At 38.8% G+C, this 40925-nt stretch carries 33 protein-coding genes; 18 read left to right on the forward strand and 15 right to left on the reverse strand.

Annotated features, from left to right (window positions below):
- Positions 1 to 1058: 1058 nt before the first annotated feature.
- Positions 1059 to 5768 carry an NAD-glutamate dehydrogenase gene (locus ACFILL_RS01060; protein WP_375630694.1) on the reverse strand — a complete coding sequence of 1570 codons (4710 nt, stop codon included), beginning with the start codon at positions 5766 to 5768 and terminating at the stop codon, positions 1059 to 1061.
- Between the two features lie 275 nt (positions 5769 to 6043).
- Here ACFILL_RS01060 and ACFILL_RS01065 point away from each other — a divergent pair, with 275 nt between their 5' ends.
- The 4 genes from ACFILL_RS01065 (at position 6044) to rpsP (ending at position 9244) form a co-directional block, all read left to right on the forward strand.
- Positions 6044 to 6700, forward strand: coding sequence for a carbonic anhydrase (locus tag ACFILL_RS01065; RefSeq protein WP_273790076.1), 657 nt, complete (start codon positions 6044 to 6046; stop codon positions 6698 to 6700).
- A 230-nt stretch (positions 6701 to 6930) separates the two neighbouring features.
- Positions 6931 to 8499: a signal recognition particle protein gene (ffh, locus tag ACFILL_RS01070; RefSeq protein ID WP_375643065.1), complete on the forward strand. Its 1569-nt coding sequence runs from the start codon at positions 6931 to 6933 to the stop codon at positions 8497 to 8499.
- Positions 8500 to 8523: 24 nt separating this feature from the next.
- A complete protein-coding gene (locus tag ACFILL_RS01075) occupies positions 8524 to 8853 on the forward strand; it encodes a chorismate mutase (protein WP_273790075.1) in 330 nt (109 codons plus the stop codon).
- 16 nt (positions 8854 to 8869) lie between these two features.
- On the forward strand, positions 8870 to 9244 hold the full coding sequence (gene rpsP, locus ACFILL_RS01080) for a 30S ribosomal protein S16 (RefSeq protein ID WP_273787601.1): 375 nt from the start codon (positions 8870 to 8872) through the stop codon (positions 9242 to 9244).
- A gap of 136 nt (positions 9245 to 9380) precedes the next feature.
- On the opposite strand, the gene ACFILL_RS01085 is transcribed toward rpsP, so the two are convergent.
- The gene (locus ACFILL_RS01085; protein WP_273790074.1) at positions 9381 to 9596 is read right to left on the reverse strand and encodes a DUF1674 domain-containing protein; all 216 of its coding nucleotides are present in this window, start codon (positions 9594 to 9596) and stop codon (positions 9381 to 9383) included.
- Positions 9597 to 9679: 83 nt separating this feature from the next.
- Here ACFILL_RS01085 and htpX point away from each other — a divergent pair, with 83 nt between their 5' ends.
- The 3 genes from htpX to ACFILL_RS01100 all read left to right on the forward strand — a co-directional run bounded on the left by htpX (position 9680) and on the right by ACFILL_RS01100 (position 13948).
- Entirely contained in the window at positions 9680 to 10726 is a 1047-nt protein-coding gene (gene htpX / locus ACFILL_RS01090; protein ID WP_375643049.1) for a zinc metalloprotease HtpX, read from the forward strand.
- 47 nt (positions 10727 to 10773) lie between these two features.
- Positions 10774 to 12138 carry an RsmB/NOP family class I SAM-dependent RNA methyltransferase gene (locus tag ACFILL_RS01095; protein WP_375643051.1) on the forward strand — a complete coding sequence of 455 codons (1365 nt, stop codon included), beginning with the start codon at positions 10774 to 10776 and terminating at the stop codon, positions 12136 to 12138.
- Positions 12139 to 12202: 64 nt separating this feature from the next.
- Entirely contained in the window at positions 12203 to 13948 is a 1746-nt protein-coding gene (locus tag ACFILL_RS01100) for a heparinase II/III family protein (protein WP_375643052.1), read from the forward strand.
- A 930-nt stretch (positions 13949 to 14878) separates the two neighbouring features.
- Here ACFILL_RS01100 and ACFILL_RS01105 read toward each other — a convergent pair.
- From ACFILL_RS01105 to ACFILL_RS01115, 3 genes are all read right to left on the reverse strand, one after another.
- The gene (locus ACFILL_RS01105; protein ID WP_273790070.1) at positions 14879 to 15031 is read right to left on the reverse strand and encodes a DUF1127 domain-containing protein; all 153 of its coding nucleotides are present in this window, start codon (positions 15029 to 15031) and stop codon (positions 14879 to 14881) included.
- Positions 15032 to 15380: 349 nt separating this feature from the next.
- Positions 15381 to 17000: a bifunctional phosphoribosylaminoimidazolecarboxamide formyltransferase/IMP cyclohydrolase gene (gene purH, locus ACFILL_RS01110; RefSeq protein ID WP_375643053.1), complete on the reverse strand. Its 1620-nt coding sequence runs from the start codon at positions 16998 to 17000 to the stop codon at positions 15381 to 15383.
- A gap of 719 nt (positions 17001 to 17719) precedes the next feature.
- Entirely contained in the window at positions 17720 to 18502 is a 783-nt protein-coding gene (locus ACFILL_RS01115; RefSeq protein ID WP_375643054.1) for an SURF1 family protein, read from the reverse strand.
- A gap of 297 nt (positions 18503 to 18799) precedes the next feature.
- Here ACFILL_RS01115 and rpmB point away from each other — a divergent pair, with 297 nt between their 5' ends.
- From rpmB to ACFILL_RS01130, 3 genes are all read left to right on the forward strand, one after another.
- Entirely contained in the window at positions 18800 to 19117 is a 318-nt protein-coding gene (gene rpmB / locus ACFILL_RS01120; protein ID WP_273787609.1) for a 50S ribosomal protein L28, read from the forward strand.
- Between the two features lie 119 nt (positions 19118 to 19236).
- Entirely contained in the window at positions 19237 to 19920 is a 684-nt protein-coding gene (locus ACFILL_RS01125) for a VUT family protein (protein WP_375637337.1), read from the forward strand.
- Between the two features lie 1143 nt (positions 19921 to 21063).
- Positions 21064 to 21258 (forward strand): HaeIII family restriction endonuclease, encoded by a 195-nt coding sequence (locus tag ACFILL_RS01130; protein ID WP_375637359.1) that lies wholly within the window; start codon positions 21064 to 21066, stop codon positions 21256 to 21258.
- 48 nt (positions 21259 to 21306) lie between these two features.
- On the opposite strand, the gene cobT is transcribed toward ACFILL_RS01130, so the two are convergent.
- From cobT to ACFILL_RS01145, 3 genes are all read right to left on the reverse strand, one after another.
- Positions 21307 to 23202 carry a cobaltochelatase subunit CobT gene (gene cobT, locus ACFILL_RS01135; protein ID WP_375643055.1) on the reverse strand — a complete coding sequence of 632 codons (1896 nt, stop codon included), beginning with the start codon at positions 23200 to 23202 and terminating at the stop codon, positions 21307 to 21309.
- A 14-nt stretch (positions 23203 to 23216) separates the two neighbouring features.
- Positions 23217 to 24197 (reverse strand): cobaltochelatase subunit CobS, encoded by a 981-nt coding sequence (gene cobS, locus ACFILL_RS01140; RefSeq protein ID WP_273790065.1) that lies wholly within the window; start codon positions 24195 to 24197, stop codon positions 23217 to 23219.
- Between the two features lie 201 nt (positions 24198 to 24398).
- Positions 24399 to 25019 (reverse strand): J domain-containing protein, encoded by a 621-nt coding sequence (locus ACFILL_RS01145; RefSeq protein ID WP_273790064.1) that lies wholly within the window; start codon positions 25017 to 25019, stop codon positions 24399 to 24401.
- 124 nt (positions 25020 to 25143) lie between these two features.
- Here ACFILL_RS01145 and ACFILL_RS01150 point away from each other — a divergent pair, with 124 nt between their 5' ends.
- Positions 25144 to 25416 carry a BolA family protein gene (locus ACFILL_RS01150; RefSeq protein WP_375622119.1) on the forward strand — a complete coding sequence of 91 codons (273 nt, stop codon included), beginning with the start codon at positions 25144 to 25146 and terminating at the stop codon, positions 25414 to 25416.
- Positions 25417 to 25434: 18 nt separating this feature from the next.
- Here ACFILL_RS01150 and ACFILL_RS01155 read toward each other — a convergent pair whose 3' ends face one another.
- Both ACFILL_RS01155 and ACFILL_RS01160 read right to left on the reverse strand, forming a co-directional pair.
- Positions 25435 to 26403, reverse strand: a complete 969-nt coding sequence (locus ACFILL_RS01155; RefSeq protein WP_375630711.1) for a tyrosine recombinase XerC — start codon at positions 26401 to 26403, stop codon at positions 25435 to 25437.
- A 3-nt stretch (positions 26404 to 26406) separates the two neighbouring features.
- Positions 26407 to 27228, reverse strand: a complete 822-nt coding sequence (locus ACFILL_RS01160; RefSeq protein ID WP_375630713.1) for a SapC family protein — start codon at positions 27226 to 27228, stop codon at positions 26407 to 26409.
- 131 nt (positions 27229 to 27359) lie between these two features.
- On the opposite strand from ACFILL_RS01160, the gene rimM reads away from it, so the two are divergent.
- From rimM to ACFILL_RS01195, 7 genes are all read left to right on the forward strand, one after another.
- Positions 27360 to 27917 (forward strand): ribosome maturation factor RimM, encoded by a 558-nt coding sequence (gene rimM / locus ACFILL_RS01165; protein ID WP_375643057.1) that lies wholly within the window; start codon positions 27360 to 27362, stop codon positions 27915 to 27917.
- Positions 27918 to 28200: 283 nt separating this feature from the next.
- Positions 28201 to 28899, forward strand: coding sequence for a tRNA (guanosine(37)-N1)-methyltransferase TrmD (gene trmD / locus ACFILL_RS01170; RefSeq protein WP_273790059.1), 699 nt, complete (start codon positions 28201 to 28203; stop codon positions 28897 to 28899).
- A 209-nt stretch (positions 28900 to 29108) separates the two neighbouring features.
- Positions 29109 to 29549 (forward strand): 50S ribosomal protein L19, encoded by a 441-nt coding sequence (rplS, locus tag ACFILL_RS01175; protein ID WP_273790058.1) that lies wholly within the window; start codon positions 29109 to 29111, stop codon positions 29547 to 29549.
- Positions 29550 to 30024: 475 nt separating this feature from the next.
- On the forward strand, positions 30025 to 30426 hold the full coding sequence (gene sdhC / locus ACFILL_RS01180) for a succinate dehydrogenase, cytochrome b556 subunit (RefSeq protein ID WP_254492571.1): 402 nt from the start codon (positions 30025 to 30027) through the stop codon (positions 30424 to 30426).
- Positions 30427 to 30444: 18 nt separating this feature from the next.
- Positions 30445 to 30831: a succinate dehydrogenase, hydrophobic membrane anchor protein gene (gene sdhD / locus ACFILL_RS01185; RefSeq protein ID WP_273790057.1), complete on the forward strand. Its 387-nt coding sequence runs from the start codon at positions 30445 to 30447 to the stop codon at positions 30829 to 30831.
- Between the two features lie 6 nt (positions 30832 to 30837).
- Positions 30838 to 32682 carry a succinate dehydrogenase flavoprotein subunit gene (sdhA, locus tag ACFILL_RS01190; RefSeq protein WP_375643058.1) on the forward strand — a complete coding sequence of 615 codons (1845 nt, stop codon included), beginning with the start codon at positions 30838 to 30840 and terminating at the stop codon, positions 32680 to 32682.
- Between the two features lie 14 nt (positions 32683 to 32696).
- Entirely contained in the window at positions 32697 to 33476 is a 780-nt protein-coding gene (locus tag ACFILL_RS01195; protein WP_273790055.1) for a succinate dehydrogenase iron-sulfur subunit, read from the forward strand.
- A gap of 3308 nt (positions 33477 to 36784) precedes the next feature.
- Here the strand turns inward: ACFILL_RS01195 and virB11 are convergent.
- Genes virB11 through ACFILL_RS01220 form a run of 5 tightly spaced genes read right to left on the reverse strand, consistent with a single transcriptional unit; the run spans position 36785 to position 40642 of the window.
- Complete coding sequence (gene virB11, locus ACFILL_RS01200; RefSeq protein WP_273790054.1) at positions 36785 to 37846, reverse strand: P-type DNA transfer ATPase VirB11; 1062 nt, start codon at positions 37844 to 37846, stop codon at positions 36785 to 36787.
- Positions 37821 to 38978, reverse strand: coding sequence for a type IV secretion system protein VirB10 (gene virB10, locus ACFILL_RS01205; RefSeq protein ID WP_375643059.1), 1158 nt, complete (start codon positions 38976 to 38978; stop codon positions 37821 to 37823). The genes virB11 and virB10 overlap by 26 nt, the downstream gene beginning before the upstream one ends.
- Entirely contained in the window at positions 38978 to 39787 is an 810-nt protein-coding gene (gene virB9, locus ACFILL_RS01210) for a P-type conjugative transfer protein VirB9 (RefSeq protein ID WP_273790052.1), read from the reverse strand. The genes virB10 and virB9 overlap by 1 nt, the downstream gene beginning before the upstream one ends.
- 13 nt (positions 39788 to 39800) lie before the next feature.
- A complete protein-coding gene (locus ACFILL_RS01215) occupies positions 39801 to 40502 on the reverse strand; it encodes a virB8 family protein (RefSeq protein ID WP_273790051.1) in 702 nt (233 codons plus the stop codon).
- On the reverse strand, positions 40499 to 40642 hold the full coding sequence (locus ACFILL_RS01220; RefSeq protein WP_273791747.1) for a TrwH protein: 144 nt from the start codon (positions 40640 to 40642) through the stop codon (positions 40499 to 40501). The genes ACFILL_RS01215 and ACFILL_RS01220 overlap by 4 nt, the downstream gene beginning before the upstream one ends.
- Positions 40643 to 40925 lie beyond the last annotated feature (283 nt).

Genomic DNA, 40925 nt, shown 5'->3' on the forward strand with positions numbered 1-40925 from the left:
GTATGCTGAATTGTCTTTTTATACAGGTGGTGTGGTGCTTGTTAGGAACCTTTTTCTTTATATATGGAATGAGCATATTGCATATATCTGTTTGGGAGTAATCTCTTAAAACAAGTAAATAGCCTAGTTGGAGGAGAATATGAAGTTGTAAAGGGAAAATCAACATCCATCTTTACTGTCATTTTTTATTCGATTTTACGCATTTCAAAAGCAGTTACAGTTATATCATTTTAAATGATAGATTAAGCTTATCCTTTTATTTCTGATGTTTTTTAATGAAGCTATATGTCTTCCACGTAAAACAGAATATATTTGTATTGCATATTTACGCATTTGTTAAAAAAAATATTTCTCAGTGCTTCTTATTTTACGATGTCGCCTATGAATGGTATAACGATAGAGCCATTAAGGGCTACCATCTTTTCGGTTATGGAGTAATAAGCTGGGGCAACACCATCATATTATATTTGCTAACTCCAAATGTTACTGCGGATTTTGGCATTTGAGGCGGTTTATGAGGGGCATTTTTAGTCTTTTCTTTACTGTTTTTATCTATTCGGCTTTCCCATTTGCAATATGCAAGGGGAAATGGGGTTAATTGATTGAATATAAACAGATTTTAAATGAGACAAATTTAGAATATCGGGTTATCAGTTATCATAAAAATGATAAAATTATGATTGTAAATCAATATATTATATTTTTATGATGAAGGATATTTGACAGTAAAATCTGAATTTATTTTTTATTTTGAGTGCTCTGTCTAAAAATGCAGGATAGGGCTTTCGTTCTTCCCTTGCTGATTAGTCATGGGGGGATAGAACGGAGCAAAAGCTTAGCTGTTTTGTACTGCTTTTAAGTCTGAAAGTTTATGTTTTTAGGGTGAGAAATCAATCCTACTGTTTTTTTGAAATTGTTGCAAACAATTCTATTGTGATAAATAGCGAGATTTTTATTGTTGGTGTTATGTCTAAAATGCAAACTTCTGCTCTGTCTTAGTTGGTTTGTCGTGGTGGTGGGATAGAACGGGAGATTGAGTGGGTCGTTTTGTATTTGCTTTAGGTTTGAAAGCCAATATTTTGAAGTTGAGAAATCAATCCTGCTGCAAAAGTAAAACGAGAAATATTGAGATCATTTTCAATAAGGGCGCTAATGCGGTTTGTAATGTTGTGAATATGATCTTCTTCTGTTTTTTTCCAAGTGTCAAAAGGATCTTTTTTCTTTCCATAATTTTTGAGGATTTTCATAACGATTTGCCGAAAGCTTTCAGAAACATTTTCTTTAGCTTGGCTTAAAGCCATACTATCATAATAATCTACTACAGGAATTATACGACTTGCTTCGTTAATGCGGTTTATACGAATGATTTGCGCAAGTGAAAAGTAGATCTCTGCGGTTTTAATAAGATCACTGTTGCTTTTTTTTGCAATTAAAGAAATATCACATATTGTTGAAGCAGCTTCCAAGAGGGCTAATTGTTTCGCTAATGCTTTTGGTGCTCCCTCTTCGCTGTAGTGTAATGCTTTTTCTTCAATCTTTTGCTTAATATCGTTGCCGTGAGAATGCATAAGCTCTTTTTCAATAACGCTACGGGCTTGCTTTATTGTTTTTACAATTTCTTCTAATGGACGTGAGAGATCTATGTTGTGCAAACCCCAATTGGTTGTTTCAAAGAGCATTGGGGTCATTGCTGCGTAGAATTTATTTTGGACAAGACCGGGTATTTTATTATCAAGCTTATCAATTTGCTCAGATAATTGAGGAATTTCGAAACCATCGCGGATAGCAATGAAAACGCGAATAATATTTTCAGTCTTTTGTTCTGTTGCATCGTGTAGTCTATTAACAAAAGTGGGGCCTCCACGATTTACAATATCGTTGGCAATAAGCGTTGCGATAATATTACGACGCAATTGATGGTTAATAACTTCCTTCTTAAAATTTTCTTGAATTTGGGTTGGAAAATAGTTCAGCAAGGTTGTATTGAAATAGTGATCATCAACAATGGGGCTATTAGCAATTTCTTCTTTTAAGGTCAATTTAGCATAGGCAAAAATAACGGCGAGTTCTGGACGGAGAAGACCTTTGCCTTGGGTTGTTCTTTGTCGTAAAATTTGCTCATCAGGGAGTATTTCAACTCTGCGATCTAGAAGCTTTTTTTGTTCCAAGTCGTGCATAAAGCGTATTTGATAGGGCAAATCAGCAGTGCTCTGGTTTTCCGCCAAAGAAAGCGCAAGAGGTTGTAGATAATTGTTGCGCAAGACGAGTTGCTCGACTTGAGGCGTCATTTTTTTCAAGAGCTTATTGCGATCTTCGCGGGTTAACGTTTTGGCACGTAGTGCTGATGCAAGAACAATTTTGAGATTGACCTCAATATCAGAACAATTAACACCAGCAGAATTGTCAATGGCATCCGTATTGCATCGACCACCATTTGAGACATATTCAATTCGTCCACGTTGTGTAACACCAAGATTAGCCCCTTCGCCAATAATTTTTGCACGCACTTGTTCTCCGGTAATGCGTATTGCATCATTTGCACGATCACCTACTTGGGCATCGTTTTCTGTTGCAGCACGGATATAAGTACCAATGCCACCGAACCATAAAAGATCAACAGGGGCTTTGAGAAGAGCAGAGATAATTTCAAAGGGTGTTCCTGTTTGTTTTTCGAAACCAATGGCTTGTGATGCTTCAGGTGAGAGAGTAATGGTTTTTTCTTTTCGTGAGAAGATACCACCGCCCTTTGATAATTTGCTTTGGTCGTAATCCTGCCAGCTTGAGCGAGGCAGTTTGAAGAGACGCGTACGCTCTGCATAGCTTTCGTCTATGTTCGGATCTGGATCAATAAAAATATCGCGGTGATCAAAAGCGGCAATCAATTTTGTTTGTTTGGAAAGCAGCATTCCATTGCCAAAGACATCACCAGACATATCGCCAACACCGACACAGGTGAAGGGCGTTGTTTGAATATCGTGATTAAATGATTCTCTAAAATGTCTTTTGACGGCTTCCCATGCACCTTTAGCTGTAATACCAATGTCTTTGTGGTCGTAACCTGCTGAGCCTCCAGAGGCAAAAGCATCATCGAGCCAAAAGTGATTTGCTTGGCTGATGGCGTTGGCTGTATCAGAAAAAGTTGCTGTTCCTTTGTCTGCCGCGACAACAAAATAGGGGTCAGGGTCATCATGACAGATGACATTATGGGGAGAACTTATTTTGCCGTTAATCAGATTGTCTGTGATGGAGAGCAAAGCTGTGATAAAGTCTGTATAAGCTTGTCGTGCTGCTTCTATGATGACAGCACGGTCATTTGTTTGGGGAAGCCGATGGGGATAGAAGCCACCTTTTGCACCTGCAGGAACGATAACTGCATTTTTAACTTGTTGGGCTTTGACTAAGCTAAGCACTTCGGTGCGATAATCTAATGCACGGTCAGACCAACGAATGCCGCCACGAGCGATAGGTCCAAAACGCAAATGGACCCCTTCAACTTCTGGTCCATAAACAAAAATTTCTCGGTAAGGGCGCGGTTCAGGCAAACCTTCAATCTGGCGTGGATTTAATTTGGTGGCTAAAATACGCCGTGGATTTCCATCAGGAAGAGGCGTAAAGGCATTCGTTCGTAAACTCGCCTCGATAAGGTTACAATAACGGCGTAAGATCAGGTCATCATCTAAACCAGAGACTTTCCGTAATTTTTCTTCAATGCGCTTTTGAATAACTTGTTGGTTTTTTTCCCGTTCTTTTTCTGTATGGCTTTGATGAAATTTTAAATGAAATAAAGCATAAAGATCTTGGGTAATGTCAGGATAAGCATTTAAAGTTTGGGCAACGCGATCTTGCGAATAAGGAATTCCAGCTTGTTGGAGATAGCGCCCATAATGGCGCAAAATAACAATTTCATGCCAATCAAGCTCAGCTGTTTGTGTGAGAGCATTAAAGCCGTCATTATCAGCATTTTGTGCCCAAATGGCTTCAAAGGTTTCGGCGTGTTTTTGCCCGTCTTTTTCAAAATCGATACAGCGCTGGAAAGTACTTTCCAGCTGCATATCATGAAGATACACAGAGCGCCCATTGCCATCTGGTAATTCAAGGGTTTGTTCAGCAATAACGCGAAACCCCATATTTTCAAGGAGTGGTACACGTTTGGAAAGGGCAAGAGCTTCATGGCGGTGAAAAAGCCGAAGAGAAATGTACTGTTTTTCTTTGTTTTGTGCGTGATAAAAGATCACGAAAAGGGGCTTTTCATCATGAAGACTTAGAATATGTCCGGCATCGTTAATAGCGTCTTCAGCTGAAAATAAATCACGATAGCTGTTGGGGAATTCACTGGCTAGACGTGTTTGTTGCTCTGTTATTTTCTGGGTAAGAGCGATGGCTTGAACCCTGTCTTCCCAACTTCGTGCAATCGAACGTACATGTTGTTCAAGTGTGGAGCGCTCATGAAGGGGAACAGTTTCGTTTCCTTTGCGATGGATGATATAATAGACACGTATAAGGGTGCTTTCCAAAAATAGCGGATAAGATTCAAAAAAGTCACCTTTATAAAGCTCAACAAAATGTTCGCCAACTTTTTCACGCAAGCTGCTGCTATATTGGTCACGCGGTACGTAGACAAGGATAGAAACAAAGCGTCCAAAAGAATCAGTGTGGGCAAGAACCCGTAAACGTGGGCGCTCATCTAATTGTAGAATAAGCTTAGTGTTTTCTGTCAATGTATCAACATCAGAGCGAAACATTTCATCTCTTGGATAGGTTTCTAAAGCACTGATGAGTGCTTTACCTGAATAATCGGCGTGATTGTGTCCAAGTCGTTGAATAATAGTTCGGGCTTTTTCTTTTAAGAAAGGAATTTGCAAAATAGAACGTGTATAAGCTGAGGAGGTAAAAAGCCCTACAATGCGTAATTCTCCACAGAGTTGGTTTTCTTTATCAAAGATTTTAAGACCAATATAATCGAGCCAAACAGAACGGTGAATTTTGGAGCGGCTGTTCGCTTTTGTCACGATAAACAGATTATCGCTTTCCATGAAGGATAAAACTTCTTGAGGAGGTTCTTTCATGCTTTTATCGTCAACAATATGAATAGAAGCATCCGTGAGTATACCAAGTTCAATATTACTGGCTGTAAAGGATTTTAGGGGTTTTTGGTCTTTGATGAAGTTGTAAGTGCGCATACCAAGGAAAATGAAATTATCGTCCATTAGCCAGTGAAGAAATTCAATAGCTTTTTCGCCTTCTTGTTTGTAGTGTGGGGGAAGACTTATTTGGTAGGCATGAATCTGCTTTTCAACTTCTTCAAGCATAGGTTTCCAGTCTTGTACAGCAGCATTAACCTGTTCAAGAACTAAGGTGAGTTCATTTTCAAGTTTTTGTATTTGCTGTTTGTTTAATGACTCGATGTGAATTTGCATCAGACTGATGCGTTTTCCAGAAGCACAATCAATAATGGGGTGTGCAATCAAATAGATATGGTTTTTGTGTTGATTAAAAACATTTAAAATAGAATCGAGAAGAAAGGGTTTGTTATCATTGACAAGCGTGATAACGGTTATAGGTCTGTTACTACGGGTTAAATTTTGCTCAAAGCAGATGGTATTTTTTCCCGTCTGATGGAGATTAAAAGCTTTTACCGCGATGGCTGTGGCTTTTTGAAGTTCTTCATTTTCATAATAAGCAATATCTTCTTTATCGGTTTGGGCAAAAAGGATTTGTTCTATTTTATCTTGGGTGTTTTTTGTCTCTGTTTTTTTTTGTTGCAACACATTCACTCTCCCTTTTTGCTCTTAAGGAGTCTTTTCTTCTCTTTTTAAAAGCAGACCATTATATTTTTTATATACTGTAACACCTTCTTTCTAAAGAAAATAGCTCTTTATTTGGAAAGAATGAGTTTGTTTTTGCTATTTTTTAGTAATATTTTGCACTTTAAAGAAATATTTTGCTTCAAGGAAAGGGCACTTTTAGTATTTTTGTATGTTAATAGTTTGTTTTTTAAAATATACAAAATAAAAGTAAAAAAAGAAGCAAAAGTAAAGAGAGAATGGCGCGTTTACCAGAAAGACTTTTAAGTGGTTACCAAAACTTTATAAACAATCATTTTTTATATAAAATAGCAGATTATCAGCAATTGGCGATTGAGGGGCAGAAACCTGAAGTTTTGGTCATTGCTTGTTGTGATTCGCGTGCAGTACCAGAAATGATTTTTGATGCTAAGCCAGGGGAAATTTTCACCCTGCGCAACGTGGCGAATGTGGTTCCTCCTTTTTCTCCTGATGACCAATATCACGCAACATCAGCAGCTCTTGAATATGCTGTGCAATTGCTTGAGGTGAGACATATTGTCGTTTTTGGTCATGCCCATTGTGGAGGCATTCGTACTGCTCTTAATGAGACATATAAATCTTTATTATCAAATGATTTTATCGGTCAATGGATAAGTCTCTTAGCACCAGCAGCAGAAATCGTTTTGAATAATAAGTCGCTGTCTTGGCCAGAAAAACAGACGGCATTAGAGCAGCTTTCTATTCGCCATTCGTTGAGAAATTTAGAGACGTTTCCGTGGATTAAGCTTCGCAAAGATCAAGGTTTTTTGACATTGCATGGTGTTTGGTTTGATATCTCTAGTGGAAAATTATGGAGCATGGAACAGGAAACAGGTTGTTTTATGCGTGTTGAAGTTGAAAGTTTTGAAGTATAGTATTTGTTGTTTTTATTTCTTCGTATAAAAAGATATTTTATGATAAAACTTGACAAAGCTGGGGTTTTATTGTTTGAAGGAGCAAGCTTTCAGTGACAAAATTAACTTGGAGCCACCGACTGAGACCCCAGTTTAAGGGTATAAAGAGATCTCAGAGGTCAACATCCGACGGCGCGATGCGTTCTCGGATGCTATTTTGGTTTGTTTGTTATGCAACAATGAGGTAAATGATGTTTGAATCCTTGCAAGAGCGACTTGGTTCTATCCTGTCTCATTTGACGGGACGTGGCGCTTTATCGGATCAGGATGTTGTAGAGGCGCTGCGTGAAATTCGTCGCGCTTTATTGGAAGCTGATGTTGCTCTTGATGTTGTGCGCTCTTTTACCGATAGAGTTCGGGAAAAAGCTGTTGGGGCCGAAATCGTTAAATCAATTAAACCAGGCCAAATGGTGGTTAAAATTGTTCATGATGAATTGGTTCATATTCTTGGAAATGAAAGCGTTCTGAGTGATTTAAATGCACCAGCTCCAGTTGTTATCATGATGACTGGTTTGCAAGGTTCCGGAAAAACAACTACAACAGCAAAGCTTGCAAAACGTTTTACTGATAAGCACAATAAAAAAGTTCTCATGGCGTCATTAGATACACGCCGTCCCGCTGCACAGGAGCAATTGCGCCAATTGGGAGAGCAGGCAAAACTTGCAAGCTTGCCTATTATTGCGGGTCAGCTGCCCGTTGATATTGCATCACGTGCCGTGCAGGCTGCTAAATTAGGTGGTTATGACGTGCTTCTTCTTGACACAGCAGGACGTAATCATATTGATGAAGCTTTGATGCTCGAATTGGCTGAAATTAAAGCATGTTCCCTTCCTCATGAGATTATGTTGGTGGCTGATAGTTTGACGGGGCAAGATGCCGTTCATCTTGCTCGTTCTTTTGATGAGCGTGTAGGGATTACGGGGATTATTTTAACACGGATGGATAGTGATGGGCGTGGTGGCGCTGCTCTTTCTATGCGTGCTGTTACAGGTAAACCAATTAAAGCAATTGGAACTGGTGAAAAAATAGATGCTTTAGAAGAATTTCATCCCAGTCGTATTGCTGATCGTATTCTCGGAATGGGGGATATTGTTTCTTTGGTTGAAAAAGCTGCTGAAACAATGGATCATGAGAAAGCTGCTGCTTTTGCAAAAAAAATGCAAGCCGGAAAATTTGATCTGAATGATCTTGCAGAACAGTTGCAGAAAATGAAAAAACTGGGTGGAATGGGCGGTATTATGGGCATGTTGCCAGGAATGGGGAAAGTCAAAGAGCAGATTGCGGCTGCGGGGTTTGATGATCGTTTGTTTGATCGTCAATTGGCCATTATTTCATCTATGACACCCAAAGAGCGGGCGAATCCAGAGCTTTTAAAACATAGCCGCAAACAACGAATTGCTAAGGGGTCTGGTACGACGGCGGCTGATATTAATAAACTTTTGAAGATGTATCGCCAAATGGCTGATATGATGAAAGCCATGGGTGGTAAAGGAAAAAGTGGTTTTATGGGAAAGATGTTGGGAGGCCTTGGTTCCAAAATGGGTTTTGGTGGTATGGGAAACTTGGGAGGGGATTCTCCAACTATGCCGGATTTGTCGGGATTGGATCCAAAGCAATTCTCAACGCTTCAAAAGCAAATTGAAAATGGTAATGGAGGGAAGCTCTTGCCCGGACTTCCCAAGCGTGGACCTACTTTTCCTGGTCTTTCCAATGGCATTGTCGATGGGGGAAATTTTCCTCAGCATCCTAAGAAAAAATAAGATGTAAAGAGGGAAAGGAATATAATGCAGGAAACAGTATTAAACGAATTGGCACATTTACGAGCATCCATTGATAATTTTGATGCAACTTTGATTCATATCTTAGCAGAGCGGTTTCGTTGTACGAAAGCTGTTGGGCGCTTAAAAGCGCGTTATGATTTGCCTAAAGTAGATCCTCTGCGTGAGCAATATCAGGTAGCGCGTTTGCGGCAATTGGCTATGGATAGTGATCTTGATCCTGATTTTGCTGAAAGATTTTTAAAATTTATTATTAAAGAAGTTGTGAGTCATCATGAAGTTATTGCTGAAGAGCAAAAAACAAAAAAAGTCAATTTAAACGAAAGCCAGAGCTGACAATAGGAGATAAAATATGGCATTGAAAATTCGTTTGTCCCGTGGAGGTTCAAAAAAACGTCCTTACTATCATATCGTCGTTGCAGATGTTCGTAGTCCGCGCGATGGGCGGTTTCTTGAACGTGTTGGTGCATGGGATCCAATGTTGCCTAAAGATGGACCGAGGGTGAAACTTAATGAAGAACGTATCCAATATTGGCTTGGGCAAGGGGCTCAACCAACAGATCGCGTTTTACGGTTTTTAGATGCAGCTGGCTTGAAAAAGCGTCCAACTCGTAATAATCCACATAAAGGTGAACCGGGTAAAAAAGCACAAGAACGTATAGCAGCAGCAAAGCAAGCAGCAGAAGAAGCAGCGGCAGCGGCTGAAGCAGAATCTGCTTCAGCATAAGAAGCATGATTGTTTAATCAATGTGTTTTTAAAAGCTTTAGAAAAATAAATATTATCCGTTTTTGTCTATCAAAAACGGATTTTCATTAAAAAGCTGCTTGTTTAAATTGCGCCGTTTTTTTTTAAATCAATGGTTTTAAAAATCAATGGCGCGGCCTTTAATTTCCCAGTCTCCATAGCGGGAAGGGTCTTTGCCGCCGCGTCCGCCGTTTTCTAAAGGTTGTTCTTTTTTTGCTGCGCGTTTTCGTCTTTCTTCAGCTTCTTTAAGGGCGCGTTGTGCTGCGGGAGAAAGAGATTGCTGTTTAACGACAGTTGCATTTTTTTTGCTTGTTTTCTCATCTTTTTTATTCATTTTACACCTATTCCATTGAAGAAGCAGAAAGAAAACACCATCATATAGTATTGATTGACTTTTATCATGGAGTTTTTTGAGTAATGAATATAATGCGTACAGCTATGCTTTTGGCTTTTTTAACTGCTCTCTTTATGGGAGTTGGTTATCTTGTTGGAGGGGGCGGTGGCATGGTCATTGCTCTTTTGATGGCAAGTGGTTTAAACTTTTTTTCTTATTGGAATTCAGATAAAATCGTTTTACGCATGTACGGGGCGCGTGAAGTTGATCAGCATTCAGCACCAGTTTATTATAAGATTGTAAGCGATTTAGCACAAAAGGCTTCTCTTCCTCAACCAAAGGTTTATGTTATTGAGAATGCACAGCCAAATGCTTTTGCAACGGGACGTAATCCGCAAAATGCAGCTGTTGCTGCAAGTACTGGGTTGTTAGAGCGGTTAAGCGCTGAGGAAATTGCCGGCGTTATGGCGCATGAGCTCGCACATATTGAGCATCGTGATACGTTAACAATGACTCTGACCGCAACGATTGCAGGGGCAATTTCAATGCTTGGTAATTTTGCTTTCTTTATGGGAGGACAGCGTAACTCTTCAGAAGGTTCTCATGGCGCTGGGGCAATTGGAGGATTTATTGCATTGCTCGTGGCGCCTTTTGCAGCGATGCTGGTGCAAATGGCGATTAGCCGTACACGGGAATATGCTGCGGATCGGAGAGGGGCTGAAATATGTGGTAATCCTTTATGGTTGGCTTCGGCATTGCGTAAGATTGCTGATGGGGGACGTGGGGTATATAATGAAGAAGCAGAGCATAATCCAGCAACCGCGCATCTGTTTATTATTAATCCTTTGAGCGGTGAGGGAGCGGATAGTCTTTTTTCGACACATCCAGCAACTGCAAATCGTATTGCTGCTCTTTATCAGCAAGCAGAAGAGATGAAAGGGGCTCTTGCCAAAAGTGTGGGATGGAATAAAGAAGACGCTATACATGAAAAAAGCAGCGGGATGAACTATGGAGATTTTCATAGTGGTCAGACTCATGCATTAGGTGAGAAAGAAAATAGTTCTTTTCAGCGTGTTACAAAACGTCCTTCTTGGCTTCGTTATGAAAATTCAAAAAGATCTCGTTCATAGAATTATTGAGGGAGCTCTTGAGAAAACTGTGATATAAAGGTGGTGGTTTGAAACACAAAAAAGCGGGGCATGTGTCTGAAAAAAATGTTCCAGGATTAGCTGTTCGACAGGTGTGTGTGCGTCTTTTGGGGGCGGTAGTTGATAAGTACACGCCTCTGTCTGGTTTGACGGATAATGAACACGGACATCCACAATATTTGAAGCTTTCACAACGAGATCGTTTGTTATGTCGGGCTATTTTAACAGCTTCATTGCGTCATCGAGGGCAGATTATGGCGGCTCTCTCACGCTTTTTGGCGCGTCCTTTGCCTTCACAAGCACTTTCACTTCAGCATCTTTTGCATATCAGTGTTGCACAAATTCTTTATCTTGATATTCCCGATCATGCGGCTATTGATTTAGCTGTGCGTGTGGCGAAACTTGATCCTCGAATGCGCCGTTTTTCAGGGGTGGTGAATGCTCTTTTGCGCAATGTTGCACGTGAGGCAGAGCCTTTACGTCAACAAGTTCCTACCATTGAAGGTGTGCCAGCGTGGTTTGGACAGCTTTTAATATCAGCTTATGGAACAGAAAAGGCACATCAGATTATCGCAATTCAAAGTGTGGAACCTCCTTTCGATTTGACAGTGAAATCTGATAGTGGTGGATGGGCTGAAAGGCTTGGCGGTGTGGTATTGCCCAATGGTTCTGTTCGATTGAAGCGTCTGGAGTGTTCTGTTTCTGATTTACCAGGCTATCGTGAAGGGTCTTGGTGGGTCCAAGATTTTGCAGCAGCTTTGCCTGCTTGTTTACTTGGGAGTATTGAGGGTAAACGCGTTGCTGATCTTTGTGCGAGCCCTGGGGGAAAAACAGCACAATTGGCTTTGCAAGGGGCAGAGGTGACAGCAATTGAGCTTTCTGCTAACCGCGTAAAGCGTTTAAAAGAAAATATGGAACGGCTTCATTTTTCAGTTCACATTTGGCAGGGCGATGTGAGAAATTTCTATCCCACACAGCTTTTTGATGCAGTTCTTCTTGATGCTCCTTGTTCTTCTACAGGAACAATCCGTCGTCATCCGGATATTTTATGGACGAAATCGAGGGAAGATATCGTCAAGTTAGTGGCATTGCAATATGATTTGCTTGTCGCAGCAATTTCTTTGGTAAAGGAGGGGGGACAGATTGTTTTTTCCAATTGTTCATTGGCAAGAGAAGAAGGTGAAGATCTTATTGAAAAAATTTTATCGACACGCAATGACATTGTTTTAGACCCTATTTATCCAGAGGAAATGGGAGCACTGGAACATTTGCTTTGTGGGGGGATGTTACGGACAACGCCTGCGGATTTTTGTCATAAAAATTTTGATGCTGAGAAAACCGTATTTTTAGGAATGGATGGTTTTTTTGCTGCGCGCTTACGAAAAATTGCTTAATTAACGCTTCATTTACAAAAATGGTCGAAATTGTATTTGATTCAGCATAAATGGAGATAAAATTTTGGCGGTTGCGGTAAAAGCTCCTCAGGTAAAAGTGGCAGCCTGTATCGATACGATACAGAATGTTATGCGGCGTTTATGGGTTGGACCATTGTTTCGTTGGCGGTTTTCAGGGTTTCGTCCTCATAAAATTTTAGCGCATCCCATGGATTTGCATGTAGCTGATCCGATGATGGCGCATGAATTTTATCATGGTCGTTTTGCTTTTGCTGGTCACATTGTTCATTCTGGTGCTGTTTCTCCGTTTTCATTGGTTCCACCAACGCTAGAATGGGAAGCGGCTCTACATGATTTTCATTGGTTGCGCCATATGGAGGCAGCAGGAAGTGATTTAGCTTCTGCACATGCACGCTCTCTTTTAGAAGACTGGTTTGACCATGCTGGTAAGAAGGTAAAAGGGCTTGCTTGGAGTGATCCTGTTGTGGCGCGGCGCTTGATTTCATGGATTTGTCATTCGAAAATGTTGTTAGAAGGGGCAAGTGAACGGTTTGAAAAACGCTTTTTACGTGCACTTGGTTTGCAATTTCGTTATTTGCGCGTAACAATTTGTAGTATGGAGCACAATGATCAACGTTTACAAGCAGCAGTGGCTTTGACATTCGCATCTCTTGCTTTGCCTGTTTCAGCGGCAGTGAAAAAAAAGGTACAAACCACACTTATAGAGGAGCTTTCCCGTCAAATCCTAGTTGATGGTGGGCATATTTCCCGTAGTCCTGTTATTTTGCTGAATTTGTTATCGGATTTATTGTCGTTACGGCATCTTTTTATGCGTAGCAATGAAACAGCACCCCGTATTTTGATTGATTCTGTTGAGCGTATGTTGCCAGCTTTACGATTCTTTATCCATGAGGATCAAACGTTGGCCCATTTTAATGGGGTTGGTCCCCTTGTATCGGAACGGTTATCATCACTTTTGGAGCTTGATGAAACAGGAGGACATCCTTTTAGTTATGCCCGTTATTCAGGATTTCACCGCTTAAAAGCCAATCAAACAACAGTGCTTGCAGATACAGGAAAGTTTCCACCCCGCTCTGTAGCACAGCAGGCTTGTTCGGGGTGTTTGTCTTTTGAAATGTCTTCACAAGGGCACCGTTTTATTATCAATACCGGTGTTAATCCTGATGGGCGGGAAGATTATCGACATTTAGGGCGTGTTACTGCAGCACATTCAACAGCTACGCTTAATGATTGTTCAGTAGGTGCTTTTTATCATAAAAAGAAAAATGGCGCGCCATTTTTGTTTGATGGACCAACAGATGTTCAAGTGTGCCGTATAGAGGATTCAGAGAAGACGGGTTTTATTGCGAGTCATAATGGTTATATGCGACCCTTTAATCTTATTCATGAGCGTGGTCTTATTTTGGCGACAAATGGAGATATGATTGAGGGTTTTGATCGCTTTTTTATGCCCAATAAAGGGGGAAAGAGACACAAGAGTGTGCAAAATGAAAAAAATCATGTTGCTGTTCGGTTTCATCTTCATCCACAAGTTGAAGTTAACTATGATGGCAAACGTGTATGTTTAACCGTAAAGAATGAGAACGTGAAGAGCGAACAAGTATGGTATTTTATATCGCCTGACGCAGATATTTGTCTTGAAGATTCGATTGATTTTGCAGAATTAACAGGTCCACAACGGACACAACAGATTGTTTTATATTTTCGTCCAGCATTTCAGGAAAAAGTTCGTTGGCGTTTTATCCGTAAAGCGTTTGATAAAAAATTAGAACATTATTCCAACCCATAGTATATTGCGTTTTATCTTGCGTGTCGCAAAACATTATCGTTTATTGTGGTAATATTCTCAAAATTTGAAGATCATATCAATTTTATACATGAAGAGTTTTGTTAGAGTATGGGTTGGATGTTTTTAGGCAAGGTTTGCTCATAGAATCTCATGAGGTGATGCTAAAAGGGATTGGCTCCAGAAAAAAAGTTTTTGGAAAGACCATTGTTGACAGATGAGTACTGGTTAAGGATCTTCATATCTTTAAAGATATGGAAAGAAAATTAAGCCGTTGCTTATCTTCGATAAGTTTTTAAGTGTGCTGTTGGGATCAATATTTATCTCTGAGAGAGTTGCATTAATAGGGCTACACTCCTCACGAAAAACAGAGCGCTATTGTATTGTATATTCACGGACTTATTTTAAAGAAAAATTCCTTAATGCTTCCAAGCCTATTTTGCGACGATGCCCGTGATGGGTATAACGGTAAATCCATTAAGCACCCCCCATCTTTATGCTTATGAAGGAGCAGTTCGGCACTATCACACTATTTATCAGTGCCCAATGTTTGTAACAACTCTTGGCACTAGAGATGGTTCATAAGAGGCATTTTTAGCCTTTTCTTAATAGTTTTTATCCATACAGCTCTCCCCGCTTGTAACGTGCAGGCGAATGGTTTTGGTTGATTCAACATACATAGATTTTAAATGGAAGAATCTCACGGTATTCGGAGTTCTAATTCAATATGAATAACGCTAAATTATCATTATAAATCAAATGTTGTATATCACAGAAACACTGAAAATTTGAGAAACAATACACAGCAATGGCTGAGAAAAACAACTCTTCTGCTCTTTATTATTATTATACTACAAATGAAGGCATAATAACAAATCACAAAATGCACGCTTTTTCAGAGCAAAGCATTCTCTCAAATATCTCAAACAACTTTCATAAAGATTTACGCGAATAACGTCGTGCAATTGAATCAATATCACCTCGACAAATTCCAAGATCGCTGAGTTCATATGTTGAAAGACGACTTAACGCATTAACGGTTCGACGATAACGGCGCCAATTACTATAAAAACGTAGAATATTCATATCCTCTACTCAAACTTTTCATTACACTCTTTAGTTTAAGAATAGAGCATATTACTAAAAAGAGTTGTGTTATAATATCATAACAGGTATGCATCTACATACAAGATAGCATCCCTTTAACATTTTCCTCATGTGAAAGGGCAACCATTAAAAATATCAACAAGAACAATATTCTTTCCCTAAACAATGGCTAAATTATGTGCATTTTCTTCGGTGATAAACTTCTTCACGTGTAGATTCTTTGGATTGAATAACTGCTTCCATTTCAATAGTTATCAATAGTTATACGATGATTATGAAAAATTCCTTGAAACATTTGTCTTATACGAAGAGGGAATCAGCAAAATTATTAATGGCGGAAGTGTCGTGTTCCTGTAAAAACCATTGCTAAACCCTGTGCATCAGCAGCGGCGATAACTTCTTCATCACGCATGGAGCCTCCTGGTTGAATAATTGCTGTTGCCCCTGCTTCAGCTGCTGCTAATAAACCATCTGCAAAAGGAAAAAATGCATCTGATGCAACAACAGATCCTTTTGTAAGGGTTTCTGTTAAGCCTGCTCTTTGCGCACTTTCTGCGGCTTTACTTGCAGCAATTTTTGCTGAATCGATGCGGCTCATTTGTCCGGCTCCAATTCCAACTGTTGCGCTATTTTTCGCGTACACAATAGCATTTGATTTAACGTGTTTTGCTACACGAAAAGCAAATTGAAGATCACGCATTTCATCTTGAGTTGGTGCCCGCTTTGTCACTACTTGCAATTTAAGATCATCCACCACCACGTTATCACGTGATTGCACTAAAATGCCTCCTGCAAGTGTTTTCGCAAGAAGTCCTCCACAGCGTGGATCAGGAACTCCACCTGTAATGAGCAAACGAAGATTTTTTTTCTGGGTAATAATTTCACGTGCTGCCATTGTGGCATCAGGAGCAATAATCACTTCTGTGAAAATTTTAACAATTTCTTCAGCACATTCTTCATCAAGGGTTTGATTTAAAGCAACAATTCCACCAAATGCCGATACATTATCACACATAAGAGCTTTCAAATAAGCGTCTTTCAAATTTTCTCCTTCCGCAACACCACAAGGATTGGCATGTTTAATAAGAGCGACAGCAGCGGTTTTTTGCGGATCAAATTCTGCCACAAGCTCAAAGGCTGCATCTGTATCATTCAGATTGTTATAAGAAAGCGCTTTGCCTTGTAAAAGTTTTGCTGTTGCAATACCAAAACGTTTTTCATTATTGCGATAAAATGCTGCCTGTTGATGTGGATTTTCCCCATAGCGCATAACACTTTCAAGATGACCGGAAAAACTCTGCCATGATGGAATTTCAATTTTTAAATCCCGTGCAAACCACGTTGCTATTGCCGTATCATAAGCAGCGGTGTGTGCATAAGCGCGCATTGCTAGCTGATGACGCATAGATAAGCTTAAACATCCATTATGCTGCTTTAATTCAGCTAGAATCGAATCATAATCTTTTATCGCTGTTACAACACCGGTATAAGCATAATTTTTTGCCGCGGCGCGAATCATCGCCGGTCCACCGATATCAATATTTTCAAGAATCGTTTGCCCATCGGCTCCCGATAGGATCGTCTCTTCAAAAGGGTAAAGATTCACCACCAAAAGATCAATTCCATGAATGCTGTTCTTTTCCATAGCTTCCCTATGGCTAGGATCTTCTCTTACCCCTAACAAAGCACCATGAATCAAAGGATGGAGTGTTTTTACACGCCCATCCATTATTTCAGGAAATCCGGTAACTTCAGCAACATCTTTTACGGGTAAACCAGCTGCTATGAGGGTTTTTGCTGTTCCTCCTGTTGAAATTAATTCAACATTGTAAGTAGCATGAAGGGCTTGTGCAAAAGCAACCACACCCGTTTTATCAGACACAGAAAAGAGAACACGACGAACCCGATGAAGATCAGGTATGGGAAAATTTTTGGCAACAACACCCATAACAGAAGCCTTAAAAATGAAAGAGTTAAAATTCTAGTAAAACACGCTTATACGTTTATAGCATAAGCCTTTAGCAAAATACACTGAAAGGATAAACTGTCTTTTTAGAATATAGGATGCTCACCTTTTTCTATTATCCTGTAAAAACCTCTCATTTGAGGTGTGGTGATAGGTATAAAAGTCGCGTTGAGAAATTAAATGTTTTTTTTGTTGCTTATAACTCAACATCTCATCTTCATAGCAGTTGTGAAACAAAAAATGCCTCCGTATGTTCTCTGCTATATTAGCTTTTATACTATATGAAGGCGAAAGTATTACGTATATCAATTGGAATAATCTCTGAAATGGGAAACAATCTAATGAAACAAGAATATAAAATTATAAAGGCAAAAATGAGTGCCTATCTTTCCTATCATTTTTAAATTTGGCTTTATGTTTTTCAAAAGCGTTTATGACAATGTTTTTTAAGAGTGAATTTTTTATAGAGTGGAGATAATGCATTGCTTCACATTTTTGGGCATTACATTTTTAATGAATAAACCCTCGTTTTATGATGATTTTTTAAAGAGTGTCGCGTAAATCTTTTGTGAATGGTATAAAGATCTATTGTATGCCTATGATCTTTATTTAACAAAGGTGAAAGTTGGTAGATTTTATACTCTTTATCAGTTTTCAAGATTCTAAAAATTTTTGTTACTTGAGATGGAAGAGGTATTTTTTTAGTTTTTTTGCCGTAGCAGAAAAAGAAAACCTCCTAACACACCAGCAGCTAAAATAAACCACGTGATTGCATAAACGAGATGATTATTTCGAAAATGAATAATCGTAAGACCAACGACGGGAAGATTTGCTTGTGGAGATGTTTTTCTGGCATCAATGAAATAAGGGGCAACAGTGGACAAACCAAGTTTTTGTGCCATAGCGGGGAGATCGCGCGTATACCATAAATTTTTGTCAGGATTATTTTTACGCGGGAAAAATCCATTTTTTTCACTCATGCGTAATAAACCTATAATCATTGTTTGTTCTGTGTCCGTGGTAGAATTTTGCTGAGATGAGGCATTTGTATGCGATTTCTCTGAGTTTTGAAAATTATTACGTTCATCCATGGGGATAAAGCCACGGTTGATAAAGATCAGTGTATTATCAGCAGTTTGTAAAGGAGTCAAAACCCAATAGCCTGTAGTATTTTGAGCGGCAGCAGTGACTAAGATATTTTTATCTGTTAAAAATTTTCCTGTGATAACAACAGGTTGATATTCATATTTTTCAAAACTAACATCTGACCATTGATTTTTTTTGGGGGCTTTTATGGGGGGTAAATGAATGCGCTGATTAGCACTGGTGATAAGATTTGTTTTCCAGTTTAACCGTTGTACTTGCCATATACCTAACGCACTGAAGAGAAGAAAAAAACAAATACATAAAGTTCCAAATAAAAAAGAAGAAAAACGGCAAGAATTTCCCTGAAGCTTTGTCATGGGGGGCCCTTTTTTGCTCATGATTTATGCTTCCTTTCGGGACAATAGGCTTTTATTCTAACATGGTATGTATTTAAAAAAAACATTTTGTACGCTTTTTGGCGGAATTTGCACGTCTTATTGAGGAAAAAGATGAAAAATGAGCCAACAAGAGATGAAAAAGGTTTTATAAAAGACTTGACCTTTTGTTGTCGACCCCCTATTAGAAAGAAACTTCCCAATGATGCCCGTTCAAGGTTGCATTGCGCGTGTTTTGCGTTCATTGTGTCCTTTGGGTATGGGGATTTGAAAGTTTCTTAGAGTTTAAGGGTGAAGTTTATGTCTCGTGCATGTGAATTGACAGGGAAAACGGTTTTGTATGGTAATAATGTTAGCCATGCGAATAATAAGACACGGCGTCGTTTTTTACCAAATCTTTGCAATGTGACATTGATTTCAGAGGTGTTACAGCAAAGTTATCGCTTGCGTATTTCAGCAAGTGCATTGCGTTCTGTTGAGCATCGTGGTGGCCTTGATGGTTTTTTAGTTAAAGCAGATGATAAAGAGTTGTCGCAACGTGCGCGTTTGCTAAAACGCCAAATCATTAAGAAAAAAGCTGAGCAAGAAGGTGAGCAAAAGGCTGAACAAGCAGCGTAATTGTTAGCGCTATTCTTTTTGGTTTATTAACGCTTTGATTTCGGTTTTCTGTTCTAGAAGTTAAGTTTTTTGCAGGTTGATCGTTTCATTTTATTGGTTCCATATCCCAGGTTAAAAAAATGTCTTCAAGCGGTCCTTTATTAGAACAGCAAAAGAAAAGGTATGTTGTTTTTTCTATTTTTGCAATGTGCCTTGCTGTTACGGCTTCTAATATTTTGGTTCAATATCCTGTCTATTGGTTTGATTTAAATGAGCTGTTGACTTATGGGGCTTTTACCTATCCATTTGCTTTTCTGATCAATGATTTAACCAATCGTTTTTATGGTCCATCTGCGGCGCGGCGTGTGGTTTATGCTGGTTTTTTTGCGGGGGTCTTTGTTTCTTGGATATTGGCGACGCCACGGCTTGCCCTTGCTTCTAGTTTTGCATTTTTATTTGGGCAACTCCTTGATATTGTTGTTTTTACTCCTTTACGACGTAAAACATGGTGGAAAGCACCTTTAGCAGCAGCGTTGGTTGGTTCAGCTTTGGATACAGTGCTGTTTTTTGCTCTTGCTTTTTCTAGCTCGTTTTCTGTTCTTGATAAGATAACAGGGTATGCTGATAGTTCACTGGTGGAGAGTACTGTTTTGGGAGGGATAGGCATGCCAGTTTGGCTATCGCTTGCTTTTGGTGATTTTTCGGTAAAAATTATTATGAGCCTGTTGATGTTGATTCCTTATGGGACAATTCTTAATATTGTAAAGCTTCCTCTTTATCAAAGTCATTCAAAGGATGATTCTTCTTTTGTTTGTCATAAATAATGATTTTTGTCTTTTTTTCATGAAGCCAAGAAAATTGTACGCTATGCTTGGTGTGGCACGTTATTTATAATGGATACTTTATCATTTGCCAACTTAAGTAAGAGTTCCAACACAAAACGCGTTTTTTATTTCAAAATTCTCTTGTGAGGAAAAGATAAAGTCATTTGTTTGAGAAGGGGCTAATATACTTTTTACAAATGATTAAATGTGACAGAAATTGCAACTGATGTTTATTAATAGATTGATTTAAAATGATAACTTATATTTTTCATTTGAGTGAAAGAGCTCAATATCATAAAATTTTACGCGTTTTAAATACTCTTATATTGAGTTAATAAAAATCATTTGCTTGCCTATGTTATAAGAGGAATTGGCGTGCGGACAACGTCATTTGAGAAAGCAATACTCTTATGAAGAGCTTTAATGTAATAGAAGTGCAATATTAGGCGCTGGAAGTATATTGATTTATCTTAAAAACATTGGAAGCTTGAAAGTAGGATTTTGCTTTTGGCTTGTAGCTTGTAAAGTAAAGGATGATTCTGGATTTTGCATTATGCCATATATGGGCGCTGTCGTGAAATAAGCTTGGAAGCAAGGAAGAATGTTTCTTTAAAGTAGGAGTGCGGATAAGATATATAATGGTGTGTTCTTTTTCGTGAATGAAGTAATATTCTTTTTTTCGTGTTTTTCTTATATTTTATGTGAGTAAAGATTTTTTCTTTTATCCAGGAGATGGGAGCTTATGTTGATAGATCACCCGTGGTGAGTACTGTTTTGGGAAGGTTAGGAACAGGTTGGCTCTCGCTTGCTTTAGCGATTTTTCGGCAAAAATCGCTATGAATCCATTTATGCTGATTCTTTTATAAAATAATTCTTAGTGTTTAAAATATCCTCTTTGGATGATTCTTTTTTTGCGTATAATAAATACAACTTTTATCTTTTTGTGTTACTGAAGGTGAAAGTCTATGCATTATATTTTCTGTGAGAGCAGCACTTTAGAGCTATGTCTAGTGGAGATATTTTTCTATATACGTGTATTTCAATATTTAAATATAATGAAATAACACAAGATCGAGACAAAAACGGGTAATTATTCAGTCTTTTAATTTGAATGGCACTCTGGGATATGGACGTAAATGAAAAATTCCAAGAAAAGTTTTATCAGTTGCACTAAAACCAGAAAGTAAAAACAAACTCATTATAATTTTTGAAGATGGTTGGAGCATTTCTTTTAGGATTCATAATACATCCAGTAAAGTAGAAGCTTCTTTAAAGTTCGATATTCAATTTGTGGGATTATCTTCTCAGGTTGTTAGCCATCAAATTCCGATGGTTTAATGATAGAGATAATGTTTTAAATGTAATCGTTGCTGATTTAAGGCAGGTTTATTTCTTATGAAAATGAGTCCTTTTATCACTAAAAAGTATTTCTAATTGTTTTGTTATGGCGTCGGCGAGTTCTTCAGCATTCATAATTGTTACAGCACGTTGATAATAACGTGTGACGTCATGACCAATTCCAATGGCAATGAGTTCGATGGGGGAGTGTGTTTGGATTTCTTGAATCACTGCGCGTAAGTGTTTTTCTAAATAATTGCTGGCGTTGACCGATAGTGTCGAATCGTCAACAGGAGCGCCATCAGAAATGACCATGAGGATGCGACGTTGTTCACGCCGTGATAAAAGGCGTTGATGAGCCCAAATCAAAGCTTCTCCGTCGATATTTTCTTTTAATAATCCTTCTTGCATCATCAAACCTAAATTGCGTCGTGCGCGACGCCATGGGGTATCAGCACTTTTATAGATGATATGGCATAAATCATTGAGGCGTCCAGGATTATGGAGTTTGTTTTGGGTAAGCCATTGTTCGCGCGATTTGCCCCCTTTCCAAGTTTTGGTGGTAAAACCTAAAATTTCAACTTTGACACCACAACGCTCAAGAGTTTGTGCCAAAATATCAGCACAACTTGCAGCAACGCTAATGGGGCGTCCGCGCATTGAGCCTGAATTATCAATGAGAAGTGAAACAACTGTGTTCCGAAATTGGGTGTTGCTTTCCATTTTAAAAGAAAGGGGTTGCATGGGGTCAATAATTAGACGTGGAAGCCGTGCTGTATCAAGATATCCTTCTTCAAGGTCAAATTTCCAGTTGCGATTTTGTTGCGCCATCAAGCGGCGCTGGAGACGGTTTGCTAAACGTCCAACGATGTTTTGGAGATGATTGATTTGCTTATCAAGATAACGGCGTAAGTGATCTAACTCGTTCTCAGAACAAAAATCTGTTGCTTCCAAAATTTCATCAAATTGACGGGTGAAGATTTTATAATTGCCAAGTCTTTCCATTTGTTCCGAATCAGAAAAAAGGTGTTTGGGTTTGCTCGGCTTTTCTTGCCAAGGTCCATTTTTTTGCTCGCCGTCAGCTTGATCATTGTTGTTTGATTGTGTCGCTTGTGTTTTTCCGTCATCTTGCACATCACTTTCTTGTTCAGTGCTGGTTTGTTCTTCACTTTGAGCGTGTTTTTTGTTTTTACTCTCTTCTTCTCCTTGGTCTTGAGGTTCACACGCATTTTTTAATTTTTTATTGTTTTCACTGTTAGAAGCTTCAGCTTGTTGCACTGTCATTTTGAGTGTAACAAGCATTTGGCGAACAATCTGTGCAAAATCTTGTTGGTTGTAAATATGATGTGGGAGTTCATTGAGTTCTGCTGCTGCTTTTTGTTCGAGTTCTTGACGCCACAGTTCTAAGACAGGACCCGCTTCTCTTGGAGCTGCGCGCTTTGTTATTTTTTCACGCAATAAAAGTGCAATTGCTTCTTGGATGGGGGCTTCACTTTGGTTGCTAATCTTATGATAATGGGCTCTTTTGTATTTATCGGCGAGCATGATATCAAGATTTTTTGCAAGCCCCTCCATGGCTAAAGTACCAATTGCTTCAACACGTGTTTGTTCTAAGGCATCAAAGACAGCACGTGCTTCTGATTCTAGTGGAGAAAATTGCATGTGAATGCGGTTATCATGCCATGCTTTGCGCAGAGCCATGGAATCACCTAATCCGCGGGTAATGGTGATGTCTTTATTCGTTGCGTATTGAGGTAATTCTGGTAAACGCGCGCAACTTTCGCTTAAAGATGGTCGGTTATGACTAAAGGAAACTTCAAGGTTGTTTGTGCCTGCAATTGCACGCATACAGGTGGAAAGTGCTTTTTTAAAAGCTTCAATATTAAGAGTGTTGTTGGAAGAATCTTTTGCCGGATTTTTGTTGTCGCCAATATCGGTAGCCATGAGTGACAGATTCCTTAAGGCGAAACACCATGAATAAGTGATTCGGGAAGCTCTTGTCCAAAGGCGCGTTGATAAAATTCTGCAACAGTGGCACGTTCGAGTTCATCACATTTATTGAGAAAGGTTAATCGGAAGGCAAAGCCGACATCTTGAAAAATCGTTGTATTTTCTGCCCAAGTAATGACGGTACGTGGACTCATGACAGTTGAAAGATCTCCATTGATAAAAGATTGGCGTACCATATCAGCAACATGAACCATTTGTGAAATTATCTTTTTTCCTTCAGTCGTTTGAAAGGATTTGACCTTTGAACAAATGATATTAACCTCTTTATCATGGGGTAAATAATTGAGTATCGTAACAATAGACCAGCGGTCCATTTGAGCTTGATTGATCTGTTGGGTACCATGATAGAGACCAGTTGTATCACCAAGACCAATGGTGTTTGCTGTTGCAAAAAGACGAAAGGCTGGGTGTGGAGAGATGACTCGGCTTTGATCAAGTAAGCTTAGTTTTCCAGAGGTTTCAAGAACGCGTTGGATGACAAACATAACATCGGGACGCCCCGCATCATATTCGTCGAAAACAAGAGCAATATTATTTTGATAAGCCCATGGCAAAATGCCTTCTTTAAATTCAGTGATTTGTAAGCCATCTTTTAAAACGATAGCGTCTTTTCCTACAAGATCGATACGACTTACATGACTATCGAGATTAATTCGAAGACAAGGCCAATTGAGACGTGCAGCAATTTGTTCAATATGCGTTGATTTCCCTGTACCGTGATAGCCAGAAACCATTACACGGCGGTTGAAGGTAAAACCTGCGAGAATCGCTAAAGTTGTTTGCTGATCAAAAAGATAATCAGAATCGATATCAGGAACATGGGAACTTTTTGTGCTAAAAGCAGGGACTTTCAGATCTGTTTCAATATGAAATAGATCGCGAGCACAAAGTGTAATATCGGGCAAATTTTCAACGGTAAGATTTGTCATTGTGTTTCTGGAAGGGAGAGGATGCTATTTATTCATTAGAAACGATACAAGAGTTAGAGTATTTATGCAATGCTCTATAATGAGAGCCTTAGATATTGAAGAAAGATTTTTTACGTATTCTATAATGTTTTGCAAAAAAAATAACATTTTGCGCAAATAATGATGGTCTAAATGAAAATAGACTCATATAAGCGCATGTTTTCAGCACAAACCAGACTTTTTTAGCAAATTGTAAGCATGTAAAACATCACGAAAGCGCTCTTCTGAAGCACGATTACCACCATTGGAATCAGGATGGTGCTTTTTTACCAATTCTTTATATTTCATTTTGATGTCTTCTGCTGAAGCGTTTGCCTGTAGTCCCAGTGTATCAAAAGCTTTTGCTTCTAAGGGCTTTAATTTTCGTGAGAATTTATTGCTTGAATGCTGCCCAGTAAAAAGCGTGAAGGGATCGCGCATACGATTTTGATAGGCAGCTGTTCCAGAGCGAATCTTTGCATAATTAGCGGCTGTTTTTTTCGATGTACCATTGCTCAGATCTGTAGGCCATGTCGGACGATGTCCTGTGAGAGCATCCTTTTGAAATTTTGCGATATCTTTATTGCTAAGACCAGAGAAGTAATTAAAATTTTTATTATAGGCACGTACGTGTTCAATACAAAAATATAAATATTGTCCTTCGTGATTTCGACCTGCTGGTGCTTTATGGGCCCCTGTTTTTTCACAACCTTCCCACTGACACTGTTGTGCTTCTGGCTCAGCGTTTTGTTTTTTATTTGAGCTTATGCGAATTGAATCGAATAATTTAGATGTTATTGTCATATTATTGGTTTATGCAAAATTGATTAATTTTACAAGAATTGACTTTTGAAAAATTTGTTTTCACACTTATTCTATTATGAAAAAGGTGTATTTTTGCACGTTCATTTTGTTTGAGGAATGAAAAATGTTTATAGAAACAATAATCCAGAGAAAGCTTCAGGATGCTTTTCATCCGCAAAAGCTTGAAGTGATTAACGAAAGTCATCTTCATGAGGGGCATTCTCATAATGAACATGCTTTTGATGGTAAAGGAGAAACACATTTTCGAGTGAAAATTTTATCTTCTTCTTTTTCTAATATGACACGCGTAGAAATACATCGAGCGATTTATAAAGTTTTACAAGAAGAGTTAGCTACTTGTGTTCATGCTTTGGCACTTGAGGTTGAAACACTCTAATTTTTTGATGAGACACTTTTAGGAACGGGGATGGGCCTTTTGATAAATTTTTAACAAATGGTCTGTATCGACATGGGTATAGATTTGTGTGGTGGAAAGACTAGCGTGCCCAAGAAGTTCTTGAATCGTGCGCAAATCTCCCCCCCGTGATAAAAGATGGGTGGCAAAAGAATGGCGCAGTGTATGGGGCGTTGCAGTTTCTGGTAAACCAAGGCTTGCTCGTAAGTTGCGTACAGTTTTCTGAATAATGGCGGGCTGTAGGGGACCGCCTCGTGCCCCGCGAAATATGGGTTGGTTATCCACTAAAGGATATGGGCAACATTTGAGATAATTTTGTACAGCTTCGTAAACAATTTTGATGAGAGGAACAAGGCGTGTTTTTCCACCTTTTCCTGTTATAAATAAACTTGTTTTTTCAGGATCAGAAAATTGTTCTGGTGTGAGGCTTAAGGCTTCTGATATTCGCATTCCACAGCCATAGAGAAGCATGAGGACAGCCGCATTACGAGCGCTAATCCAAGGTTCATTTTCTAGCTGGTTTTCTTGTTTGACTATGTGAAGTGCTGATTTGATCGCTAAAGGTTTTGGGAGCGATCTTGGGTGTTTGGGGCTTCGGATAAGTTGAGCCGCCGGAACATTGACGATTCCTTCACGTGATAGGTACTTGAAAAAAGAACGGATGCCTGCTACTCCGCGGCTTAAAGAACGAGCACTTACATTGTTTGTACGCCGATAAGCAAGATAAGCACGCAAGTCACTGATGCGTAAATGAGCAAGATCTGTAAGGGTTGGTGTATGACTTAAGTGTTGACAGAGAAAAGACAAAAATTGCCGCGTATCACGTTCATAGGCTTGCACTGTTTGTGCTGACATACGACGTGTTTGGGTAAGACACTCTAACCAATTTTTCCTTGCGTTTAAAATTGCATGGTCTGCTGGAATGAGAGGAATATTTTCATCTTTTCTCTTGTCGTTTTTGATAGGCATTATCTAGTTGAGAGTTTCTTTCTTTTTAGATTTTTCATCGTTAGAATGACCATTCTTGTTTTGGGGTTGCTCTTCACGATTGATAAGTTGCTTTTCACCTTTGAGAGAGAGTATTTTCACAAGATTGTGCGTTGACATCAAATGCGCAAAAATTAATCCTAAAAAGCCATTTTTATGAAGTTTGGCAAGTTGGCTTGCTGATAATTTATTCAATTTTTCTTCATCAACAACCCAAAAATGTTCTAATTGAGCTGAGAGACCTTTATCGTTTTTCACATTGATAGATTTTTGGCTTAGAAGATCCATTTCTACAAGAGCATCAATAAACTCAGAGGTTTTTTCCATAGCGATTTTAAAACTTTCAAGAAAACGAATACGTTCTTCCATAAAAGGAGAAATAGAGCCGTCGGAATTAAAAAGTTCTGTTCCTGCAACTTCATTAAACATACCTGACTGTTGATCAAAGCAAACAGAAAGTTCTTTTTCATTGCTAATTTGTGCCAAAACAAAAGGATAGCGACGGACAAAAGCAGGAACATAAGTATTATTTTTCCAACTTTTATCAGAAGCGATATAGTCATTTTCGTCATTAGAAAGGCCGACAAGAGCTGCGGATGTGTAGTGCCGTTTTTTTTGTTCATCTTCGGCGCACATAAATAAAATAGGATAGTCTAGTGCTGCTTGAAAATATTCAGTACTTGCTAAAGGAACCCAGTGAGTATCCTTGGCAAAAGACATATCACTTGGAGGAGCAAATTTTAGATTTTTATGGGAAACTTTGTTGATTGGCGTGATATCTTTGTAAAATAGCATAATATTTGCCATAAGACTTTCTCCTTTATTAATTTGTTTTTGTTACCAAGAAAGGTCTTTTAGAAGATTGTCTCATATGGCAACAAGATTGAATAGAAAACTATAAGATTGAAGGGTTCATTTTTGAGAGATAATATTTTCGTATGAAGTATAATAAAGAAAAGCTTAAAAATAAAGTCTATCTTGCCATTATTGGTATGCCTCATGGTATAAAAGGAGATGTTTTTGTTAAAATTCTAAGTGCTGAGCCACAGCGTTTTAAGTTTTACAGCACTCTTTATGATGATATGGGGCGTTCTTATGAAATTATAACTCTTCGCATACAAAAAAATAAGGCGATTGTACGTTTTAAAGGGATAGAAAATCGTAATGTGGCTGAGTCTTTAAAAGGTATTCGCCTTTATGTGACGCGTGATCAATTAATTGATGATTTGATGGAGGATGAGTTTTATCAAGTCGATTTAATAGGCTTGTGTGTCCAAGATTGTGGGGGAAAAATCTTAGGTGAAGTGTGTGGTTTTTTTAATTTCGGGGCTGGTGATTTGCTTGAAATACGTTTGAATACGGGTAAAAGAGTCCTTATTCCCTTTAGTAAGGCGGCGGTACCAGAAGTTTGTATGAATTCTGGTTTTCTTGTTGTTGATCCCATGGCAGCTGGTTTAAGTGATGGGGGAGACAATGATAAAAAGGAAATAGCTTGAATCTAAAAATAAAGATGAAGGAAAAAATAACAGATAAATTTCGTCAATAAAAAGTGGAATGTGTGGAAATATTAAAAATGCACTTTTGAGCAGATATTGTAAGCACTTTATCTCGAAATAGTTCTGAGTTTTTAGAGTCTTTTTTAGTGCAAGTATTTAGAAGGATCGTATTGAATAAAGCGCAGATCAAGGAGATTCAATTTAACGCTATAGCGTTAAAAATCTTGTTTGTGCTATTTTTGCTATTAAGAGTCTGTTTAAGAAAATAAGGATGAGAAATAAAATGAAGTTTCAGGCGCGCGTTTTAACCCTTTATCCTGAAATGTTTCCTGGTTTTTTAGGGTATTCTTTAGCAGGGCAAGCTTTAGAGCGCGGAATTTGGTCACTGGAGACGGTACAGATTAGGGATTTTGCTTTAGACAAACACCATAGCGTTGATGATAAACCTGCTGGTGGGGGGGCGGGTATGGTAATGCGGGCGGATGTATTGGCGGCGGCTCTTGATTGTTGTCCACAGGATTCGCCAAGATTGTTGATGAGTCCACGTGGGCGCCCTTTTGACCAAGCTTACGCGCATAGCTTGGCTCGTGATACGGGTGTAACGTTAGTTTGTGGACGTTTTGAAGGGGTTGATGAGCGAGTCATAGAAGCACGAGAATTAGAAGAAGTTTCTATTGGTGATTATATTCTTTCAGGGGGTGAAACAGCCGCATTGGTTATCTTAGATGCTATTATACGTCTTCTGCCTGGAGTGATGGGGAATGCAGCTTCTGCAAGGTGTGAAAGTTTTGAAAATGGCTTGCTGGAACATCCGCAATATACACGCCCTTCTCTTTTCGAAGGGCGGGGTATTCCGCCTGTATTGCTCTCAGGTCATCACAAAGCGATCGCAGATTGGCGTCAAAGCCAAGCCGAATTGTTAACACGTCAACGTCGCCCTGATCTTTATGCGCGTTATGATAAAAATCATCAGAAAACTTGATTCATATGATAAGGTAGTGTATTGCATGGCTCTCTTTTTAGAGAGTTTTTTATAAAAGGTTTTCTGTAGTTCCAAAATTAAAATGAAGGAATGGTGTATTCGCTCCTGTGTAAGACATAGCCTAAAGAGCTCTTTATTCTTAATAAAGGCTTTTTTGGTAAGAGTTGAGCGCTCTGACTGTTCGATAAAGAACATGAAGGATAAAAGAAATGAATATTATCGCACAACTTGAAGCTGAACAATGTGCAAAAATTGAAGAAAAGCGCCAATTTCCAGCCTTTAAGCCAGGAGATACAGTTCGTGTCATGGTACGTGTGACGGAGGGTACGCGGACGCGTGTTCAGGCTTATGAAGGTGTTTGTATTGCACGTTCAGGCGGTGGGTTGAATGAGACCTTTACAGTACGCAAGATTTCTTATGGTGAAGGGGTGGAACGGGTGTTTCCTGTTTATTCTCCGTTGATTGAAGGTGTTGAGCTGGTGCGCCGTGGTAAAGTGCGCCGTGCAAAACTCTATTATCTTCGTGGTTTGAGAGGTAAAGCTGCGCGTATCGCTGAAAAGAGAGATTATCGGAAAAAAGCTGAAAAGGTTATTGAGAAAGTAGAAGCAGCATCTGTCAGCACAGATGTTGAAAAGAAAGTTGCTGAGTAAAGATTATATCGGCTAAACTTTATGCAAAAGCGGCTTTTATGCCGCTTATTTGTGTCTTTCGTGATTCGTTTTGCCTTTTAAAAGGCTTGGAGGGGACATAAAAATGTTTAATCTATCAATTTTTTCCTCTTTTTATCCTTAATCATGGGTGCAATTTAAGATACCATTGCATATATCATGGATACTCAAAAGGATAAGTTTAATCTGAAAAAATGCCTGTTTATATTTGAGAAAAGATGTTAGACCTTTGACGTGAAGATAAAATTGTATTAGATTAAAGCAAGTTTTGCGGATCATATCCGTGGAGTAATCGGTTTTTTTATGCGTGACCTTTAATCCGTTATTTGAGACAACCGACCTGTAGTATCGGTATCTTGAGATGCCAAACAAGTGAAAACGAGAGAATATATTTAGTCGTTTTGCGCGAACTTTCTCGTTCATTGCGGTTGCAGTAAAAACCAGGTCAGGATATTTTATGACAGAGACAACTAGGATAAAAGAGCGCCCTCGTTCCCCTCATATAAGTATTTATCGTTGGACAATTACTATGGCTATGTCCATTGCACACCGCATTACGGGTATGGCACTTTATGTTGGAACGGTTTTTCTTGCTGTTTGGTTAATTGCTATTGCGTGCGGGGAGGAGGCATTCAGAACGGTTCACGAGATTTATAGTTCTTGGTTTGGATTGTGTATTTTGTTTCTTTATACTTTGGCAGGGGTTCATCACATGGTTGGTGGTGTTCGCCACATTGTTTGGGATCTGAAACCTTGCCTTTTGGCAAAAGAAAAGGCAACAGTCACTGCTTGGGCGACAGTGTTTATTTCTCTTATTGTTACTTTTGCGATTTGGATTATTGGATATACCGTTGTTTAGCTGGGGGTGAAAAGAGATATGAAAAAAGATTTTCGAACGGAACTTGGAAAAGTACGGGGGCGTGGCAGTGCTCATGAAGGAACAGAGCATTTTTGGCTAGAACGTTTGACAGGGTTTATCAATCTACCACTTTTGATATTTTTTATTGTTCTTATTCTTTCGCTTGTGGGAAAGGACTATAGCATTGTGCGTGCAAGACTTGCACATCCTATTGTTGCTATTTTGATGGGATTGATGACTTTTTCGGTCCTTTATTATATGAAACTTGGTATGCAAGTGGTGATTGAAGATTATATTCCACGTGAAGGTTTCCGGATATTCTTTTTGACGTTAAATATTTTATTTTGTTTTCTCATAGGTGGTATCATTATTTTTTCTCTTTTGAAAATTGCATTAGGGGGTTAAACAAATATGGCGGGTACAGGATCATCTCTGGGCGCTAAAGCAGGTAACGCCCCTTATCGCACTGTAGATCATAAATTTGATGTTGTTGTTGTTGGGGCAGGTGGTGCAGGATTACGTGCAACATTGGGTATGGCGGAACAAGGATTAAAGACAGCTTGTATTACGAAGGTTTTTCCAACGCGCTCACACACGGTTGCAGCACAAGGGGGAATTGCTGCATCGCTTTCAAATATGGGACCTGATAATTGGCAGTGGCATTTATATGATACCGTGAAAGGTTCTGATTGGTTGGGTGATACCGACGCAATGGAATATTTGGTGCGTAATGCTCCTGCTGCTGTGTATGAATTAGAACATTATGGCGTTCCTTTTTCGCGGACGCAAGAAGGCAAAATTTATCAGCGTCCTTTTGGTGGACATACGACACAATTTGGTGAAGGTCCACCTGTTCAGCGTACTTGCGCAGCCGCTGATCGTACAGGCCACGCCATTTTGCATACGCTTTATGGACAAAGCTTAAAGCATAATGCGCAATTTTTTATTGAATATTTTGCACTCGATCTCATCATGACGGATGGGGTTTGTACGGGGGTTGTGGCATGGAATCTCGATGATGGTACAATACATCGTTTTTCTGCTAAAATGGTTGTTCTTGCAACCGGTGGTTATGGACGCGCTTATTTTTCCGCGACATCGGCGCATACCTGTACGGGTGATGGTGGTGGAATGATCGCACGTGCTGGATTGCCACTTCAGGATATGGAGTTTGTGCAATTCCATCCGACAGGGATTTACGGTTCTGGCTGCTTAATTACAGAAGGAGCTCGTGGTGAAGGAGGTTATTTAATCAACTCTGAAGGCGAACGCTTTATGGAGCGCTATGCACCTTCCTTTAAGGATTTGGCTTCACGTGATTTGGTTTCGCGTTGTATCACACTTGAAATTCGTGAAGGACGTGGTGTTGGACCTAAGAAGGACCATATTCATTTGGTTCTCAACCATATTGATCCTGCAATCTTGCACGAGCGTTTACCGGGAATTTCGGAATCAGCTCGGATTTTTGCAGGTGTGGATGTAACAAAAGAGCCTATCCCCATCTTGCCAACGGTCCATTATAATATGGGTGGGATTCCTACCAATTACTACGGGGAAGTTCTCAATCCAACGGCTGATTCGCCTGATCGTATTCAACCAGGGCTGATGGCGGTAGGAGAAGCAGGATGTGCTTCTGTTCATGGGGCTAATCGCTTGGGGTCAAACTCGTTGATTGATCTTGTGGTGTTTGGTCGTGCTGCTGCCATTCGCGCGGGGGAAGTTATTGATCGGAATGCAGAAATTCCACCCATCAATGAAGAAGCTGTTGACGAAATTATAGCGCGTTTTGATCGTTTACGTTTTGCACAAGGGGCGATACCAACAGCTCTATTGCGTGAAAAAATGCAGCGCACGATGCAAGAAGATGCGGCAGTATTCCGTACAGAAGATTCTTTGCAACAAGGATGTCAGCGGATGAATAAAATCTGGGGGGAATTGTCGGATCTCAAAGTCACAGATCGTTCTCTGATATGGAATTCTGATTTGGTTGAAACATTAGAGCTTGAAAATCTCATGGCGAATGCAATCATGACTGTTCATTCTGCCGAAGCACGTTTAGAAAGCCGTGGCGCTCATGCTCGTGAAGATTATCCAGAGCGTGATGATAAAAACTGGCGTAAACATACGCTTTCACATTTGTCAAAAGAGGGTAAGGTGACATTATCATATCGACCTGTCCATGTGGACCCATTAACATCTGAAGCTGATGGTGGGATCGATTTAAAGCGCATTGCACCTAAAAAACGGGTTTATTAAGGGGAGAATGAAATATGGTACAAATTAAGCTTCCCAAAAACTCTCAAGTAAAACCGGGAAAGGTTTGGCCTAAACCTGAAGGTGCTACAAAGCTGACGGAATTTCACGTGTATCGTTGGTCGCCTGATGATGAGGAAAATCCTCATCTAGATACTTATTATGTGGATCGTTCTGCTTGTGGTCCTATGATTCTTGATGGGCTTTTGTTTATTAAAAACCACATTGATCCAACTTTGACACTTCGTCGATCTTGCCGTGAAGGCATCTGTGGTTCATGTGCGATGAATATTGATGGAACCAATACATTGGCTTGTACCAAAGGTATGGATGATGTAAAACACCCCATTAAAGTCTATCCTTTGCCTTCCATGCCGGTTGTTAAAGATTTGGTTCCTGACTTGAATCGCTTTTATGCGCAACACCGAGTTATTGAGCCTTGGTTACAAACAGTTTCTCCTGAACCTGCAAAAGAATGGTTACAAAGTCACTCCGATCGCCAAAAAATCGATGGTCTTTATGAGTGTATTTTGTGTGCGTGTTGTCAGACTTCATGTCCAAGTTATTGGTGGAACGGTGATCGTTATTTGGGTCCCGCTGTTTTGCTTCAAGCTTATCGCTGGATTGCGGATTCACGTGATGAGATGTGTGGTGAACGTCTTGATAATTTAGAAGATCCTTTCCGCCTTTATCGTTGCCATACGATTATGAATTGTGCGCAAACTTGTCCAAAGGGATTAAATCCAGCGAAAGCGATTGCTGAAATTAAAAAACTCATGGTTGAACGCCGCCTTTGAAAATTTACTGATTGATGAAAATAAAGCGCAAGGTGGAAAATTGTATCTCCTTTTAGCAATTAAATCTCTAAAAGAAGATCGGCTGCTTATGGGGGCGCAGTAGCTATAATCATTCTAAAAGTGAAGTAATCCCTAAAAAGTTAAGCAATTCTTGCAATGGCTGAGCAGAAAACTCATAGTTGAATATTATCTTTGAAAACTGACCTTTTAACGAACAGTAAAAAGAAAAATAGAAAATTGTGCGTGTTTTTTGTGCCTCTTTGAGGCTTAATCTCTAAAAATTTATTGGCTTCTATGAGGCGGTTAGCATAGTTATTATTGCCTTTAAAAAGGCAATAGTCTTTTGGGTAGACTATACTTTAAATAGCGTTCTATGTAAAAACAATAAAATCAATATGTTATGTGTTTTTATTTTTATTAAATTATTATCATAATTTATACTTTGATGCAGATTCAATTAATCATTTTTTATAAAAAATGATAACTCTGTATAAATATAGAACAAAAAATAAATGCTGATACAAATATTAAACGCATGTAAATTATTTAAATGAAATACACAAGAGTGATTATTATGACAGTTCGTCATTTTACGACACATTTATTATAATATCGAAAACATTGCTAATATTCATGGATTAGGAATTTTTGATAAAAGCATTATATATAAAGGTCATATTTTTTATTTTAAAGATTTTATTGTTAATCGCATTAAAAAACAAAATTTATAGTTCTCAAAATGGAGAACGTAAAATCCCTCTCTTTTGTGTAGAGATAATCATACAGTTAAGGGGGCTGTAATTTAAAACTATTGTAACGTCATAGATTTAAATTCATTAAAGAGAAAATAAGACGTTTTTAAAAAATATCAAATTTATAGTTTTTTCCAAAAATTTAGAAAACGCTAGTGAGAATTCTAAGAACACGTGTTGCGAATGTGGAATAGGGATGTTTATAGGTTCGTTTGAGTTGAATGAATTCAATCATCAAAGAAAACATGTTGTGTTTTTATGAGTTTCATAGGTTTTGATTTTATATGTTTTTATCTATAAAAAATAGAGGTTTCTAGGTTTAGGTCTCATTTATTATGTTAGGGGATTTCATTTTTTCTTGTATATATGCTGAAGAAAGTTATTTAAGCAGTAAAAGTGTTTTTTATTTTATTTTTTAGCATAAAAGATATTTCTTAACATGAAAGAGAGGTGTCCAAGTATTAACGGTATAATCGGTCATTGTTTTGATATTTATTCTGTTGTGCTGTAAAACACTATCTTATTTAGGATGTGGTAATTAAAGTGGTTAGAAGGTGAAATCTGCTAGGCGAGGAGGCGGATAATTTGCAGCTCAGTGCGTGTAAAAAGCTTCACCCTTTGAGGTGTGATAGGTGGAGTCTGTTAGCCAATTACGTAAACTAGAGCGAAATCTACGTGGACAGGTTTTCAGACTAATCTCTCTTATATATTGTGATAGGAAACTCACATTAATAAGGACCACGACCGGTTGCAGAAAAAAGAAATCATTGCGAAAAAACAAGCACGCTTGTTTGAAAATTTTTAATGCTTCTGATCATAAGGGTATGCTGAAATCTCCTGTAGTATTACGCAGACCTTTTATATTCTCAAGCCAAGAATTGTCCATATATCCCCTTCAATCTGATTTTCACGAATTGATGCAAGGGATGGTAGAAACCTCTGTAAGAATAAGCAGACGCAAAGCCAGTTGTATCATTATTGTTGCTTTGCAGAGTGTTTGATAAAAATCTGGAACATTTCTCCAATTCATTGCCTGTTCATTAATGACTTTATGGCGTTGTTTTTCTAAAAAAGCTTTTGCTGTTGCAGCTTTTACTTACCAGATGGGAATTAAGAGTATTACGTATCTCTCGTTGGCGTAATCTTTGAAATCGGTATACAGCCTCCTAATTTGAGGAGAATATGAAGCTGTAAAGGTGCAAACCAGTTTCTATTTTGCCGTCATTTTTTAGTTCAGTTTTATGACTTTCAAAAGTATCTAGAGTAATGTCTTTTAAATAATAGAGATTATGCATTGCTTCACGCTTTTGTTTCTCTCGTTTTTTAATAAGATCACAATCCTTATACAAAACAGAACGCCCCAACCCAAATACACCTGGCTTGTCAATTTATGCGCTTGTTTTAAAGAAACCTTTCTTTAAGGAGCCCCAGCTCATTTCGCGACAGTGCTCGTGGATGGTATAATGGTAAAGCTCCGATGAATAATATAAAATTTATAGAGCATCTCCATTTTTACACTTCATAAAAGAGCAAGTTGGGTGCCATTAGACACTTTGCAAACTCCCAATGTTGCGACAGTTTTTGGCATTTTGGATGGTTTATGAAAGGTATTTTTAGTGCTTTTTTGTACAGTTTCATTCTATACGGCTTTATTCGCTTGTAATGTGCAAGAGCATGGTTTTGGTTAATAGACAGCTTTGAAATGAGAGAATCTTACGGTACTAAGATCTTTTATCCAACACGCAAAATAATGAACACTCTTTATAAATCAATGTGACGTGGCTTAAGAAGAGGGATTGTATATCTGTGCTTTTAGGAATTTTTGCTTTTTGAGGTGCAGAGAAGAGAGCAGGAATATTCAGAGAGTAGAGCTTACCTGTGTAGTCTATGGATATCCTCTTTAGGATGGGGACATAAGCTACGTGATATGGTTAGCAAAGCTTGCTTAAGAGAAATTTAGTTGTTTACGAACAGCCGTAGGTTAAGAATCTTTCTTCGTCCGAAGAAGACGTCGATATGCCACTATACTTTTTATTACCAAATAGAATGTGGTTTATGGATGCTAAATCGAAATGATAGTTTATTTCGTATGAGGTTTTCCGTATCTGGAGATTGTTTGGTGAAAAAACATATTTATTAATCACTTGAAAATAGCGCTTAGAATTTTTAAACGATAAGTTTTGGTCTTGATGACGATAATTATTTATTATGATTGAAAGGACCTGTTTTACGAAGCTTTCATTGATATGCGAATCAAAATTTCTTCTTTTCTTTTGTTGAAATATTTATTTTATAGCTATTTTTTTGCATTAAACATACTTTTTCAAAAGATAAATGGGAAGAATGATCAAAGGTAAGAGAATAGAGAGAGCCTTATGTATAATTTGGTTTTCTCGTAGAGTTGTTGTCTATTAACTTTTTTCTTCTTTTATTCATGAAGAGTGTAGAAGATCCATTGGAAAAGAAAAGAGAATAGGAAAAGTTAAATAAATAGCCGTAACAACTAGTTACGGCTATTGTTTGTTTGTATCATCTTACCGAGAGAGGAAGCTTCCCTTAAGCGATTTTTGATTTAGCAAAAATTGGGTCGTAAAAGACTTCAGAGAGTTTTCTATCTTTAAAGAACAACACTACGTCAACTGTTGTATAGAGAACGATTTTTATCATTTCTAACTCGAGTTGCCGGCCAACTTCTGATCTTTTAATCAAGGTGGCACATCGTTCAAATGTCTGCAAAGCGCTGTTGGCATGCGTCGTTGTAATCGATCCGGGATGGCCAGTGTTGAGCGAATTGAGATATTCCCATGCTTCATTGCCTCGCAATTCAGCGAGAAAAATTCGGTCGGGCGACTGACGCATACACGCATCTAGACACTCTTCAGCTGAAACACGGCCTACATTGTTACCATAAATCATATGTACATGATTGGGATGATTGGGTAGAAAAAGCTCATGAACATCTTCAATTGTGATAATACGCTCCTCTACAGGAACCTTTTCAATTAAAGAGCGGGCAAATGTTGTTTTACCAGATCCTGTTTTACCTGCAATAATAATGTTGCGTTTGTGAAGGACGCATTCTTGTAAAAATTCAAGAATTTTTCCATCACGTTTATGTTGCAAAAGTTGAACTTCAAATGGTTCCAACCGTGTGAAGTCCTGCTTCGATAACAAGTTATTGGCTTCTTTTGCTGAAGGCTTATTAAAACTTACATCAGAAAAATCGTCAAATGCCCCTTCTTCTTTGAGTTCTTCTAACGTCTTAACTACAAGAGAATGTTTACGAATTACAAAGGAAAGAGCACCATCAACAACAGCTGGTGTTTGTATAATTGTACCACGTTGTCCACCAGGCAAGAGCACATAATTAATACTTCTGGGAGCCATACCGTTATAAACGATAATAGCTGTAATAAGCGTTTGCAAAAAAGTGGTTGTTAACTCTGGTACGCTATGTACTTGCCAACCCTTAAAGCTTTTCGTCCATACTTCATAGGGGCGGCAAATCGATAATTCAGTGATCGTGGGATCTTCTAAGAAACAATCAAGCGGTTGCAGAAGCTGAAAAACTGCTTGATCTTTCTGTATCGGGTTAACGTGTGACGAGACTGTAGACATTGCTGAAATCCAGATCACGAGCAACAAAAATATTTACTCGTTCGCCTTGGTTTTTGTAAAGTGTTGGTGTGATATTGATGGAATTTTGAAGAACATCGATTGCTATAGATTCAGCATTCTGAGCATCTTTATTTTGTGAATTCTCTTTATTTTCTTTGCTGCTTTTATTAACTTTTCCTCTTACCCATTCTCCTAAATCACCGATAATGCTTACCATAATTGCACTACCAAATCTCTCCCAAAAATGTCTGTCAACCCAGCCACCAATACCCGCTTCACCTAGAGGACCTGTGCCTGGTGAGTCAAGATTGACAACAACACCAGAAGGCGTTTCGATGCGTAACCATTGCACAAACACGCGCGTTTGTCCTTGTTGTATGCCACTTTGGTAAAAACCAACGACTTTAGAACCACGGTCAAGCAAAACAACACGTCCACTTGTGGAATAAATATCGCGTGTTAAATAGCACGTCGTCATTCCGGGTTGTGATGTAATGATCTTTGTTTCTAACGTACAATCTATTTGCGTTCCTTGTGTAATCAAAAAGTCACGGTTACGAAGTTGCATCGCATGTGATTGACCTAAACGCACGGGCTGAAGGTTATCAAATAATACGCCATTACCTGTATCATTATTCGATGCTTTATTATTCGTATCTGTAGATCCTTCGCTACCACCGTTGTTAAGGCTAGAACTGAGCATACGTTTGCGTGCTAATTCTTCAGAATCTTGGAGCATATGTGGAGGAATGGCTGTTTGAAGAAGTTTACTCAAGGCCGGTGGAATATCTAGGCTTGAATCTTCTATTTGTGTTGATTTTTCTGCTTCTTCTACAATTTTTGGCTCTTCTATAATCCGAGGGACATAGTTTGGTATAATTTGCTGTACTATTTGTTGTGGTTTTTCTTCCTCAACTTCCACGGTATTACGCATTTTAAAAGCTTTCCAAGTCAAGGCAATCGGTATCGCTACTATGACAACAAGTCCTACCATTAACAATGCACGGGTACCTGGAACTGTCGGACGACGTTCAGAACCTAGTTCCGACCCTCCATAGGTACCTTCAATATGTTTTTGCTCGACGTTATCCAGTTTTGTACCTTTTCCCTCTCCTTCCTTATTGTCAAACATCATTTTCCTCCTTTATTGATACGATAAACCACCGAAGATACTGTCCCTGTTGTGTTTGGTACGCCGCCATTGGGGTCATAGGCTTCATTAAAAACAGCTAGAGCGCGTTTACCAAGCCGTATGAGCCATTTAGGATTGACCTTATGAACGGCGATAATATCATTAGAACTGCCGATAACGGTGCGTGGTATTAAGCTTTCATTTCCTTCAGCATCTACGACATAAATCGATGGCATATCCATGTTAGCGGGAAATTTGAAATAAGTAATACGCCCATTGTCCCAAGCATTTATCGGAGCAATATCTTGGTGACCGCTCATGGTATAACTGAGATTATAGCCGTTGACGCTTTGGTGAAAACCACGTTCAATCGCAAGGCGTCGATTGTTTTCTTCTGACTTTTCATCGTTTGAATCGGGATAATGGAAAGCCAATTCATAAGTTGATCCCGCACGGTCATTCCGAAACTGTAGTCGGAATTTGTAACTCCGTTTGTCAGTTACAACGATGAGATTGGTATTGGCAAGCTCTGCTTTTGGTTTTATAAAAATATGCCGCCCTTTATGAGCAAAGGCATAGGCTTCAGAATCGCCAAAGGCATGAGTTATATACTGTTCACCTTCTTCAAGAATAATATGTGTTGCCACACCAAGAACTGTTTCAATTTGAACCACATCGGCTTCGTTATATGTTATATAGCGAATGCGGTGATCATATTGTGAATTTGATGGACTTTTGAGCGCCTGCACAGGTACCGTATAAAGAGAAGAAAACGAAGACAATAGAACAACGAACGCAAGTTTTTTCATAACAATCAATTCCTTAATCATTCAACAGTATTTCTGGGTCAGAACGGTAACTTGTTACTTGAAAACCAAGGGGGTTAAGCAATCGATCAGATGATTTCATGGGTGCACCGATATAGGTGTAACCAATTGTTGCAATCTGGTGCTGTTTTGGTCCAGTAGCAGCACCGTTGCTGTCAAGTTGCTGAGTCGTAAAACGTACAGTTGCTTGACCGAGTCCATTAGGCTGGATTGATCGTACTTTAACTGTGATACGTGCTTTGTTGGAAAGCACTTTGTCCCGTGCATTTTCTCCATCATAGATTTTATAATATTCTTGTTGAACAGATGCCGCACTTAAAAGTGCGGTTGTGTCATAGTTCAGTTGAATGGTATCGTAGTCGTAAGTTTCGCGGTTAAGCACATATTGGTTTAGCCAATACCTATCTACAACTTCACCATAGCTTTCTTCGTGTTCACGCATGATTGAGATAACATCAACTGCACCCGTCGTATTATCAACGCGCAATACTAAGGGAGTTGGAGCTGGTTGAGAAAATCCAACAACTCCACATATCATACCGAATAAGCCAAAAAGACCCACAGTACTCGCGACACGCCATGCCGTTCTGCGCGACCTTATAAATTCATTGATAAGATCACGTTCTAAGCCACGGCTTTCTTCGTAATAACTTCTAAGTTGTTCGGCTTTCACTGGTTTTGCTTGTTTTGTTTTCATCTGTCTCCTCGCTTGATTTCGGCAGGGATTGTTTTATTAATAGGCACTCGGTTCCTATCATTTGGCTGTTTTAGCTTTGGTGCTAAAGCACAAGCCGATAAAAGGTTTGCAATCAAAATTACAAGAATGATCGACTTCATTTTAATATGACTCTTTTTATTGTTATATACATCCTGATATTTGTTGTCATTATTATTATTTTGAACATAAAGTAAAGTACGTTGTGTGTAATTATTTTACTTTTTTATTCTATTTTAATTTATAAAAACAGCTCAATTCAGTGCGAATATTTTTACTGTAGGATTGGATATTCTTGTTATTTTGTCATATGGATATTAGAGGCTTCTGTTACGGGAACTATTTCTTTTTATCTCATCTAGTTTCTATGTCTCCATAGATGTCCAAATGTGATTCCTTTTGCGA

This window comes from Bartonella sp. AP20NXHL, from assembly GCF_042196165.1.
In the GTDB taxonomy this organism is placed as follows: domain Bacteria; phylum Pseudomonadota; class Alphaproteobacteria; order Rhizobiales; family Rhizobiaceae; genus Bartonella.

Coding starts and splice junctions, on each gene's coding strand:
- ACFILL_RS01065 (WP_273790076.1), top strand. CDS start 6,044: ATGGCGCGTTTACCAGAAAGACTTTTAAGTGGTTACCAAAACTTTATA.
- ffh (WP_375643065.1), top strand. CDS start 6,931: ATGTTTGAATCCTTGCAAGAGCGACTTGGTTCTATCCTGTCTCATTTG.
- ACFILL_RS01075 (WP_273790075.1), top strand. CDS start 8,524: ATGCAGGAAACAGTATTAAACGAATTGGCACATTTACGAGCATCCATT.
- rpsP (WP_273787601.1), top strand. CDS start 8,870: ATGGCATTGAAAATTCGTTTGTCCCGTGGAGGTTCAAAAAAACGTCCT.
- ACFILL_RS01085 (WP_273790074.1), bottom strand. CDS start 9,596: ATGAATAAAAAAGATGAGAAAACAAGCAAAAAAAATGCAACTGTCGTT.
- htpX (WP_375643049.1), top strand. CDS start 9,680: ATGAATATAATGCGTACAGCTATGCTTTTGGCTTTTTTAACTGCTCTC.
- ACFILL_RS01105 (WP_273790070.1), bottom strand. CDS start 15,031: ATGAATATTCTACGTTTTTATAGTAATTGGCGCCGTTATCGTCGAACC.
- purH (WP_375643053.1), bottom strand. CDS start 17,000: ATGGGTGTTGTTGCCAAAAATTTTCCCATACCTGATCTTCATCGGGTT.
- ACFILL_RS01115 (WP_375643054.1), bottom strand. CDS start 18,502: ATGAGCAAAAAAGGGCCCCCCATGACAAAGCTTCAGGGAAATTCTTGC.
- rpmB (WP_273787609.1), top strand. CDS start 18,800: ATGTCTCGTGCATGTGAATTGACAGGGAAAACGGTTTTGTATGGTAAT.
- ACFILL_RS01125 (WP_375637337.1), top strand. CDS start 19,237: ATGTCTTCAAGCGGTCCTTTATTAGAACAGCAAAAGAAAAGGTATGTT.
- cobT (WP_375643055.1), bottom strand. CDS start 23,202: ATGGCTACCGATATTGGCGACAACAAAAATCCGGCAAAAGATTCTTCC.
- cobS (WP_273790065.1), bottom strand. CDS start 24,197: ATGACAAATCTTACCGTTGAAAATTTGCCCGATATTACACTTTGTGCT.
- ACFILL_RS01145 (WP_273790064.1), bottom strand. CDS start 25,019: ATGACAATAACATCTAAATTATTCGATTCAATTCGCATAAGCTCAAAT.
- ACFILL_RS01150 (WP_375622119.1), top strand. CDS start 25,144: ATGTTTATAGAAACAATAATCCAGAGAAAGCTTCAGGATGCTTTTCAT.
- ACFILL_RS01155 (WP_375630711.1), bottom strand. CDS start 26,403: ATGCCTATCAAAAACGACAAGAGAAAAGATGAAAATATTCCTCTCATT.
- ACFILL_RS01160 (WP_375630713.1), bottom strand. CDS start 27,228: ATGGCAAATATTATGCTATTTTACAAAGATATCACGCCAATCAACAAA.
- rimM (WP_375643057.1), top strand. CDS start 27,360: ATGAAGTATAATAAAGAAAAGCTTAAAAATAAAGTCTATCTTGCCATT.
- trmD (WP_273790059.1), top strand. CDS start 28,201: ATGAAGTTTCAGGCGCGCGTTTTAACCCTTTATCCTGAAATGTTTCCT.
- rplS (WP_273790058.1), top strand. CDS start 29,109: ATGAATATTATCGCACAACTTGAAGCTGAACAATGTGCAAAAATTGAA.
- sdhC (WP_254492571.1), top strand. CDS start 30,025: ATGACAGAGACAACTAGGATAAAAGAGCGCCCTCGTTCCCCTCATATA.
- sdhD (WP_273790057.1), top strand. CDS start 30,445: ATGAAAAAAGATTTTCGAACGGAACTTGGAAAAGTACGGGGGCGTGGC.
- sdhA (WP_375643058.1), top strand. CDS start 30,838: ATGGCGGGTACAGGATCATCTCTGGGCGCTAAAGCAGGTAACGCCCCT.
- ACFILL_RS01195 (WP_273790055.1), top strand. CDS start 32,697: ATGGTACAAATTAAGCTTCCCAAAAACTCTCAAGTAAAACCGGGAAAG.
- virB11 (WP_273790054.1), bottom strand. CDS start 37,846: ATGTCTACAGTCTCGTCACACGTTAACCCGATACAGAAAGATCAAGCA.
- virB10 (WP_375643059.1), bottom strand. CDS start 38,978: ATGTTTGACAATAAGGAAGGAGAGGGAAAAGGTACAAAACTGGATAAC.
- virB9 (WP_273790052.1), bottom strand. CDS start 39,787: ATGAAAAAACTTGCGTTCGTTGTTCTATTGTCTTCGTTTTCTTCTCTT.
- ACFILL_RS01215 (WP_273790051.1), bottom strand. CDS start 40,502: ATGAAAACAAAACAAGCAAAACCAGTGAAAGCCGAACAACTTAGAAGT.
- ACFILL_RS01220 (WP_273791747.1), bottom strand. CDS start 40,642: ATGAAGTCGATCATTCTTGTAATTTTGATTGCAAACCTTTTATCGGCT.